46 protein-coding genes, 1 tRNA gene and 1 pseudogene (2 of these 48 only partly in view) are annotated in these 57,671 nt (G+C 36.1%); 40 read left to right on the top strand and 8 right to left on the bottom strand.

What is annotated here, in order from left to right; genetic code table 11:
• Positions 1-1,318, bottom strand: the 5' portion of a protein-coding gene (locus AC0L8O_RS19505; protein WP_473444696.1) for an MDR family MFS transporter. It extends 284 nt beyond the left edge of the window; 1,318 of the gene's 1,602 nt are visible here — the first part of the coding sequence; the start codon lies at positions 1,316-1,318; the stop codon falls past the left edge of the window.
• A 325-nt stretch (positions 1,319-1,643) separates the two neighbouring features.
• Here AC0L8O_RS19505 and AC0L8O_RS19500 point away from each other — a divergent pair, with 325 nt between their 5' ends.
• Positions 1,644-1,913, top strand: coding sequence for a hypothetical protein (locus AC0L8O_RS19500; RefSeq protein ID WP_473444694.1), 270 nt, complete (start codon positions 1,644-1,646; stop codon positions 1,911-1,913).
• Positions 1,914-1,990: 77 nt separating this feature from the next.
• Here AC0L8O_RS19500 and AC0L8O_RS19495 read toward each other — a convergent pair whose 3' ends face one another.
• Positions 1,991-2,299: a hypothetical protein gene (locus AC0L8O_RS19495; protein WP_473444692.1), complete on the bottom strand. Its 309-nt coding sequence runs from the start codon at positions 2,297-2,299 to the stop codon at positions 1,991-1,993.
• Between the two features lie 311 nt (positions 2,300-2,610).
• Here AC0L8O_RS19495 and AC0L8O_RS19490 point away from each other — a divergent pair.
• A tRNA-Gly gene (locus tag AC0L8O_RS19490) sits at positions 2,611-2,684 on the top strand.
• Positions 2,685-2,794: 110 nt separating this feature from the next.
• On the opposite strand, the gene AC0L8O_RS19485 is transcribed toward AC0L8O_RS19490, so the two are convergent.
• Positions 2,795-3,457, bottom strand: a complete 663-nt coding sequence (locus tag AC0L8O_RS19485; RefSeq protein ID WP_473449043.1) for a B3/B4 domain-containing protein — start codon at positions 3,455-3,457, stop codon at positions 2,795-2,797.
• 92 nt (positions 3,458-3,549) lie between these two features.
• On the opposite strand from AC0L8O_RS19485, the gene queG reads away from it, so the two are divergent.
• From queG to AC0L8O_RS19420, 13 genes are all read left to right on the top strand, one after another.
• A complete protein-coding gene (gene queG / locus AC0L8O_RS19480; protein WP_473444690.1) occupies positions 3,550-4,695 on the top strand; it encodes a tRNA epoxyqueuosine(34) reductase QueG in 1,146 nt (381 codons plus the stop codon).
• A gap of 326 nt (positions 4,696-5,021) precedes the next feature.
• Positions 5,022-5,918: an amidase domain-containing protein gene (locus AC0L8O_RS19475; protein WP_473444688.1), complete on the top strand. Its 897-nt coding sequence runs from the start codon at positions 5,022-5,024 to the stop codon at positions 5,916-5,918.
• Between the two features lie 69 nt (positions 5,919-5,987).
• Positions 5,988-6,470 carry a tRNA (uridine(34)/cytosine(34)/5-carboxymethylaminomethyluridine(34)-2'-O)-methyltransferase TrmL gene (gene trmL / locus AC0L8O_RS19470; protein WP_102228173.1) on the top strand — a complete coding sequence of 161 codons (483 nt, stop codon included), beginning with the start codon at positions 5,988-5,990 and terminating at the stop codon, positions 6,468-6,470.
• Between the two features lie 565 nt (positions 6,471-7,035).
• A complete protein-coding gene (locus tag AC0L8O_RS19465) occupies positions 7,036-9,018 on the top strand; it encodes a PrkA family serine protein kinase (protein ID WP_473444686.1) in 1,983 nt (660 codons plus the stop codon).
• A gap of 263 nt (positions 9,019-9,281) precedes the next feature.
• Entirely contained in the window at positions 9,282-9,440 is a 159-nt protein-coding gene (locus AC0L8O_RS19460; RefSeq protein WP_156931986.1) for a hypothetical protein, read from the top strand.
• A gap of 326 nt (positions 9,441-9,766) precedes the next feature.
• Positions 9,767-10,936 (top strand): sporulation protein YhbH, encoded by a 1,170-nt coding sequence (gene yhbH, locus AC0L8O_RS19455; protein WP_078435644.1) that lies wholly within the window; start codon positions 9,767-9,769, stop codon positions 10,934-10,936.
• 777 nt (positions 10,937-11,713) lie between these two features.
• A complete protein-coding gene (locus tag AC0L8O_RS19450) occupies positions 11,714-14,257 on the top strand; it encodes a glycoside hydrolase family 31 protein (RefSeq protein ID WP_473444684.1) in 2,544 nt (847 codons plus the stop codon).
• 106 nt (positions 14,258-14,363) lie between these two features.
• Complete coding sequence (gene tapA, locus AC0L8O_RS19445; RefSeq protein WP_473444682.1) at positions 14,364-15,212, top strand: amyloid fiber anchoring/assembly protein TapA; 849 nt, start codon at positions 14,364-14,366, stop codon at positions 15,210-15,212.
• Positions 15,213-15,329: 117 nt separating this feature from the next.
• On the top strand, positions 15,330-17,144 hold the full coding sequence (locus AC0L8O_RS19440; protein ID WP_473444680.1) for a glycoside hydrolase family 66 protein: 1,815 nt from the start codon (positions 15,330-15,332) through the stop codon (positions 17,142-17,144).
• Positions 17,145-17,518: 374 nt separating this feature from the next.
• The gene (locus AC0L8O_RS19435) at positions 17,519-20,530 is read left to right on the top strand and encodes a CBM35 domain-containing protein (protein WP_473444678.1); all 3,012 of its coding nucleotides are present in this window, start codon (positions 17,519-17,521) and stop codon (positions 20,528-20,530) included.
• A gap of 181 nt (positions 20,531-20,711) precedes the next feature.
• Positions 20,712-22,499: a cache domain-containing sensor histidine kinase gene (locus AC0L8O_RS19430; RefSeq protein WP_473444676.1), complete on the top strand. Its 1,788-nt coding sequence runs from the start codon at positions 20,712-20,714 to the stop codon at positions 22,497-22,499.
• Positions 22,492-24,030: a response regulator transcription factor gene (locus AC0L8O_RS19425; RefSeq protein WP_473444674.1), complete on the top strand. Its 1,539-nt coding sequence runs from the start codon at positions 22,492-22,494 to the stop codon at positions 24,028-24,030. Before AC0L8O_RS19430 ends, AC0L8O_RS19425 begins: the two co-directional genes overlap by 8 nt.
• Before the next feature lie 21 nt (positions 24,031-24,051).
• On the top strand, positions 24,052-25,320 hold the full coding sequence (locus tag AC0L8O_RS19420; RefSeq protein WP_473444672.1) for an extracellular solute-binding protein: 1,269 nt from the start codon (positions 24,052-24,054) through the stop codon (positions 25,318-25,320).
• 184 nt (positions 25,321-25,504) lie between these two features.
• Here the strand turns inward: AC0L8O_RS19420 and AC0L8O_RS19415 are convergent, their stop codons facing one another.
• The gene (locus AC0L8O_RS19415) at positions 25,505-26,413 is read right to left on the bottom strand and encodes an AraC family transcriptional regulator N-terminal domain-containing protein (protein ID WP_473444670.1); all 909 of its coding nucleotides are present in this window, start codon (positions 26,411-26,413) and stop codon (positions 25,505-25,507) included.
• 195 nt (positions 26,414-26,608) lie between these two features.
• Between AC0L8O_RS19415 and AC0L8O_RS19410 the strand changes: the two genes are divergently transcribed.
• The 20 genes from AC0L8O_RS19410 (at position 26,609) to AC0L8O_RS19315 (ending at position 50,751) form a co-directional block, all read left to right on the top strand.
• Entirely contained in the window at positions 26,609-27,589 is a 981-nt protein-coding gene (locus tag AC0L8O_RS19410; protein WP_473444668.1) for an aldo/keto reductase, read from the top strand.
• Between the two features lie 456 nt (positions 27,590-28,045).
• Positions 28,046-28,825 (top strand): SDR family oxidoreductase, encoded by a 780-nt coding sequence (locus AC0L8O_RS19405; RefSeq protein ID WP_473444666.1) that lies wholly within the window; start codon positions 28,046-28,048, stop codon positions 28,823-28,825.
• Between the two features lie 248 nt (positions 28,826-29,073).
• Positions 29,074-29,487, top strand: a complete 414-nt coding sequence (locus AC0L8O_RS19400) for an HIT family protein (RefSeq protein WP_473444664.1) — start codon at positions 29,074-29,076, stop codon at positions 29,485-29,487.
• A gap of 24 nt (positions 29,488-29,511) precedes the next feature.
• Positions 29,512-29,727, top strand: coding sequence for an NUDIX domain-containing protein (locus AC0L8O_RS19395; RefSeq protein WP_473444662.1), 216 nt, complete (start codon positions 29,512-29,514; stop codon positions 29,725-29,727).
• A gap of 241 nt (positions 29,728-29,968) precedes the next feature.
• The gene (locus AC0L8O_RS19390; RefSeq protein WP_473444660.1) at positions 29,969-30,154 is read left to right on the top strand and encodes a hypothetical protein; all 186 of its coding nucleotides are present in this window, start codon (positions 29,969-29,971) and stop codon (positions 30,152-30,154) included.
• Positions 30,155-30,664: 510 nt separating this feature from the next.
• Entirely contained in the window at positions 30,665-31,186 is a 522-nt protein-coding gene (locus AC0L8O_RS19385; protein WP_473444658.1) for a DinB family protein, read from the top strand.
• A gap of 49 nt (positions 31,187-31,235) precedes the next feature.
• Positions 31,236-31,418 (top strand): hypothetical protein, encoded by a 183-nt coding sequence (locus tag AC0L8O_RS19380; protein ID WP_473444656.1) that lies wholly within the window; start codon positions 31,236-31,238, stop codon positions 31,416-31,418.
• A 129-nt stretch (positions 31,419-31,547) separates the two neighbouring features.
• Entirely contained in the window at positions 31,548-33,092 is a 1,545-nt protein-coding gene (locus tag AC0L8O_RS19375) for a response regulator (RefSeq protein WP_473444654.1), read from the top strand.
• 13 nt (positions 33,093-33,105) lie between these two features.
• The gene (locus tag AC0L8O_RS19370; protein ID WP_473444652.1) at positions 33,106-34,884 is read left to right on the top strand and encodes a cache domain-containing sensor histidine kinase; all 1,779 of its coding nucleotides are present in this window, start codon (positions 33,106-33,108) and stop codon (positions 34,882-34,884) included.
• A 163-nt stretch (positions 34,885-35,047) separates the two neighbouring features.
• Positions 35,048-36,343, top strand: coding sequence for an ABC transporter substrate-binding protein (locus AC0L8O_RS19365; protein WP_473444650.1), 1,296 nt, complete (start codon positions 35,048-35,050; stop codon positions 36,341-36,343).
• Between the two features lie 369 nt (positions 36,344-36,712).
• Positions 36,713-37,603, top strand: coding sequence for a carbohydrate ABC transporter permease (locus AC0L8O_RS19360; RefSeq protein WP_473449040.1), 891 nt, complete (start codon positions 36,713-36,715; stop codon positions 37,601-37,603).
• Positions 37,596-38,420: a carbohydrate ABC transporter permease gene (locus AC0L8O_RS19355; RefSeq protein ID WP_473444648.1), complete on the top strand. Its 825-nt coding sequence runs from the start codon at positions 37,596-37,598 to the stop codon at positions 38,418-38,420. The genes AC0L8O_RS19360 and AC0L8O_RS19355 overlap by 8 nt, the downstream gene beginning before the upstream one ends.
• Positions 38,421-38,520: 100 nt before the next feature.
• Positions 38,521-39,513: an L-glyceraldehyde 3-phosphate reductase gene (gene mgrA / locus AC0L8O_RS19350; protein WP_473444646.1), complete on the top strand. Its 993-nt coding sequence runs from the start codon at positions 38,521-38,523 to the stop codon at positions 39,511-39,513.
• 280 nt (positions 39,514-39,793) lie between these two features.
• A complete protein-coding gene (locus AC0L8O_RS19345) occupies positions 39,794-40,183 on the top strand; it encodes a ribbon-helix-helix protein, CopG family (RefSeq protein WP_473444644.1) in 390 nt (129 codons plus the stop codon).
• A 474-nt stretch (positions 40,184-40,657) separates the two neighbouring features.
• Complete coding sequence (locus AC0L8O_RS19340; protein WP_473444642.1) at positions 40,658-41,611, top strand: ABC transporter permease; 954 nt, start codon at positions 40,658-40,660, stop codon at positions 41,609-41,611.
• Positions 41,601-42,554 carry an iron chelate uptake ABC transporter family permease subunit gene (locus tag AC0L8O_RS19335; protein WP_078435473.1) on the top strand — a complete coding sequence of 318 codons (954 nt, stop codon included), beginning with the start codon at positions 41,601-41,603 and terminating at the stop codon, positions 42,552-42,554. The genes AC0L8O_RS19340 and AC0L8O_RS19335 overlap by 11 nt, the downstream gene beginning before the upstream one ends.
• The gene (locus AC0L8O_RS19330; protein WP_473444640.1) at positions 42,551-43,318 is read left to right on the top strand and encodes an iron ABC transporter ATP-binding protein; all 768 of its coding nucleotides are present in this window, start codon (positions 42,551-42,553) and stop codon (positions 43,316-43,318) included. Before AC0L8O_RS19335 ends, AC0L8O_RS19330 begins: the two co-directional genes overlap by 4 nt.
• Before the next feature lie 198 nt (positions 43,319-43,516).
• A complete protein-coding gene (locus AC0L8O_RS19325) occupies positions 43,517-44,560 on the top strand; it encodes a siderophore ABC transporter substrate-binding protein (RefSeq protein ID WP_473444638.1) in 1,044 nt (347 codons plus the stop codon).
• Between the two features lie 275 nt (positions 44,561-44,835).
• On the top strand, positions 44,836-46,899 hold the full coding sequence (locus AC0L8O_RS19320) for a GAF domain-containing protein (RefSeq protein WP_473444636.1): 2,064 nt from the start codon (positions 44,836-44,838) through the stop codon (positions 46,897-46,899).
• Between the two features lie 288 nt (positions 46,900-47,187).
• A complete protein-coding gene (locus AC0L8O_RS19315) occupies positions 47,188-50,751 on the top strand; it encodes a CheR family methyltransferase (RefSeq protein ID WP_473444634.1) in 3,564 nt (1,187 codons plus the stop codon).
• On the opposite strand, the gene AC0L8O_RS19310 is transcribed toward AC0L8O_RS19315, so the two are convergent.
• The gene (locus tag AC0L8O_RS19310) at positions 50,748-51,377 is read right to left on the bottom strand and encodes a hypothetical protein (protein ID WP_473444632.1); all 630 of its coding nucleotides are present in this window, start codon (positions 51,375-51,377) and stop codon (positions 50,748-50,750) included. The genes AC0L8O_RS19315 and AC0L8O_RS19310 overlap by 4 nt on opposite strands.
• Positions 51,378-52,046: 669 nt before the next feature.
• On the opposite strand from AC0L8O_RS19310, the gene AC0L8O_RS19305 reads away from it, so the two are divergent.
• Positions 52,047-52,625: a class D sortase gene (locus AC0L8O_RS19305; RefSeq protein ID WP_473444630.1), complete on the top strand. Its 579-nt coding sequence runs from the start codon at positions 52,047-52,049 to the stop codon at positions 52,623-52,625.
• Positions 52,626-52,658: 33 nt separating this feature from the next.
• Here AC0L8O_RS19305 and AC0L8O_RS19300 read toward each other — a convergent pair.
• Positions 52,659-53,572: pseudogene (locus tag AC0L8O_RS19300) on the bottom strand (RluA family pseudouridine synthase).
• On the opposite strand from AC0L8O_RS19300, the gene AC0L8O_RS19295 reads away from it, so the two are divergent.
• The gene (locus AC0L8O_RS19295) at positions 53,490-54,212 is read left to right on the top strand and encodes a DUF5365 family protein (protein ID WP_473444628.1); all 723 of its coding nucleotides are present in this window, start codon (positions 53,490-53,492) and stop codon (positions 54,210-54,212) included. The pseudogene AC0L8O_RS19300 and the gene AC0L8O_RS19295 overlap by 83 nt on opposite strands.
• A gap of 37 nt (positions 54,213-54,249) precedes the next feature.
• Here AC0L8O_RS19295 and AC0L8O_RS19290 read toward each other — a convergent pair whose 3' ends face one another.
• Entirely contained in the window at positions 54,250-54,723 is a 474-nt protein-coding gene (locus tag AC0L8O_RS19290) for a thioredoxin family protein (protein WP_473444626.1), read from the bottom strand.
• A gap of 1 nt (position 54,724) precedes the next feature.
• Complete coding sequence (locus AC0L8O_RS19285) at positions 54,725-55,156, bottom strand: disulfide oxidoreductase (RefSeq protein WP_473444624.1); 432 nt, start codon at positions 55,154-55,156, stop codon at positions 54,725-54,727.
• A gap of 522 nt (positions 55,157-55,678) precedes the next feature.
• Here AC0L8O_RS19285 and AC0L8O_RS19280 point away from each other — a divergent pair.
• The 3 genes from AC0L8O_RS19280 to AC0L8O_RS19270 all read left to right on the top strand — a co-directional run.
• The gene (locus tag AC0L8O_RS19280; RefSeq protein WP_078435483.1) at positions 55,679-56,110 is read left to right on the top strand and encodes a CBS domain-containing protein; all 432 of its coding nucleotides are present in this window, start codon (positions 55,679-55,681) and stop codon (positions 56,108-56,110) included.
• Between the two features lie 331 nt (positions 56,111-56,441).
• The gene (locus tag AC0L8O_RS19275; protein ID WP_473444622.1) at positions 56,442-57,101 is read left to right on the top strand and encodes an HAD family hydrolase; all 660 of its coding nucleotides are present in this window, start codon (positions 56,442-56,444) and stop codon (positions 57,099-57,101) included.
• Between the two features lie 43 nt (positions 57,102-57,144).
• Positions 57,145-57,671, top strand: the beginning of a protein-coding gene (locus tag AC0L8O_RS19270) for a GNAT family N-acetyltransferase (RefSeq protein WP_473444620.1). Its footprint extends 1,012 nt past the window's final position; only the first 527 of its 1,539 coding nucleotides appear in the window; it begins with the start codon at positions 57,145-57,147; its stop codon lies off the right edge, out of view.

Genomic DNA, 57,671 nt, shown 5'->3' with positions numbered 1-57,671 from the left:
TTTCCGGCGGTGGAGTAGGAGCATTTTCTACCTGAGTGGTAGACGAAAGCTCATTTGCCATCTTATTACCCATAACAGAGCCGAGTAAAGCAACACCGACGGTTCCACCAATTTGCCTGAAAGTTTGCATAGCTGATGTAGCAACGCCAAGATATTTATGGCTGACCGCATTTTGGACCGTAATGTTAAAGACAGGCATGTTGACTCCAAGGCCAATTCCAACAACGATTAGTTGAAGAATTAATCTTGTTAGGGACGATTCCACCTGTAATGTGGAATTCAGAATTAAGCCGATTGCCATAATGATTAAACCAAGTAAAGCAAAGATCTTATATTTCCCTGTTTTTGTGATTAAATTACCGACAAGGATACTTGATGAAACCATCGCAATGGTCATGACCATCTCAACAAGACCCGATACTGTGGCTGATTCGCCTTGTACCCCTTGAACGTAAAAAGGAACATACATGATCGTTCCAAACATGCCCATACCCATCAGCATCCCCGCAATATTTGAAACGGTGAAAACACTGTTTTTAAAAAGATAAAGCGGCAGCACAGGACTTTTTACTTTTAGTTCAATAAAAATAAAGGCAAGTAAGGAGATAAGTGTTAATGAAAATAAGCCAATGATTTGAAAAGATGCCCATTCAAATTTATCTCCGGCCCAAGTGAAGCCTAATAATAATGAAACAATTGTAATTGTTAATGCAATAGATCCAAGAAAATCGATTGGTTCTTTTTCTTTTGCTTTTTGTGAAGGATATAGTTTTAAGATTAAGGCAAATGCGAAAAAACCGATTGGGAGGAACACCCAAAATATCCAATGCCAATCGAAGTTATCAACAATATAACCGCCGAGAGTTGGTCCAAATAAGCTTGATAATCCAAACACGGCACCAAGTAATCCCTGCCATCTTCCCCGTTCACGAGGGCTGAATAAATCACCAACTGTTGTAAACGCAGAAGACATGATCATTCCGCCGCCAAATCCCTGAAGACCGCGATACATAATAAGTTGAATAATATCATCAGAAGTTCCGCATAAAAATGCGCCGATCATAAAAATTCCAATACCGATTAAAATAAAGATTTTTCTTCCGTAAATATCGGAAAGCTTACCAACTAACATCGCCGTAATCGTAGAAGTTAACATATAGACGGTGAAAACCCAATCAAAGTACTCCATACCCCCGATTTGAGAGACGATTTTTGGCAAAGCTGTCCCGACAATTGTCATATTCACAGCTGCAAAAAACATTGCAGACATGATCGCAATCATAATCAGAACCTTTTGCCTGTTCTCCAAATGTTCCATAACATTCCTCCTCTTTCCCCTTTAAAAGATGTTGTTCCTTAAGTAAGGATGCTCTTAGAGATGTATATTACCCATAAATATGTATGCATCTTTAAAAATTCATTACCCTAGAATACCGATACTAGAAAAAAATGTTCATGAAGTCAACTATTATTTTCGGAAAGTATAAGTTTTTATTGATGATGTTTACACCATTAGGATATAGCGAAAAGCCAAGTTTTTCTAATGATTTTTATCATTTATTCATGTAATAGCTACATGAGCTTACTCCTTTTTCTACTATATAGAATATAGATAATAAAAAAGGTATAGAAGGATGATGAATATGAAGGAATCAGATAAGCTGCATGAACTTGAACAGAGAATCGTTGAATTGGAACAACAGCTTGAACATTTCGAAAAGTTTCATTCAAATCATCTGGATGAGAATGATGTACGTGTCGTAGTGGACAAGATCCTGATGGAAAAAAAGATTGCGTCACAAGAAGAAATTGACAGTAAAATCTATCAAAGTCATCTGCAATTAATTAAATGGATTATTGGGACGGGAATTAGTATAGGGGCAGCTTTATTAGGTATGTTTCAATTTTTTTAAGAAACTGCAAAGAAACGCTTGCCTCCAATATTAGTGAATGCAAGCGTCTATCGCAGTCAAAAGTTCAAAAATCTATATCAGTAGTAATAGTACCCACGAAATGGACCAACATTATTATTAAGAAAAGCTCCGCCGAGAAGACCTGCACCAAAGCCTAAAAGACCTGTCGTAAGCGGGTTAAATCCATAACCGCCAAAACCGGGACCATATCCCGGGCCATAGCCGTAACCCGGGTAGCCGCCACCACCAAAACCATATCCAGGGTATCCATATCCGGAACCAGGATAGCCTTGACCAGCATTATAACCATACCCTGCTCCCGGATAGTTATATCCAGGACTTCCATAGCCACCACCAAATCCAAAGCGTCCATTTCTATATCTCATGCTACCATCCTTCCCAAATGTTAATGATTTACTCTGTACTATATGTGAAGATCGGGAAATTGGGGAATATGTTTAGGAAGAATGGGCATCAGTTTAGGTATTGTCTATTAATGAAGGAAAATGTAGAAAAGAAACATGAATAAAAAGAATAAAAAAGGCAATAAATTAATAAAAAACGCTTGATTATTTATGAGACAAGATTTATACTTATAAAGTAACTTTTTACGACTGTTATCGACTTATTTCGACAAATCTCTTCAAAATCCTGTTGATATTTGAAAGGAGATTTGTTATAATAAATTACATGTTTTGCGGGTGTAGTTTAGTGGTAAAACCTCAGCCTTCCAAGCTGATGATGAGGGTTCGATTCCCTTCACCCGCTCCATACATATTGCTTACAACGCAGTGTCTCGTTTCTTAGATAAACGATGCATTGCGTTTTTTAATTGTCATAAATAGGAACTCTTCTTGATAAAGAGTTCCTTAATGACGAAACTAAATAATTTGATAAGACGCCGTGCCACCATGTATTTGTGTAAACATTGTAGACAATGCTTGTAAAAGCTGATCAGCTTCAATATGAGGCATGGATGGTTGTAAATAAACGATATGAAGTGCATTAGTTGTAGCAGTTGAAACAGCAGATCTTTTAGAATCGACATAAGGGCTGCCAAATGCTCCTTCGTTATCAGATGATAATAATTTTTTCGTTAACTGAACTTCCCGTTCGTTAATAGCTATATAGGAATCGTCTTCAGATCCGATTTTGATTGTTACGGGACCTGAAAGCTTGTCCAGATCATAAATTCCTAGTGGGATGCGATACTGTAACGAAAGAAAATTATTTAAATCTACAGCAGAATTAACAGGCTGAAGAAATTGCTGTTTTTGAACACGTCGATATAGTGCCTCATTTGAAGGACGATATCGATTTGGATCTGTTCCGATTGATTTGAAAACTTTTCTCCATTCACGTATTGCAGGGATCTCGGTGACTTTTTTATCTTCATAATCAAAGAAAAGAGATTCTTGAAACAACTGTAATCTCCCTTTTAACATTTGTGGGGAGTCTCCTACCTGGATATCTTGATAGTGCACAATAGCTATTTTAAAATCAGGAATGAGCTGTTTTAGCTTGTCCTGAACCGTAATTTCCATCATTTTATACCTCCACAATATAGTCTAGTTATTTTACCATAGTGTGAGTGGATGTTTCTGTATATAAGTCTCATAAAAAGGAGGGGAAGGCAATGAACATAGAACAATTGAAAAAAGAAGTGATTGAATACAGTAAACAGATCGGAATTGATAAAATCGGATTTACAACTGCAGATATGTTTGAAGAACTAAAGCAGCGCTTAGTAACACAACAGGAACTGGGCTATCAATCAGGTTTTGAGGAATCGGACATCGAAAAGCGTGTGAATCCAATAAAGTTGCTGCCAAAAGCAAGCTCGATTATATCCATTGCGTTGGCCTATCCTTCTAAAATGAAAAATGCTCCCAGAAGTACGAAAGAAGACCGACGGGGAATTTTTTGCCGTGCATCATGGGGAAAAGATTATCATGATGTATTACGTGATCGATTGACGAAATTAGAAGCTTTTATAAAAGAGAAGCTGCCTGATGCACAGATGAAATCAATGGTCGATACAGGTGAACTATCTGATCGTGCAGTGGCGGAACGAGCCGGTATTGGCTGGAGTGGAAAAAATTGTTCCATCATTACACCTGAGTTTGGATCTTTTGTATATTTAGGGGAAATGATTACAAATATTCCTTTTCCACCAGATCAACCGATCGAAAACCAATGTGGAAGCTGTACAAAATGCTTAGATATTTGTCCAACAGGAGCTCTTGTACAAGGTGGACAGCTTGATTCTACTAAGTGCATTGCGTTCCTCACCCAAACAAAAGGATTTCTCCCTGAACAATACCGAACAAAAATCGGTAATCGAGTTTATGGGTGTGATACGTGTCAAACAATCTGTCCAATCAATAAAGGGAAGGATTTTCATTTCCACGAAGAAATGGAGCCCGATCCTGAAATCGCAAAGCCGAAACTTAAGCCGTTATTAACGATAAGTAACCGTGACTTCAAGGAAAAGTTCGGTCATATCTCCGGTTCATGGAGAGGTAAAAAACCCCTCCAGCGAAATGCAATCCTGGCACTTGCTCATTACAAAGACACCACCGCTCTTGAAGACTTAGTCAAAGTCATGCACAAAGACCCAAGACCTGTCATAAGAGGCACAGCGGCGTGGGCCATCGGAAAAATCGGCGACACCACGATGGAACCTAAATTAAAAAAGGCTCTCGCAAATGAGAAGGATGACGAGGCAAAACAGGAAATTGAAAAAGGTTTGTCTTTTTTAGCTGAAAAAGCGGGGATATAAGGTGAAACTTCCACTATTTATGTAGATGTTTCGCCTTTTTTGTTTTGATAAGATTCATTGAATTAAAACTGAGCTGGTTGATTGGAGTGGAAGGTACGAGACTCCTGCGGGAGTGCGTGTTGATGGAAACCCTGCAAGTGCCAAAGTACTGAGGAGGCTCCAGAGACCACCCGCGGAAAGCAAGTACCTGCAACGGAAATCAACCCGGATTATTCCTGAACACTTTTTATAAGCAACAAAGTTTGTGAAAACAGTTAAATCACGACTATTTCCAATCAGTCACCTCATATCCTGTAATAACGACAAAATATGGTGGTGACAAAAACGTGAAACAACAACTCATAAATATAAACGAAGCCCGACTTCAAATGCTCATTAATGCTAAACACATAAAAAACGAACGAAATGACCAAGAACTGCAAGCAATTGAAAGAAAGCTACAATCTGCTCAAAAAAGAAAAACAGAAATTATCAAAGGTAACTCAAAAATCCAAATCATAAACGTGGACAAACGAACAGACCATTTAAATGAAGCAATATACGCTTGTCACAATAAATGGTTACATAAACAAAAAGATCTCTTTTACCTTGAAGAAAGAATCGAGTATCGAAAAGCAAGCTTCTATCAAGATGAGCTTGTAGATGACCAATTAGTCACATCTGAAGGAGAAAAAGATCGTTCAGATGCCCCGGTGTCTGAAGAAGTGAGAAACAAAGAAACTGATTTTCGTTACGACCGTATGGCTGCTGTACAATATGCCGAGCGGTGGTGGAACAGCAGCAATCCTCAATACAAAAACTTTGATGTGAACTGTACGAACTTTATTTCACAGTGCCTACATGCTGGCGGAGCCAGGATGAGGGGTTATCCGAACCGGTCAAATGGGTGGTGGATGCAATCGAATAACTGGAGCTATAGCTGGACTGTTGCCCATTCCATGAAGACATTTTTGTCTAACTCCAGAACGGGCTTAAGAGCAGAAGTTGTTTCTTCTCCTGAACAGCTAATGCCTGGTGATGTTATTTGCTATGATTTTCAAGGTGATGGACGTTATGATCATACAACATTTGTCGTTGCTAAGGATGAAGAGAATATGCCGTTAGTAAATGCACAAACTTATAATAGTCGAATGCGCTATTGGGCTTACGAAGATTCAACTGCCTATACACCAAATATCAAATATGCATTTTTTCGGATTCTCGATGATAACAGTTCGAAGTAACAATGGTATAATGACTAGTGGATTAAAATTAACAGGGAACACGTATCCCTTTTTACAGACTTAGATGAGGTGAAAAAATTGGCTTTACATGTCGTACTATATCAACCAGAGATTCCAGCAAATACTGGAAATATTGCACGTTCTTGTGCTGCAACAAATACAACTCTACATTTAATACGTCCACTGGGTTTTTCAACAGATGATAAAATGCTAAAGAGAGCCGGATTGGATTACTGGGAATATGTGAATGTTGTGTATCATGATTCACTTGATGAATTATTTGAAAAATACGCATCAGGTGAATTTTTCTTCTTAACAAAATTCGGTCAACAACCACACACAACCTTTGACTACAGTGATGTTGAAAAAGATTATTTCTTTGTTTTCGGAAGAGAAACAACAGGCTTGCCAAAAGACTTAATTCAAGCAAACATGGACAAATGCCTGCGTCTTCCAATGACAGACAAAGTTCGTTCCTTAAACCTGTCAAATACAGCTGCGATCTTAATTTATGAAGCATTAAGACAACAAAACTATCCGGGCCTTACTTAAAAAAATAAGGGAGATTCACGTGATACAGATCTTTATAAAAGATCAATCAAGTGAATCTCCCTATTTGTGTTCATTATTTTTTTACGCCCGGCTTTGACTCGTAGCCAGCTGTAAAAATTGCCGTAAGGAATGCTAAGCTAACACCTAAAATGAGAATGAAACCCATCGGTTTACCTCCTTGAATTGTTCAAAGTTAAGGATACCTATTATGTATAGTTTCCCTCTTCTAGCTAGTTTTTATTATAACCCAATCGGAAGTTGATGTGAATGCGTAACCAATTTTTTCGTTAAGGAATTTGTTTAAGTTTTGGAGTTTCTTTCATAAGGATGAAAGAAAAAGGGGGATCGAGGCTATGCGAAATGTCTTGATTAAATGTATGAATGAAAAAAGTAGGACCGAGACCAATTGAAATGTCTTTCATCAGGAGTATAAAAGACAAAAGTAAGACAGATTCAGTCAAGAATGTCTTTCATCTAAAGAATCAAGAGAACCCCCCTCATCATTGTGCAATAAAGACAAATCAAAACTACCTCCACTTAAAAAGATTCAACCTTTTTCCCTCCAATGAAGAATGTTAAAGGACATCCTCGCATAAAGTGTATTAAACTGCACGAGTTAGTCACAAGTACGACCAATGATGAAGGAGGTCCTTATGGATATCTTAAAAAAATTGAAAAGTACAGGGAAGATGAACAGCGCTTAAAGTGGGAAGGAACCTTCGTAGAGTATTTGGATATTGTAAAAGAAAAACCATGGGTTGCCCAATCAGCACATTCCAGGGTTTACAATATGATAAAAGATGCTGGAATTGAAGAAGTTGATGGGAAACGTACTTATAAGTTTTTTGATCATCAGTTATATGGATTAGAAGATGCTCTTGAAAGATTGGTAGAAGAATATTTTCACCCTGCTGCCAAACGACTGGATGTTAGAAAGCGGATTTTGCTCTTAATGGGTCCGGTAAGTGGTGGTAAATCAACATTAGTGACAATGTTAAAAAGAGGATTGGAGTCGTATTCTTTAACTGACCGCGGTGCAGTGTATGCGATTAAAGGTTGTCCAATGCATGAAGATCCGCTTCATTTAATTCCACATCATTTACGTGAAGATTTTTATGATGAATATGGAATTCGAATTGAAGGTAACTTATCGCCGCTTAATGTGATGAGATTAGAGCAAGATTATGGTGGCCGAATTGAAGATGTTCGCGTTGAGAGAGTCTTCCTATCTGAAGATAAACGTACTGGTATCGGTACCTTCAGTCCATCAGATCCAAAGTCACAGGATATTGCCGACTTAACTGGAAGCATTGACTTCTCGACGATCGCAGAATATGGTTCTGAGTCGGATCCCCGTGCGTATCGTTTCGACGGAGAGTTAAACAAAGCGAACCGCGGAATGATGGAGTTCCAAGAGATGTTAAAATGTGATGAAAAGTTTTTATGGCATTTACTTTCTCTTACACAAGAAGGGAATTTCAAAGCAGGTCGATTTGCGTTAATCTCAGCTGATGAGCTTATTGTGGCACATACGAATGAAACCGAGTATCGCTCGTTTATTTCGAATAAAAAGAACGAAGCCCTTCATTCGCGGATTATCGTTATGCCGGTTCCATACAACCTGAAGGTCACGGAAGAAGAGCGCATTTATGAAAAAATGATCTCAGAAAGTGATGTATCAGATGTTCATATTGCTCCACATACGTTAAAGGTGGCTGCTATGTTCACGATTCTAACCCGCTTAAAAGAACCAAAGCGTGGAGATATCGATCTAGTGAAGAAAATGAGATTGTATGATGGAGAAAGTGTGGAAGGCTTTAACTCTGTTGATGTGAATGAGCTTAGAAAAGAATACAATGATGAGGGTATGTCCGGTATTGACCCGCGTTATGTCATCAATCGTATTTCTTCTACTATTATTCGTAAAGAAGTACCATCTATTAATGCTCTGGATGTATTAAGAGCACTAAAAGAAGGTCTTGATCAGCATGCCTCTATTTCGAATGAAGATCGTGAAAGATACTTAAACTTCATTTCGGTTGCACGTCAGCTTTACGATGATATGGCGAAAAAAGAAGTTCAAAAAGCATTTGTTTATTCATATGAAGAGTCTGCTAAAACGCTTATGGACAATTATCTGGATAATGTGGAAGCATATTGTAATAAAAATAAACTTCGCGATCCATTAACTGGTGAAGAAATGAATCCGGATGAAAAATTAATGAGATCCATCGAAGAGCAAATCGGCATTTCAGAAAATGCTAAAAAAGCATTCCGTGAAGAAATCTTAATCCGAATTTCTGCTTATGCCAGAAAAGGAAAACGATTTGATTACAATTCACATGAGCGCTTACGTGAAGCAATTCAAAAGAAACTATTTGCAGACCTAAAAGATGTAGTGAAAATTACAACATCATCGAAAACACCAGACGAGCAACAGCTTAAGAAAGTCAACGAAGTTGTCGCACGCCTCATTGATGAGCACGGCTACAACTCAAACTCTGCAAATGATTTACTTCGCTATGTCGGAAGCTTATTAAATCGATAAATATGTCCAACACCTCCCCATGCTGCTGGCAGAAACTTGTCAGCTTTTCTTTTTAAAGAGAGTGGCTGAAAAAGTTGGCAAAGTGGTTGAAATATGATTAAAAGTGGTTGGAAAAGTTAGCGGAATGAACGAAATATTGTTCGCAATGAATGGAAAAACGAGTGTAATGGTTGATATCCGTAGGAACTATCACCCTTCGTGTAAGTTTACCCTCAATAAAAAGCGGGAATAGAAAAACAAATGTCACAAGAGGTGATAGACGAATGAAAAAAGTTGTAAATACAATGGTACGTAACCAAAAAGATCTGGAAGAACAGTCAAAGATGATGGAAAAAATGCAAACAAATAAACAAGTTAAAGAAAATGGTAAAATTCCAGATCCAATTCAATATGAAACGAATAGTAAAGAGAGTTCGCAGTAAATGTAACTCTCTTTTTTGTACTATCAAAAGTATATAAATTTTATGGATGATTGTATAAGAAAAACTTGTCCAATATAGGTTTGGGACCTTGTCTTATTTTTAAAGATTACCGTTTTATTTTCTAAATTATTTGTCAATAAATTAAATCTTTCGCATAGGATAGAGTAATCCACAGAAATCGACGGAGCTAGTACGTATCTATTTACTCATCCACGTTAATGTATGCTGATCATTTGAAAAATGTGACACTTATTTTTAAAACGATTGAAAAATGGCAAAACACGGGCAATGAATTTAATAAAATTACCGGAGGGGGAATTGTTTATATGTCTAGTCAAGAACAAAACTTTGTTGTTTCACAAGAAGATTGGACCCTCCATCGCAAAGGCCATGATGATCAAACACGCCATCAAGAAAAAGTACAAGAAGCTATTCGTAACAACCTTCCAGACCTTATCACAGAAGAAAGCATTGTCATGTCAAATGGGAAGGATGTAGTGAAAATTCCAATTCGTTCACTCGACGAATACAAAATCCGTTATAACTATGATAAAAATAAGCATGTTGGCCAAGGTGATGGGGAGAGTCAGGTCGGTGATGTTGTTGCGAGAGATGGATCACAAGCAGATGCGAAGGGTCCCGGCAAAGGTCAGGGAGCAGGAGACCAAGCTGGAGAAGATTACTATGAAGCGGAAGTTTCCATATTAGAATTGGAGGCAGCGTTATTTAAGGAGTTAGAGCTTCCAAATTTAAAACAAAAAGAACGCGACAATATTGTCATTGAAAATATTGAATTTAATGATATAAGACGAACCGGGTTAATGGGCAATGTTGATAAAAAACGTACCATGCTTTCTGCCTATAAACGAAATGCTATGGCAGGAAAGTCCAAATTCCATCCAATCTATCCAGAGGATTTAAAATTTAAAACATGGAATGAAGTTGTGAAACCAGAGTCCAAAGCTGTTGTGATCGCGATGATGGATACGAGCGGCTCGATGGGGTTATGGGAAAAATATATGGCACGAAGCTTTTTCTTCTGGATGACAAGATTCCTGCGAACAAAATATGAAAAAGTGGATATTGAATTTATCGCCCATCATACCGAAGCAAAAGTTGTATCAGAAGAGGATTTCTTTTCAAAAGGTGAAAGTGGAGGTACCATCTGTTCTTCTGCCTATCGAAAAGCACTTGAAGTCATTGAAGAGAAGTATAGTCCAGCAAGATATAATATTTATCCATTTCACTTCTCAGACGGTGATAATTTAACATCAGATAACGCACGGTGTGTCAAACTTGTTGGCGAACTCATGAAGGTTTCAAATATTTTTGGTTATGGAGAAGTTAATCAATACAACCGTCACTCAACCCTAATGTCCGCATATAAAAATATTAATGATGAGAATTTCCGCTATTATATCCTCAAACAAAAAGCAGATGTTTTCCAAGCGATGAAAAGTTTCTTTAGGAAAGAAGAAAACGAAATGTATGCTTAACAAGTAAGCCCCAAATAAAATTGGGGCCTCTTCTTTGTGAAAAATCATTATATTAGAAGAACAGGGTTGATGGAAACTATTGGAGAAAATGTTTCTTAAGGGATTTTTTCAAAGGAGCAAGCGAAGGAATCAGTTGTCCTTCTCCCTATCAAATGGCATTTGAAGTAACCCAAAAAGGTAACATTATAGGTAATATTTTAATAATTGATTAATACTAGAATTGTTGGGCTATTACTTTCTTGAAGCGGTAAAGTGAAATGGCTTGTCTGGTAATTTCCACTTGTAGAATAAAAAAACTACAAGATATACGAGTTATTCTTAAATAGGGTTTTATCCTCATTCAAATAACCAATTAACAAGATTTCTGATTTTTCAAATAATAACATTCAGAAACAAAAATCCATTCGTTTCAATGTTGATGAATGGATACTTCTAAAAGAATCCTAAAATAGGATAACCCTCATATAAACAGTTCTCAGAGATTTCTTAGGAATAAAATAATTGTAAAAACATATTAATTTTGGAATATTAAGAAAATTGGTTCTTTCTGATCAGTTTTGATTACAATTATTAAATACTAGATACTATGCTCCATTTTGAAATTTTTTTCACAAACGTTTTCAAGAAAAAAGTGTGCGTTTTCACACCTTTCCTACCAATGGTGGTGGGAAAATGTCCCTACTCTCTTATTTCATTAAACAGTCAGTTGACAGAATAATTCAGGATTCGATAAGATTTTCCCGTAATCTTACAAACTATTTTATACGAGGTGAAGACATGGTATTTTCGAAAAAATCATTGAGAGTATTAGCTGGACTCTCACTAGCAGCAACAGTAAGTTTTTCAGCGGGCGTACCAAGCGCACTAGCCGTTACACAACCTGAGGCAGATACTCCTCTACAGAAGGAAAACCTTCAGAGGTTAACGGTTCAAGGAGTAACAGAACTTTCAAATGGAGTTAAATTTGATCTTGGTTCATACGAAGGATATATTCGTATATTTGACAAAGACCTTGTGAAAGTTTCTGTTGTAGAAAAAGGAGAAGAGGAATTCGAATCAAGAGGAATTGAGAAAAAAGAAAGTGAATGGAAACGTGTGCCATTTAGTGCAAACGGTAGCGCAGATGAATACACAATCCAAACAGATGAAATTACGGTTAAAATTAACTTAAAGCAATTCGGAGTGAAATTTCTTGATAAAGAAGGAAATGTCATTAACGAAGATTACTTAAACCAAGGTGCAACTTCAGGTTATGAAAATGGCAAACCTTATGTGTTTAAGAAAACGAGTGAAGACGAAGATTTTTATGGTTTTGGTGAGCAAACTGGATTAGAAGTCAATAAACGTGGGGATAGCATAGGTTTATGGAACACGGATGCTTATGCATACACGAAAGATACTAAGTATGTGTATACATCTATTCCATTTTTTATCGGATTAAAAGATAAAAAAGCATATGGAATTTTCTTTGATAATACACATCGTTCATATTACGAGATGGCAAGTGAGTCTGATGACTATTACTATTTCTATGCAAACGGCGGAAAATTAACATACTATTTTGCATATGGTCCGGAAATTGGCGATGTAATTGATCGTTACACGGAATTAACAGGTAAAATGGATGTTCCTGCAAAGTGGTCATTAGGATTGCACCAAAGTAAGTGGGGTTATACTGCAGATGAAATTCTGAATGTTGCAAAAACTTATCGCGAAAAGAATATCCCATTAGATACAATGCATTTTGATATTGATTATATGGATGGTTATCGAGTGTTTACATGGAACCAACAATATAAGGATGCATTAACGAAATTAAAAGAGATGGAAGGATTCCATGCAATTGCGATTAATGATCCTGCTGTTAAGCAAGATGAGAATTACGGCATTTATCAAGAAGGAACGAATAAAGATTTTTGGGCGAAAAATCCAGATGGCTCAAATTACATTGGACCAGTTTGGCCTGGAGATTCTGCTTTCCCTGATTTCTCTAAACAAGAGGTACGTGATTGGTGGGCACAACATCATGATGTGCTATTAAATGCAGGAATTGATGGGATTTGGAATGATATGAATGAACCAGCTGTTTTCATTGATGATGACAGACATGCACATACATTGCCGCTAGATACGTATTTTGGATATGAAGACAACAAAATTCTTCATACTGAGTACCATAACTTATACGGCCATGATGAAGCAGAAGCTACTTATGATGCGTTTAAAATGCATAAACCAGGCACTCGTCCATTTGTTTTAACTCGTGATATGTATGCAGGTACACAACGCTATGCTGCATTATGGACAGGTGATAATGTTAGTAATTGGGAACACTTGGAAATGTCACTCCCAATGAATATGAACGTTGGAATGTCAGGGGTAGCATTTGTAGGAAATGATATTGGTGGTTTTGCGGCTCGTCCAGATGCAGAATTATTTGCTCGCTGGATTGAGGTAGGAGCATTCTTACCGTTCTCTCGTATTCACTATGATAGTGATGATAAAGCAGAGATTAAACAAGGTCAAGAACCATGGGCATTTGGTCCGGAAGTAGAAGCAATAAGTAAAAAATACATTGAAATGCGTTATCAATTATTACCATACTTATACAATGAATTTAAAGAAGCAGCAGATACAGGTAAACCGGTTCAACAACCGCTTGTCTACCAATTCCAACATGATGAGAAAACATATGATATCAGTGATCAATACATGTTCGGTGATTCGATGATGCTAGCACCAGTTGTGAAACAAGGTCAAACGTCTCGTGAAGTTTATTTACCAAAAGACGTAAAGTGGACAGACTATTGGACTGGAAAAGAATATGAAGGCGGACAAACAATTACAGTTGATGCACCACTTGATCATATGCCAATCTTTGTGAAAAATGAGTCAATCATCCCAACTCGTGAAGTACAGCAATATACAGATGAAAAGCCACTTGAAAATCTTGTGCTTGACACATATTTAGAAGAAGAGGCAACATATTCATTCTATGAAGATGATGGTGTAACAGAAGACTACAAAAATGGTGAATATAACATTACTGAGTTCAAGGTAGAACAAAAACCAAACCATATTACATTTGAACAAAAACAAAAGGTTAAAAAATACTCAGACTCAAAAGTACAGCAATACACATTGAAATTAAACAATGCAGAAAAACCTTCGAAAATCCAAGCAGGTAATAATAAATACAAACAAGTTCGTTCAATTAAAGAAACTCAAGGGAAACCAAACACATTCTTCTATGATGAAAATGCGAAAGTTCTTTATGTAAGCATCCCTGCTGATGAGAAGAAGAAAATACAAATTCGTTAATCAAGACATAAAAGGGGCAAGAAGGGACAAAGGAATCGTTCCTTCTTGCCAGCATTAATGGTCTATTTTATCTTTTCATTAAAACTATCGAAAAGGGGGAAGCAGATTGAAAAAGAGAAATAAATTCACTTCAGGATTTATTGCAACAGCATTACTGACCATATTATTTATTCAACCTATTAATCAGGCATTGGCTAAACAAATAAAACCTGAGCAGGTCGAGAATGTCAGTATCCAGAACGAACAAAAATTATCAGAAACAAATGGTAAGGCTGAATGGGATAGAAGTTCACTATCATTTATTAATCAAAATGAAAATTGTTCCTGTATTTCTGCTACCATAAAAAATGGACAAGATTCAAGAACCATGCAAGGTGAAGTAAAATATGAGGTTTACTGGTCTGCAAAAGGAAACCCTAAAAATGGTGAATTGGTCTATTCTGGGAGTGTTGCCCCTTTAAGCCCTGGGGAAACAAAAGAATTAAGTTATGCGTTAGATCCGACTAAACCAGGAAATTATATGTTTAAAGCCTATCAACGTCCAGGACATCCTGGAAAAGGAGAATTATGGAGTGAATCCATAACTGTGAAAGATAAGACAGATTATACAGATCTTCAGCGACCACTAGATCAGCTTTTTCATTCCAGTGTTGAAAATGGAACTGCGACATTTACCATTCCAGAAGGTATGGAACCTGTTGTCATCAGCTTTTCGAGCTATGTATACCCTGAGGGAACAGTACCTCAAGAAGATGGTAAACCTTATGAGGGTCAAAAAATATACGATACGACCACGAATGTTTATGGACCTGGAACATATACAATTACAGTTGATATACCGGAAAATGGACTTTGGCAAGCGGATTTATACTTAGGGTGTGTGATTGAAGAGTTGTCAGAGAGCGGACATCCGATTGAAAAAATAATTGATGCCGATTATAGTTGGAAGGAATAAATATATGGCCTCTTAGCAACAAAACATTAACAAATAGCATCCAAAAAAGGGACTAATTTGATTGTTAGTTCCCTTTTAATAATAAGAAAGTTGTATATAAATGAGGAGTTAGATTTTATGTTATCAAAAAAAATGTATCTATTCATTTTCTTATCTATTATTTTTATATTATTAATAATAATAGGTTTGACGACAGACCCCAATTCATCTCCTAATCAAGACCACAAAGAGAATTCATCTGAAATCATACCAAATCATTCAAACAACATTAAAATGATTTCAACTGATAAAGCAGCCTATCATTATGATGATACGGTGAAATTTACTGCTCAATTGAAGAATGGACTAACAGAAGGAATGCTAACCATTACTTATTACCATTTAGATAACGTTATTTCGAAACAAGAAGTAAAAATAGGGGAAAATAGTAAAGAAGTACACTGGGATTGGCAGCCGCCAAAAGAGGATTTTAAAGGGTATTTCGTCCATGTTCAGTATACATCTGGTTCAATACAAGAGGATCATACGATTGCAGTTGATGTTTCAAGTGATTGGTCCAAATTTCCTCGCTACGGGTTTTTATCAAACTTTCAAGACCAATCTATGGAGAAAATGGATATTGTCATTTCCCAACTGAACCGCTATCACATCAATGGTTTACAATTTTATGATTGGCATTTTAAGCATCATCAACCACTTAAAGTAGAAAAGAATGGCGCAGCGGCAAATTGGGAGGATATTGCTAATCGTCCAATCTATCTCGAAACGATCAAAAATTATATTCAGCTTGCTCATGATCGCAACATGACAACGATGGCATATAATCTCTTGTATGGTGCTTTTTCTGAAGCAGAAAAGGATGGTGTGAATACAGAATGGCGTTTATTTAAGGATCAACAAAAAAGTGAACATGATTATCACCCACTACCAGATGAATGGAAAAGTGACGTATTTCTAGTAAACCCAGGAAATTCTGATTGGCAGAACTATCTCATTGACCAACAAAAGCGTGTATATGAAGCTCTTCCATTCGATGGATGGCATATTGATCAGCTTGGCCCTAGAGGTGAGGTCTATGATTTTGATGGAAATCAGGTTGCAATCGATGAAACCTTTCTTCCGTTTTTACAACGTATAAAAAATGAAGCACAGGATAAACGTATTGTTATGAATGCGGTAAACCAGTACGGTCAAAAACAAATTGCAAGCTCGCCCATTGACTTTTTATATACAGAGGTATGGGATCAATTTAAATATTATGGTGATTTAAAACAAATTATTGATGAGAATAATTCCGATTCTAAGGGAACTAAAAATACAGTGTTAGCAGCATATATGAACTATGAATCTTCCAATCAAAATGGAGAATTTAATACACCGGGCATTCTATTAGCTAACAGTGTCATCTTTGCATCGGGGGGTGCTCATTTAGAATTAGGGGAGCACATGCTTTCAAAAGAATATTTCCCTCATAATAACTTGAAAATGGATCAATCTTTGCAAAGTAGCCTTATTACCTATTATGATTTTTTAGTAGCTTATGAAAACTTGCTTCGAGATAACATGCAGGAGTCTTCACTTGTGGCTCATTCGCCTGATTGGGTTCTTTTCTCTTCTCAACCGGAACAAGGAAAAGTATGGAGCTTTGCAAAACAAAAAGCAGATAAAAAAGTTATACACTTTATTAACTTTGTAGATGCTACAACACTAGAGTGGCGTGATACAAACGGAAGTCAAGCAGAGCCGCGTGATCGTAAACATTTAACCGTTGAGGTTGAAGAGACTAAGGCTATTAAAAAAGTCTGGCTTGCTTCTCCGGATATTGAGACCGGTATACCTAACTTGCTTACCTTTAAACAGGAAAATGAGAAAGTAACATTTACTCTGCCGAGTCTAAAATACTGGGACATGGTTGTAGTGGAGTACGAATAATGCTTTTGAGGAAATTCTCCAAAAAATGGACTAAAGGTGTCATATCTTCCATTGAAAATATTTAAACAGGAAGATATGACACCTTTTTTTATTTGGCAAAGAAGAAACAGTATATAAGACACTAATTTTGTAATATAAGCGATTTAAAATGATAGCGCTTTCTCGGATAATGAAATCATCAGCTATTCATAAGAATGGGGAGGTTATTTCATTGAGTAAACATAAAAGAAGCAAGACACAGAATAGAAAAAAAGAAAGGGTTATTTCATAAGATCAGTGCTTTTTCTGTTCTTTCTACATTGGCACTAACAACAGCACTAACAGGAAATGCTTCTGCACAAGACAGCCCGTATACAAGGCAAGGGGCAGGACCGATGTATTTTATGACATATGAACATCAGTGGACGAAAAATACATATATGCCTGAGAAGCGGTTGAAGGAAAATATTGATTGGATGGCCAAAAACTTCCTACCTTACGGCTATGACATGGTTTCAACTGATGGTTGGATTGAAGGTGCCACTTTGCTTAATAAAAATGGCTATGTTGTAAGTCATAATGATAAATGGATGACCAATCCATTGAATATGGATGGGACGGAGGAAGAAGTCGAGCTTGGAATCCTTCTAAATGGTGACTTTGAAGAGGGTGTTGACGTAGGGTGGAAAGTCGAAACAGAGGCAATGTACGGAGTTGATGCAAATGATGCATATGAAGGCTCTAAATTATGGGTTTATGGACCTGAACCACATACTGCTAAGGTTTCTCAAACTGTAGAAGGGCTTGAAAATGGAAATTATACTTTAACAGCGCGAGTGAAGTTTCCTAACGATGTTCAAAACTTTGTTGATGGAACAAGTACTGCAACTATGAAGCTGAAAAACTACAATACTACAGAAGAAAACGAACCAGCTCCTGAACAAGTTGTTGAATTAAATGACGGGCTGACAGATGAATATGGGAAAGCACGTTACGGGCTTTTCGAATTGAAAGCAGAGGTGACGAATGGACAGTTAACTGTTGAATTCAATATTGATGCAAAAGGAGATCACAGTTCTTTCCAACTAGATAATGTTGAGCTATATAAGACAGGTGAAAAGCCGGAAGAGGACAACGAGGAAAATGAGCCGTTCCAATATCCATCTGAAAAATATCCGGATGGTCATACCTGGAAGTTCTGGGGAGACTACTTAAAGGAAAAAGGAATGGACTTTGGCATTTACTACAATCCGTTATGGATTAGCCCTGAGGTTGTAAAGAATCCTGATAAATATATTGTCAAAGGCACTGAAAATCATCCCAATGGACCGACATATGTCGTTGATTTGATTGATCAAGGTGATCCGGATGACCCGACAGATGGTGATCGATTCAACGGTGGTCAGGGGAATGAGCGTTCACTTTATTGGGTGGATGTGAATCATCCTGATGCAGAAAAATATATTAAGGGATACATTGACTTTTTTGCTGAACAAGGCGCTGATTTTCTGAGGGTTGATTTCCTCTCATGGTATGAAACAGGAACAGATGCTAGTATAGGAACAGTCGGGCAAGCTCATGACAGAAAGCTGTATGAAAAATCATTAAAGTGGATGTCAGAAGCATCGAAAGAAAACAATGTTCTCCTAAGTCTTGTCATGCCACATCTAAAAAATCACGGTGAACTTGAAAGAAAATATGGAGACATGATTCGTATTAATGAAGATACGTTTACAGGTGGATGGGATCATATTAGCGGCAGACGTCAAGAGTGGAGACCAGGTTGGTCACAATGGGCGAATTCCTTCCAAGGCTTTACAGGCTTCTCTGATATCGGCGGCCGTTCGAGCATGATATTGGATGGAGACTTCCTTCGTTTGAATACATTCACTGGACCATATGCAGATCATGAAAAGAAAACAACAATGTCATTGTATACACTTGCCGGCTCACCGATCGCTATTTCAGATCAATATGATACGATAGGTGCTAACTATAAATACTATCAAAATCCTGAGCTCATTGAACTTAATAAGATGGGTCTCGTTGGAAAACCAATCTATAAAAGCGCTAAACACTATGGTGAGTCTAATTCTAGCCGTGACAGCCAACGTTGGGTAGGTCAGCTCCCAGACGGTTCTTGGATAGTTGGATTGTTTAATCGACATGATGAGAGCAAGTCGTTTAATTTTAATTTTAAAGAAGAGCTAGGAATTGAAAAAGGGCATGTTCGTGATGTCTGGGCTCATAAGGATTTAGGTATACAAACAACACAATCCGTTACACTTGAACCACATGATAGTGTTGTATTAAAAGTAATCCCGACAACAACTGAGAACGTATACGAAGCCGAAGCTGCTTCGTATAGTAAAGGAATAGATTTTGCTAATGAGCAAATTGGGCACACTGGGTTTGGTTATTTAAAAGACTTAAATAAATTAGAAGAGAGTGTAACATATGCGATTAGTGCACCAAAATCAGGCGTGTATAACTTAAACATAAACTACTCTGCCAGTAATGCAAGTGAAGCTACGATAAGTGTGAGGGAAGTAAGAACTGGTGAAAATGCGAATTCAAAACAAGTGAAATTGAATCCAACCAACGGAAAATGGAAGGAAGCAAGAACAGAAATAGTCCTTCAAGAAGGAACCAATCTAGTACAGATTCAGAATGCTGCTGGTAACTTTAATCTGGATTCTATTACATTAGGTGAAGCAAAAGATCAAGAAAAACAATCGATTCTATTAAATGGAGATTTTAAAGCAGGCTTTGCCCACTGGAGCCGCAGTAATATGGTTAATCAGTCAATTGAAGATGGACTTGTCCAAATTTCGAGTATAAATGAAAAAGCATTTGAATCCGATCTTTGGCAGTATGTTGTACCACCGGCTGGTACGTATGAATTAACAGCTAACATGAAACGAAGCGGTCAATTTAATGAAGCATTTCTTTATATTGAAAAAAATGGAAAGATGAAAAAAATAGAAGTTCCAGTGTCTGAAGATATGAAAAAAGTGATCATCCCTAATATAGAAGTATCTGAAGGGGATGTCTTGAAAATTGGCAATATCGCCAGCTCACAGTCTGGCGGTAAGCTGACAATCGATCATATCGCTCTGAAATCAACTTATCACAATCATTATTTTAACATAGAAAAAAATAAGAATAAAATTGAATTAACTCGTAAACAGGATAATCAAAATGAGGCAAAACATTTTTCTCATCTAGTAAAGCTTCCAATACAAAAGATGCCTAGAAAAATACAAACAGAAAATAAAACATATAAAAAAGTAAACAGTTTTGAGGAAGTAAGAGAGAAAGTGGAAGTATATTTCTATGATGGACAAAATAACGTATTTTTAAATATACCAACAAATGAAGAGAAGAAAATCCAAATAAAGTTCTAGCTTAGTAGAGCAGTGAAACTGATTTTGTTTCATTGCTCTACTTTTCATTTCCCTTAATCAGAGAATCATTTTACATTCATCAGGTAAACTGTTGGACGAAGATTGTTATTAAGTCTAAATAATCGTAAAATTAAGACAAATAAATGTTCGTACAGAGCAAATATTAATGAGGGAATAAGCGATGTTTTATAAAATCCTAAAAAAACGTTTTGCAACAAAGGTCATTGTTGTTATTCTAATTGTTTGTTTAATCCCAACTGTTTCTACTAGTTTCTTCTTTTATTATGCTGCATCCAATATTGTAAAAGAAAATGTTAGGGAATCCTCTTTGCAAATTGCTAGGCAAGCTGCAGATTCCCTAAACTATATTTTTTCTACAGGCAGCGATATGTCTAATCTTATTTATAGTAATGAACGAATCCAGGAAATTGTTAAGCAAAATTCCAATGAAAATCTCCCAATATCTGAATTTGAAGCCAATCATGAGTATATAACCTCTTTTTTAAATTCCAATATTTATTCTAGTTCATTTGTAAGGAGTATTTATGTCTTAAAGGATGAGGGAGTTAGCTGGGGGAGCGGGACATTTTCTCCATATAAATTATCACAAGTCAACTTGCAAGAGCTTAGCTGGGTAAAAGAATCTGTTCAAAAAGACGGAGAATTGGTGTGGCAAGGTCTTCAATATGATAAATTTACCGGAGCAGGAGAAAACACGGAGCTTGTATTATCGATCAGCAGAGTAATGAAAGACTTCAATAATCTTGAAAATATTGCATATATTCAAGTTTGCTTAGATGGAAATGCCATCCTAGATAAAATCGACCAATTAAAGTTAGGAAAAACAGGACGTTTTTTTGTAGTCGATGATACAGGCATGATTATGATTGATAGTAATTTGCGAAATATCAATAAACCTGTTCAAAACAAAGCGTTACGTAAGCTTATCTTAAGTGATGAACTAGAATTTCAATTTAAAGAAGATATTTCTTATTATGGAGTAAAACAGAAAATGGCAAATGGCTGGTCCATTGTAGGTGTGGTACCAATCCGCGAAATTACAGGTGAATTGACGACTATTCAAAGGATCACTATCTTAGCTTCAATCCTATTCGGAATTGTGTCAATCTTTATTGGAATATTAATAGCTAAACGAGTTACAGAACCAGTTAACGTCTTAACGAATCAAATGAAGCTAGTCGGAAAAGGAAACTTTAATGTACGAACAAATGTTAAATCAATCGATGAAATTGGGATGATGAGCATCCAGTTTAATCGGATGATCAACCAGGTGGAAAAACTGTTAAAACAGGTAAAGGAAGAACAGTTTCAAAAACAAGAAGCTGAGTTACGGGCAATTAAACATCGAATTAACCCTCATTTTCTATTCAATACATTAAGCACGATCCGATGGTTAGTTAAATTCAACCAAACAGAGCGAACAAATTCTGCTTTATCAGCATTATCCAGTCTGTTGGAAGCAAATATGGGGAAAACAGGAACGTTCGTAACGGTTAAAGAAGAGCTTGAAATTGTAAAGAAATTCTTGGTCATTCTCCAAATTCGGTACGAACAAAATTTCATTTTGAAAACCCAGTTTGAAAGAGGAGTAGAAGATTTTCTTATTCCACGAATGATTATACAGCCTATTGTCGAAAACGCTATTTTTCATGGTATTGTACCTACAAATAAAGAAGGGACCATCTCTATTATTGGACGAAACATCACAGACGGAGTAGAAATAGAAATTCGAGACAATGGATTAGGATTTGAAAAAGATGTCCTAAAAAAGCTTCAACAAGCACCGAATCATACAAATTCATTTGTTGGAATCGGGTTAAGGCATGTCTATGACTCTGTGAAACTCTATTTTCATAAAGACTCAAAAGTGGAACTTGAAAGTAGTCAAGAGGGCACAATTGTGAGACTTATATTGAAGTCGAAAACTAGAGGTGGAGATCATGTATAAAGTTATGATTGTTGATGACGAACCGATTATTAGATTTGGATTAAAATCCTCCATTAACTGGGAACAAGAAAACCTTTTTTTAATTGGTGATTTTTCAAATGGTAAGCAAGCGTTAGAAGCAATAGAGGCTGCGGGTCAAGTTGATATCCTTATTACGGATATTAAAATGCCGGTAATGGATGGTCTAACATTAATGAAAAAAGCTCTAAAGATAAATCCCATGTTAAAGGTCGTATTAGTAAGTAGCTATAATGAATTTGATTATGCACGGGAAGGGCTGACTTATGGTGCAATGGATTATATATTAAAACCGACTCTGGAACCTGAATCGTTTTGCGAAACCATTCAAAAATGTGTAAAAAAAATTGTTGAAGAACAAAGGATTAAGAAAAAGTTAGATTCTGTAGAACGGACAAATCATTTTCAGGAAAGAAAAAAAGTTGAGAAAGAAGTAAAGCGGGTTTTGCTTCAAAAACATAGAGAAATCGATATTGGTCATCTAGTTGATATGTTTCAAACTCCTTTTATTGTCGTTTGTTTAAAAATGAAGCAAATTGACAAGATAGAAGAAGAATATGGATTTTTATTTAAAAGTCTTATTTTCGAAGAAATCCAGGAACGCTTTTATAAGGATAAAGAAGAGGGAATTAGTATTCAGATAGGAGAAAGTGAACTTTTATTCTTTATTAAAAATACATGTAATCCGCTTACGGATATTCATAGGTTAAAAGAGAAAGTTGAAAAAGAAACAATGGTCAGTTTTTCTTTTGGATATGAAGTTGTAACAGACTGTAAAGACCTAGTTACTGGATATGAACGAAGCGTTTTAGCAAGTCAAAGGCATTTTTTTAATCAGCATACCAATATTTTTGTTTATAAACATCCTTTGGAAGAATTCGTTCATCCTTTAAGCAGGCAGGAATTGAAAGAACTTCTTACTAATATTGATGTAGAGAACGTTCCTATCTTCCTGAATGAGAGGCTCAAACAATGGCAAAGTGAACAAATGACACCTACTGACATTAAGAAAGAGGCATGTGACATTTTAACAACACTATTTATGGAGCGGATAGAGTACTCATTTTTAATTGATCGATGCTCAGAAATTGAAAGATCCGAGTCACTGAATGATCTGAATGAATATCTCTTAAAGGGATTCGAAGCATGTGACCAATATATTACAAACCAAAAAATGAAATCAAATACAGATAATGAGTTAATAGATAAAGCCCTTGATTTTATTCATAAACATTATACACAGGAATTGACGCTTCAACATGTTGCCGATCATATTCATATAAGCAGAAATTATTTCAGTATCTTGTTCAAACGATTTCTAGGGCAAAACTTTATTGATTATGTAATTGACCTTCGAATAAAAAAAGCTAGAGAACTATTGGTTCATACTTCTCTAAAAGTTTATGAAGTAGCAGGGAATGCTGGTTTTAATGATGTGAAATACTTTAGCAAGCTGTTTAAAAAAGTAACAGGCTCATCTCCAGGAGATTTTAGAATGCAGCATCAAAAGTAAGAAAGAGGAAGGGAATGCAAAATGCGTCAAATCCAAATAATTTTATGGTTTGCCTTATTGAGCGTTATGATTGGTTGCACAAATCAAACCATTATTGATGAACGCAGCCCTGCCATAATAGAAGAAGATCAAGTGAATGAAAAAATTGAAATTTGGCATACGTATAGTGAACAGGAAACAAAGATATTTGAAAATAAAGTGATTCCATTATTTGAACTAGAACATCCAGAAATCGATGTAAAGTCTGTTCGTCAAGCACATAATAAACAATTAATGTCATCTCTTATTAGCAGAGCATCAGTTAATAGCACCCCGGATATTATAAGAATGGATATTACATGGATGCCTAAATTTGCTGACCTGAAACTTTTATATCCTGTTAGTAGATTTGATGATTTTGATGAATTAAAGAATCGTTTTTATGATGCACCGTTAAAATCAAATGTATTTGAAGGAAGTTATTACGGTTTGCCATTAAATACAAATACAAAGGTTGCTATTTATAATCGACAAGTATTAAGGGATATTGGCTTGAAAACTCCACCTGGAAAAATGGAAGAATTCATTCAGATTGTTGAAGAGAATAACTTAAAGATCGGCATGCTAAATGTTCATACATGGGGAAGTTTGCCTTATTTTTATGGACTTGGCGGTGAATTAACAGATCCAAACTATACAAAAGCAACTGGTTATTTAGATAGCGAGGATAGTATTAAGGCTGTTAAAAAGCTTGTTGAATTATATCAAAATTCTAATCTTCCAAAGCAGATTGTGAGTGGTTATCCTGAGACATGGCAAAATATTCGAAACGGCAATTATTTTATGATAGATGAAGGCCCTTGGTTTTATAGTGTTCAACCCGATGATGAGCTGGCCTTGATTAATAAACAAACAATTTCAGCTCCTTTTCCCGATAATGGAGAATGTTCTTCGATTTTAGGTGGGGAAAATATTGTGATGACAAAGGGTACGAAGCACCGTGAAGCTGCATGGACCTTTATGAAATGGATGACAACAGAAACTCCTCAAAAGCTATTATTACAAGCAGGCTTATTGCCGACAAACCGCCATGTTTCACTTTTAGGAAATCTTGATAAGTATCCTTATTATAAAAGCTATATTGAGAGCATAGATCAAGCTCATTTAAGGCCACAAGTCCCCGAATGGGAACAGATTAATGATATCTATACAAACTATTTGAGGAAAATATTCTATGAACAAGTCGGTGTTGAAGAGGGTCTAAAGAAAGCTGCAATGGAAATAGATCAATTACTCGCTCATGATGAATAAAAAGGTTAATCATATTGCTTCAGACGTGAATTCTAACAGGTTCACGCCTGAAGCTCCACTATTATATCCTCAAGCAAAAACAAATGTTTCCAATCAATGAAAAGTTTCTCTAGGATAGAAGAAAATCAAATGTGTGTAGATTTATGGGATTTAATGCTTTCTCATGGTTGCCCAATCTTTACATTTACCCGTCCATTGAATTTTTCTTCACACGTTTAATATCATCTCGTGGTGGAAGGCCAAACATACGGGCATATTCCCGGCTGAATTGTGATTGACTTTCGTATCCAACTCGAAAAGCAACATCAGTGATATCTGTCGAATCTGCTAGCAACATGCGTCTTGCTTCTTGGAGTCTCAGTTGTTTTTGGAACTGAATGGGGCTCATAGCCGTAACCTCTTTAAAGTTCCGATGAAGTGAGGCAACACTCATATTCGCAATCTCCGCGAGCTCATGGATTTTAAACGAATTTTCATAGTGATGGATGATATATTCAATAACATCTCTAATTCGATTGCCTTTGCTTCCCTCTATTGCCATTTGTTCAATAGCCTCGCCAAGAGGACCTTGTATGATCCAATAAAGAATTTCCTTCGTGAATAATGGAGCAAGTGCAGGGATATGTTTAGGATTTTCCAGCAATCGTACTAACCTTATGACAGCATCTATTAGAAAAGGCTCTGTTTTACTGACAAACATAGCTCGCTTGGCATTTTTTCCCTTTCCTCTCCGAATGTCAGCGTCACTTAAAACGTCTAAGATTTGGCTAGGTGTAAACTCAAGTTTAACAGCTAAATAGGGAATGTCAGGCGAAGCTTTTACAACTTGTCCGGTAACAGGCAGGTCAACAGATGCAACGATGTAGTGATCAGAACCATACCTAAAGTGTTCATCCGCTAACAATACTTCTTTCTCACCTTGGACGATCATGCAAAAGGATGTTTCATTCACTCTTGCAATCGGTTCGGAAACACTTGATTCACGTATGAAAAATAAAGACGGGATATTAGTAGACTGAACCCCATCCAGTACTGTAAAACGTTCAATAAGTTTGGCAAGTTCGTTCTGCTGTATGTAGATTTCTTCAGGCATGTCGAATTCTCCTATAGATATAATAGTCACATTCTAGCCTACACTTGCCGATCATGTAAACAGTCCTGATAGGATTAGGCAAAAACTTGATAGGATTGCGATACCGCTTTCTTTTTATATTGTTGCATAATAAAGAAAGACTTGATGCTCAATTAATTTTAAAGGCTAGATTTTAAAAAAGTGAGGGTGATGAACATGGAATACGTAAAACTTGGAAACACAGGCTTGGATGTATCTCGGTTATGTCTTGGGTGTATGGGTTTTGGGGACGCCAGTAAATGGATTCATCAATGGGTCCTTAATGAAGAAAACTCTCGCGCCGTTATAAAAAAAGCACTTGAATTGGGAATTAACTTTTTCGATACAGCAAATGTGTACTCTCTTGGGACAAGTGAGGAATACCTTGGACGTGCACTTCAGGAATATGCAAATCGTGATGAAGTAGTAATTGCAACTAAAGTTCACGGGCAAATGCATAAGGGTCCAAACGGGTCCGGACTTTCCCGAAAAGCCATTATGAGTGAAATTGATAAAAGTCTTAAGAGGTTGGAAACTGATTATGTGGACCTTTATATCATCCACCGATGGGATTACCATACACCGATTGAAGAAACAATGGAAGCATTACATGATATTGTGAAGGCTGGAAAAGCAAGATACATCGGTGCCTCGGCCATGTTTGCTTGGCAATTCCAAAAAGCATTACATGTAGCAGAAAAAAATGGATGGACTAAGTTTGTATCTATGCAAAATCATGTAAACCTCATTTACCGTGAAGAGGAGCGTGAGATGCTGCCACTCTGTAAGGAAGAAGGAATTGGGATAACACCATATAGCCCGCTCGCATCAGGAAGATTAACACGTGATTCGTCGGAAACAACTCATCGGTCCGAAACAGATCAAATTCAAAAATTCAAATATGATGTAACCGCTGATGCAGATCGACTTGTAGTTGAACGAGTTGCAGCCATCGCAGAAAAATATGGCGTTCCCCGCAGCTATATTGCACTTGCCTGGTTACTACAGAAAGAAACAGTAACATCTCCAATTATCGGAGCTACAAAAATATCGCATCTTGAAGATGCTGTAAGTGCATTGTCTGTAAAGTTAACAGTGGAAGATGTGGCATTTTTAGAAGAACCATATGTCCCACACTCAATCGTTGGACATTATTAAGTTTTGAACAAAGTCTTGGAGTATCTACAAGAAACGTATGGAGCTGAGAGTATCATTTATGCCAGTTATGGAAGAGTACAGACTTAATGCGAATCATATATTTTCGAAGTTAGACTTGGCTATTCTTCAAGATGATATTCTTAACCATATGAATGTAGAGGGATTTGATTTGAAACGGGCAGTTTCGATTAATCAGGAAGATATAGAAAAATACTTATATTCATGTAGCTGTGTCGAGCTCAATTTTATAAGAAGTCATCTATTTAAAAGGATTAGGCGCGTTGCCAGAACAACACGTCTTTTTGTGTGCCATTAAACATATATATAATTGGATATATATGTTAAAATAATGTGGAGTTTTGGCAAATGTCCTTAAAGTAATGAATCGATATCAAGATTATCAAACTGTAATTTATAACAATATAAAGGAAACCTATTAGAATAGGAGTGTTGTAGTTGAGGATACTTGTTACAGGTTCAACAGGAAAACTAGGTTCAGCCTTACTTCATCAATTAGAAAGTTCTGGTTATAAAATCAAACTTACTTCTAGAAGAAAGCCTGAGGGAATGGGGAATGGTGAATGGGTTTATAGTGATTTATTGTCAGGTGAAGGTTTAGAGGAAGCCGTAAAAGATGTAGATGTGATCATCCATGCAGCAACAAGTCCTGTTAAACATTCAAAAATCGTTGAAGTTTCAGGTTTTAAAGAATTCCTAGGGAAAATGCAACACATAAAAAATATCATCTATCCTTCAATTGTTGGAATCGATGATATACCATTTACCTATTATAAGAAAAAACTAGAAGCAGAAGAGTTGTTGAGAAATAGCGCCATCCCACACACAATTGTACGCTCCACACAGTTCCACCATTTTGTTGAAAATATATTTCTATCAAAACCTTTCTTTAGTAGATATATTGTCCCCGGGAACTTTAAATTTCAAAGTGTTGATGTAAATGAATTTGCAAAACATCTTATAGGCTTAGTGGAAAAAGAGCCACAAGGAAGGATAGTAGACTTTGCAGGGCCAGAAATTTTAACATTAAAAGAAATGGCTGAACTGAAAATCAACATCAATAATGAGTCAAATAAAGTTTTAAGCATAGCTTTACCAGGCAAACTGTCCAAATCTTTTTCTGAAGGGAAAAATACGAATCCTCTACAAAAACATGAGGGAATATCATTTGAGGAATATTTAAGGGACAAGGTGAACGGAAGGAGTGATTACATTTAAAAGGAACGAAACCCTTTTAAAGTAACTGAAACCTATTGCGTTTAAATACGTATAATAATTAAGTACAAAAAAGGCGGTGGAAGTGATGAGTTTCGCTTCATGGTTTGCTGTAGCTATTGGGGTTGCGGTTGCAATAGGTTTGTTTGATAATAGATCAAAAAAGAAGAAAAGATAAAAAGGGCACTCGAAAAAATTGAGTGTTTTTTCTTTTTGAGTAAAATGATTCGTTTTAGAGGAGCTGTTATATCATGCAAAAAAATGACTGTGTTTTCTGTCATCCAGATCTAGATGCTAAACAAAAAGTAATAGTAAGTAATGATCATTGTATGTTCTTACAGTTGGAGCAATCTGAGATAAAAGGGAGCCAACTTGAGGGGGCTGGACTTATTGTTCCCAAAAAACATAGAGAAACTGCATTCGATTTGAGTCGAGAAGAATGGGATGCAACCTACTCGCTTCTTATAGAAATAAAAAAATACCTGGATGAAAAACATCAACCACAGGGCTATAACATCGGATGGAATTGTGGAGAAATTGGTGGACAACATATTTTTCATTCTCATCTACATGTAATTCCAAGATATAAAGATGAAGTGATGGCTGGTAAGGGTATTAGATATCTTTTCAAGAGTACGGAGAATAAAAGAGTAGATAAAAGATAATAAACTAAGGGAAGGAAGAATGGGGTGGATTACATTAACTATATAAGAAAGATGGTCGGAAATAATTATGTTATTTTAGTTGCAGCAGGAGCGATAGTTTTAGACGATAACAATCAATTATTACTTCATAAACGTTCAGATAACGGATATTGGGGGCTACCTGGTGGATTTATGGAATTAGGTGAGTCTGCTGAAGAAACAGCAAGAAGGGAAATTTACGAAGAAACGGGAATTATTTAATGTCTATTCAGGTAATGGCAGGCAACAGATTCTAGATAATGGGCACAAATTTTATGATGTAATCATTCTCTTTAAGTGTAAAGATTTTAAAGGTGACATTACTTTAAATAATGAATCTTTGGAAATTGAATTTTTTTCATTAGATTCATTGCCTGATAGGCTGTTTCCATCTCAGAAAGACATTTTTGAAGATTTATTATCCAAAATACATAAGTTATAGATAAGTAAAGGGGGAGAGGTTTTGATTGAAACAATAACGAAACATATACCCTTAATAAGTAACTGCAAAGAAATTATACAAATTACAAAGGGATTTTCTTTAGATGGAAAATTTTTACTACATATGCATGACGAGAATAAAACGTTACTTCTTCGATTATTAGATTGGAAGAGTTTGTATCAAAAAAGAAAGAGTTTACTATTTTAAGAAGGATGAATTGCTATAACGTTACTTGTTCAGATCCTTTGGTATCAAAGATAAAAAGAACATAAATTAAATATACAATACTCTAATTAACCGGATCTTTTTTGAAGATCTTTTAAATAGGCTATTTTCACAAAGATTGTGGCTTATGAACTTTTTTAGAGTTTATAGTGGAATGGAGCGGAAGACACTCGACTCCTGCGGGAGATAGAGGAAAGGCTGAGACCCCACAGGCAAAGCCGAGGAGGCTCAGCTTCCTCCCCGCGGAAAGCGAGTGTCTGGAGCGCAATGGAACGAACTCATTTTCAGCTTGAAAATACAACAAAGTATGCAAAAATAAAGAAAGTATAGTTGGTACTGTTATATTCTCTAGGATTGCTGTATTTATCATTTGGGCAATAAGAGAAGGCTTCCTAACAATCACGCACTATTTTGCCTTAAATCATAAAGTAACTCACTTTCCAAAAGAAAAACGAATAAGATATTGTTTTTATAAAACAAGGAGGAAGATATATGCTATACGATTTACAAGGCGAAGCAAATATGTCAAAAATAGTAGGGATATTGTATTCAACTGTAAAGGAGAATAGCCAACGGCTACAATCTATTACGGAGGGCATGCCGCAAGAGGAAGTAGATTACAAGGGTCCAAATAACAAATATAATAGTACAGCTCAGTTAATAAAACATATCATGTATGTGGACCTTAATTGGGTTTATCGAATAAAAGAAATACCACTTCCAGATTCGTTAAAAGAACAATATGGTCCCATGATTGATGAAAATGATAGACTTCCAATGGTTAAGGGTGTGTCTTTGAACACACTTATGGATCAGTATGAAGGTGTATTAAACACATTGAAAGATACATGTATACAATTGACAGATGCTGACTTAGATAAAGTTGTCACTTTTGGTCATGAGAATGAAAAGAAAGCAACCATTCGATGGGGCCTTTGGCATATGGCTGACCATAATCGCTATCATCAAGCACATATCAATCAGCTTAGAAAGTGGTATAGAGAAAATCTTTAACAAAAAAATTGGAACATTCATGTGATTGGTATACACAGGGGGAAAGTATGTGAAACGTATTTTGTATAAGTCATTAGCCTACTTTTTAGGATTCTTTATCTGTAATTTAATGATAAATGCATTTTTTAAGCCATCTTTGAATGTGTTAACAGCATTTTCTGTTGCGTTGGGAACTTCTGTAGGTATTGCTTTCGTTGAACATTACATATCAAAGAGGAACTCCGGAAAATGAACCGGGGTTTCTTTTCATTGGTTCTAAAACATTGCTGCATATTTTGTCATCTGGCGCACCCAATAAGAGTGTATAATAGAATGAGAACTATATTCACTTAGTTGATTGTCTCTTATGGGAGGGATAACGATGAAATCGGGAGAGTTGTATCGTACACTGATTGTGGATGATGAGAAGTTAATTAGACAAGGGATCAAGCATTATATAAATTGGGAGCAAGAGGGTTTTCAAGTTATTGGTGAAGCATCGAATGGGCAGGAGGCTCTTGCATTAATTGAGCAAACAAATCCACATATTATTTTAACTGATATTGTTATGCCAATCATGGACGGAGAAGAGTTAACAAGGATTGTGAAGGAGAAATATCCACATATTCAAATCATTATTTTAAGCAGCTTTGGGGAGTTTGATTATGTTCGATCAACATTCCAGCATGGAGCTGTAGATTATATGTTAAAGCCAAAACTTGATGCTGAGGGTTTGCTACAGGTATTAAAAACAGCGGTAAGCAAAATACCTGCTACACTTGAATCTCAAAAGAGTAAAGATCATTCGGTTTCTGTCACTTACCTAATTGATCGGTTAATGTCAGGTTATCAGGAAGATCTTGATGAGGAGCTGGTATCAGGGATTTTTCCGAATTCCACATTTTATTTAATGGCAGTAAATGTATGTGATAGGGAAGAAGGATTTGAGCAGTCAATAAAGGAAAAGCTTGCATCATTTTTTGATGATGTGTTAAAGGATGTTGTGCATTATTGTTTTAATGGTGAGCAGAACGACATTGTTTTTCTAATGAATATGGAGAAAAACCATTTTACAAAGATGCTTGAGTTTGTTAAAGCTGAAGCTGATTCTGAGATTGGAGCTAGTTTTGCTATAAGTAAAGGATTCATGGACTTCTCTGAGATCGGTCATGTCTATAAAGAAGGAATAAAGAAGATGTTGAACTACCGTTTTTATTTCCCTGATGTAACCATATTAACTGAAGAAGAGATACCTGAAGAATCTATTAAAACCTCGTCGTTTAATTTGGATTGGTTTACGAATGAACTGAAGCATGAACGGTTTGAGATTGCTTTTGAATATTTGCAAACATATGTAAAAGAGCTATCAACAAGTTTTACTACGAATATTTTTGAATACAAGTCTTTCTATGAAAATATGATTTTTACAATAACCGTTTTGCTCAATAATATGGATTATGAAGTGGCTGAGTTGGAAAATGGTAAATTTAAATACTTTAACTCGATAGATGAAGCAACATCAGCTAGAGAGGTTGTGGAATTGTTCCATCAATTTTTAGCAGATGTCAAAAAAATTGTTTATGCAAAAAGCAGCCATTCATCTAAGTCAAATATGAAAATGATTTTGGAATATATTCAGGAACATTATTCAGAGCCGCTTACACTTACAGGTGTAGCAAACCATTTCCATTTTAATCCGACCTATCTATCAAGTTATTTTTCTTCAAATAATAATGAAGGATTTAATGAATATTTAAATAAAGTGCGAATTGAGGAAGCTAGTAAGCTGTTAATTCATGATACGTTACCGATTGCAGAAATAGGCGGAAAAGTTGGATACTCAGATCATAGCTATTTTTGCAAAGTGTTTAAAAAGTTAAAGGGAGTATCTCCTAGTCAATATAGAAGAAAACAATATATGAAATAGGAGATGTGAAGAGGTGAAGGTACTTCATAATCATTTCAAACATAATGGATTATTTTTTATCATGTTTATTGTAACCGTTATCACAATTGTGTCTGTGTCTATCATTATTACATGGACGACATTTAAGATGTCCGAGAAATTTTTTATCGATAAGTTTAGTATTACAAATGCAAAAGTGATGGACCAGGTGAAAGAGAACTTAGAGGCGTTTCATTATGCTGTTGTCATTGCATCAAACAATATTTCACAAAGTGGAACGATCAAAAGCATCCTAACAGATGAACAAACAAATAGGCAGGAAATGAGATCCATTTATGATATGAGCCAGCAGATCAATCGGATTAATTCCCCGATGGAAACGTATGAAGTTGAAATTATGATTACAGGGAAAAATGGCTTTAATTATGCAACGGGCCGTACGTATTGGCCTATTACATTTGAAAGCTTAAGATCAACGGAGCTGACTGAAAATACGTTAAAAGATCCGAATCGGTTGATTTATCAATTTGGTCAGAAGGAAAACAACGTGGACGATCATTTTATTGTGATTTCCAAAGCATTGCAAGACCGTATTTCGAGAAACATATATGGTGCCTTGTATTTTGTTATTCAAGAAAGTGAATTTAAATCATTTTATAACAGTTTTACGAGCGCGGGGAATGATGTGTTTGTATTAAATAAATCCGGTTACATCGTTTCCAGTAATCAAACCTCTAACATAGGTCATAAAGCGGACGAGCTTATCACCTATTTGAAGTCAAATGAAGATGTAACGAATCATTATGAAATTGGAGAAATAAAGGGAGAAGATCATATTATTTTTACGAAATATCTTCCTTCGATGGATTTATATTTTGTTAATGTAATTGATAAGAAAACAGCTATAGGCGGTTTATTTAATAAGAAGCAAATTGTTTTGTTATCAGTTGGGATTGTATTAGTCGCGCTGGTTATTGTTTTTCTTGTCACCAGGAGAGTGACGAATTCTTTATCAACGTTAGTAAGGCAAATTGAAAATACCTCCAGGCATAACTTTGTTTCATATGTTTCCGTAACAGGCACATATGAAACAAGACAAATTGGGTTGGCTTATAATTCGATGCTGGATGAATTACAGGAGTACTTGGAGAAACTTGTGCAATATCAGAAGGAAAAACGCCATGCTGAACTTGCTGCCTTACAGCAACAAATCAATCCCCATTTCTTATATAATACCCTCACTTCCATCAAATTTTTGGTACAGCAAGGAGGGAAGGCAGAGGCTGAAGAGACGATTCGTTCGTTGATTACTCTGCTGCAAAACACGTTAGGAAACGGGAGTGAAACCATTACAATTAAACAAGAAGTAGATAATTTGAAAGCATATGTCTACATCAATCAAATGCGCTATGGCGATCGAATCAAAGTGAACTATTTCGTATCACCAGATTGTGAAAAGTATCAAATTCCAAAACTTATTTTACAGCCTTTTATAGAAAATTCCTTCTTTCATGGATTTAATTCAAAAACAGAAGGCTTTATTAATCTCATGATCTGGAAGAAAGATCATACATTATTATTTGAAATAATGGACAATGGTGATGGGATGGAGATTTCATCTGAGAATACTCTTCCTGATACAAAAAGAAAGCAACAACACTTTACGGGTATTGGTGTCCGAAATGTACATGAGCGCTTACAGCTTATTTATGGTGAAAAATATGGTGTGGAAATTTCTGGCAAACTAGGTGAAGGAACAAGTGTAAAAATACGAATTCCTATTGGTGTGGATGAAAATTTTACAAAAATCTAAAGAATTTACAAATCAACGGATAATGAAAGCGTATACAATTACTGAAAAAATCACAAGTTTATAAAAATATCTTCCTACAAGAATAATCTCTTGAGATGATACGATAAGGTTGTAAGTTAGATAACGCTTACATTGTATAAACTAAAGAGATGGGGGTACGTGTATGAAGAAGGTATTTGCATTATTTTTAGTTAGTCTCTTGTTATTATTAACTGCATGTTCAGGATCAAATGAACAGGCGCAAACAGAATCCGGTGATTCAAAAGATCCGAATGAATTAACAATCTGGACATGGGATCCGAATTTTAACGTAAAGGCAATGAATTTAGCGGCAGAGGCATATCAAGCTGATAATCCTGATTTTAAAATTAAGATTATCGAAAATGCCCAAGAAGATGTTGTACAAAAACTAAATACGAGCTTAAGCTCTGGAACAACAAAAGGGTTACCAAATATCGTGTTAATTGAAGATTATCGGGCACAAAGCTTCTTGCAAGCATATCCTGATGCATTTCATGAGTTAACAGACGTTTTTAATACGGAAGATTTTGCTTCCTATAAGCTTGGTCCAACGAGCTTGGATGGTAAAGTTTACGGTTTACCGTTCGACTCCGGTGTAACAGGTTTATATGTAAGAACAGACTATTTATCTGAAGCTGGTTACACAGTAGAAGATCTTAACAATGCTGATTGGGATAAATACATTGAAATTGGGAAAGCAGTAAAAGAAAAAACAGGGAAATTCATGTTATCTCTAGACCCTAATGATATGGGAATTGTTCGTATTATGGTTCAATCCGCAGGCTCTTGGTTTACTGAAGAAGATGGGGTTACTCCTCAATTAGCGGGAAATGAAGCACTAAAGAAATCGTTTGAAGTTTATAAAAAACTAATAGAAGCAGATATTGCTAGACCTATTTCTGATTGGAATCAATTGCTGGAAGGATTTAATAGCGGTGAAGTAGCTTCTGTACCAACAGGTAACTGGATAACAGCATCTGTAAAAGCCGAAGCATCACAATCAGGGAAATGGGCGGTTGCTCCAATTCCAAAACTTCCAGGTATGGACAGTTCTGTTAATGCATCAAACTTAGGTGGAAGCTCTTGGTATGTTCTTGATGTACCAGGAAAAGAGAAAGCAGCTGACTTCCTGGCAAAAACATTTGGATCCAATGCTGATTTCTACCAAACATTGGTCACTGAAATTGGTGCAATTGGTACCTATATTCCTGCAGCAGAGGGTGAAGCATACAAAGCAGCAGATGAATTTTTCAGTGGGCAAGCAACCGTTACAGATTTCTCAGCATGGACAGAGGAAATCCCACGTATTAACTACGGTTTACACACTTACGCAATCGAGGATATTTTAGTAGTTGAAATGCAAAACTACCTTAACGGAAAAGAAGTTGATCAAGTGCTGGAAGATGCACAAGCGCAAGCTGAAGCACAACTCAAGTAATCTCTAAATAAGCCTTAGGAACTCCCCTGCTTCTTCTTAGGATAGAGTCATGAAGTTTCAGGCGAGAGCCTAAGGCTTTTTTCTGAAAGAGTAAGAAAGTGTTAAGTTTTGTACTTAGTTTTGGTGTCTAGCTCAAGCGCCTAGCCTTAGATCGCACAGGACGTGCAAGTGCAGTAGGTGGACAGGGCGTCGCGATTTTAGACTGCCTCTAGGGTCTAGTCAATTTGAAATTGAAGGCAAAGAACGCCTTCTGTTCCAAATCGTCTTATTTGCCCTAGGCTAATCAGGGCGCTTGCGCTTTTCTAATCAAATGTTAAGGAGTGACTACAGTTGATCCCAACTAAAACGACTCAGACTCAATCTGTTCCAGTGGTAAAACCAAAACGAAATATTCGCTTGAAAAATGCTGTAATCGGTTGGTCTTTTATAGCTGTTGCTACACTGATGATTGTGTTGTTTTATTTCTACCCAATGCTTCAAGCCTTACTTTTATCATTTCAATCAGGTGCCGGCACTAATTTGACTTTTATAGGTTTAGATAATTATATCCGTCTAATTAAGGATCCTACATTTCTTACAGCAGTAAAAAATACGGTTTTTTATCTTATTATTCAAGTGCCATTAATGATTCTATTAGCCTTGTTCATCTCGGTATTGTTAAACGATAAAACCTTGAAGATGAAAGGATTTTTCCGTACAGCCATCTTTTTACCGTGTGTGACATCACTTGTAGCTTATTCTGTTGTTTTCAAATATTTATTTGGAACAGAGGGCATGATTAATTTATTCCTCATGAAGGTTTCAATAATAGACGCACCGATTCAATGGCTGACAGATCCATTCTGGGCGAAAATTGCCATCGTTATTGCGATTACTTGGCGTTGGACCGGCTATAATATGATTTTCTACTTATCAGCCTTACAAAATATTGATCATTCCATTTATGAAGCAGCAAAGATAGACGGTGCTTCATCTGTTCAACAATTCTTTAAGATTACTATTCCAATGCTAAAACCTATTATTCTCTTTACATCGATTACATCAACGATTGGGACATTACAGTTATTCGATGAAGTCATGAACATTACAAAAGGTGGACCTGGTAATGCAACGATGACGATTTCTCAATATATTTACGATTTATCCTTTAAATACACACCAGACTTTGGGTATGCAGCAACTGTCTCCTATGCAATCGTGATTATGATCGTGATCTTCTCTATCTTTCAATTCAAAGTGGCAGGTGATCGAAATGGCTAAACTGAAGCGAATTTTAAGCTATGTATTCTTAGTATTAGCAACAATCGTCTCTGTATTTCCATTCATATGGATGGTTGTAAGTGCAACAAATAAATCGGTTGACGTGACACAAGGAAGATTACTGCCCGGCAGTCATTTGCTACAGAACTTTCAAAATCTATTAAATACGGTTGACCTTGTACCCGCATTAGTAAATTCGGCAAAAATTTCGATTACAACGACCTTGTTATCCCTGCTTATAGCATCACTGGCCGGATACGGGTTTGAGATTTTTAAAAGTAAAGCAAAAGATGTTGTCTTTAATATTTTGCTGCTTTCGATGATGATTCCTTTTGCGGCATTAATGGTTCCGTTATTCCGAATGTTCGGTACCGTTTCTCAAACAGCACCATTCATGGGAATCGATACGCTTACTGCAGCCGTTTTGCCATCTGTTACAACAGCTTTTCTAATCTTTTTCTTTCGCCAAAGCACAAAGATGTTTCCAAAGGATATTCTTGAAGCAGGTCGTATTGACGGGCTAAGTGAAATAGGAGTGTTTTTCAGAATTTATGTACCAACAATGAAAACAACATATGCGGCGGCTGCTATCATCACTTTCATGGGCAGCTGGAATAACTATTTATGGCCGCTCGTTGTGTTACAATCACCTGAAAATCAAACAATCCCATTGCTTATCTCTAATCTTGGATCTGGATATTCCCCAGACTTTGGAGTCATTATGACAGCCATCGTCATCGCAACACTACCAGCAGCGGTTATCTTCTTCATTATGCAAAAGCACTTCGTTGCCGGAATGATGGGTTCTGTGAAATAAGAAGAATGAAAGAGCTTGGATTCCCGGGCTCTTTTATTTTGGAAAAATATGAAGTTATGAAGTAAAATAGAATGAGTGAAATGAAAGGGGATACATAATCATGACATACAAAGCAAACGATGGGCGTTATAAAGAAATGAAATATAATCGTGTTGGAAGATCAGGTCTACTGCTTCCAGCTATATCACTAGGATTGTGGCATAACTTCGGTGGTGTGGATTCTTTTGAAAATGGAAGAGCTATGCTGCGCAGAGCATTTGATTTAGGGATTACCCATTTTGATTTAGCCAATAATTACGGCCCGCCTCCAGGAAGTGCTGAGGAGATGTTCGGGAAGATTTTAAACACTGACTTTGCACCATATCGCGATGAACTCGTTATTTCAACCAAAGCCGGCTATCATATGTGGGATGGACCATATGGTGAGTGGGGATCTAAGAAATACTTGATTGCAAGTCTTGATCAAAGCCTGAAAAGAATGGGCCTTGATTATGTTGATGTTTTTTATTCACATCGCCCAGACCCAAATACACCGCTTGAAGAAACAATGGGAGCTCTTGACCAAATTGTCCGTCAAGGAAAAGCTTTATATGTTGGGATTTCCAGTTATGATGCTGAACAAACAGCTGAAGCTGTGAAAATACTAAATGACCTAGGTACGCCGCTGTTAATTCATCAACCAAGCTATTCGATGTTCAATCGTTGGATAGAAAATGGACTGCAGGACGTGTTGCAAGAAAACGGGGTAGGTTCCATCGCATTCTGCCCATTAGAACAAGGATTATTAACAAATAAATACATCTCAGGAATCCCGACAGATTCAAGAGCGGCCAAAGCAAATACATTCCTTAGTGAAGAACGAGTAACAGAGGATGTTATTAGCAAAGTAAAGCAATTAAATGAAATCGCTCAAAATCGCGATCAAAATCTGGCACAAATGGCTTTAGCTTGGGTCCTGCGCGAAGGCAGAGTCACATCAGCCTTAATCGGAGCTAGCAAAGTAAGTCAAATAGAAGAAAACGTCGCAGCCCTTAATCATTTAGAATTTAGTAATGAAGAGCTATCACAGATTGAGAGAATACTAAAAGGATAAAGGAAATACTTGAGAAATCAGCTCAATGGGGCTGATTTCTTTTTAGTTATATGTTAATTAAACGTTTGTTTAAGGGCAGTAATGCCTATTTTTTGTAGTAGGACATATAGAAATGTCTTTGATAGTGGATGAAAGACATTAGGTGGGAGAGACCAAGAAGAAATGTCTTTCATCAGAGCTAAAATCGTTTCTTATTAGAAGGTTAGACTTCAGAAAGTAATTTACAACCATTTTCAAAAAACGTATCATTTTATAAAAAGGAAAATACGGGAGCGGAACAATGAAAGAATTAACCTTCAAATCTTACGAACAATTTCTACAATTCAACGAACATAAAGCAATGGAAAAGGCAATCATGAAAGGACTTCAGGGAGAGGAATTAGAGACATTCAAACATGAATTCCAAGAAAGAGCGAAAGCGATGTGGAAAGAGTACGACTGTGATCATTGGGTACAAAAGCATGGATATGTCATTATAAACGTGTGGAAAGACGGCATAGGGAAGAGAAAAATCACAAGAGGCAGACCAAAAAAACTAGACTCAGAAAAATACATACATTCTGTCCACGTAAGGTTAGATGATGAAGCATATCGTAAACTCACAACCCACTGCCAGGAAAATCAAATAGATGTTTCTGAAGCAATTCGGGATCTTATTAAAACGTTATAAGTTTCATAAAAAGAAGATTAAACAAAGGTAATTGTTCGAATCTTCTTTTTATTTGTGAAAATAATGTGAATAAAGTTAGACAAATTCCATAATTTGAAATATATCTCTTTTCCCTGGTTATTTTTTGTGATACATTAATTATTGTGGTTGATAATCAATCTCAACAGGCATAAAAGTAGATAAAGCAAGGTTCTTTTTTTTATTTTTTGTTGATAATGATTATCATCTGCTTTTGGGAAGTTTAATAGAATCAACTATTAAATTTTGAACTTAGTTTGATTGTCTAGCTTCAGCGCCTAGCCCTCGAGGTCATAAGTCAATTTGGAATAGAAGGCAAAGGACGCCTTCTATTCCAAATAACCTTATTTGCCCAAGGCTGATCAAGGCGCTTGAGCTTTTCTGAATAGATTCAACTTGGAATAATAATTGTTTTCAATTGTTGTGCTGAGAATAAACATGTGATGAGGGTTTTACATGAGATTATGGATGTTAGGAATTGTAGCTATCGTCCTGTCATTTATCTCGCTATTTATCGGAGCAATTGATATAACACCACTTGATTTACTAGATTGGGAATCAGATGAAACACAAATTTTCCTTATAAGTCGGGTACCACGATTAATTGCCATTATATTAGCAGGGGCAGGGATGAGTATTGCCGGCTTAATTATGCAGTCTTTAAGCCGAAATAAGTTTGTTTCACCAACAACTGCCGGGACATTGGATGCAGCAAAACTAGGTATTTTAATTTCAATGTTATTTTTTACGAATGTAACGTATACACAACAAGTTCTCTTTAGTTTTGCGTTTGCTTTGGCAGGAACATTCGTATTTATGCAAATATTGGATCGTATTAAATTTAAGGATGTCATTTTTGTCCCATTGATTGGAATTATGTATGGAAATATTTTGTCTTCCATTACAACATTCTTAGGATATGAAGCTGATCTTTTGCAAAATATCTCTTCATGGCTTATGGGCAGCTTCACGTTAGTTATTGCCGGCCGTTATGAACTTTTATATGTTAGTATTCCGGCTCTTATTCTAGCGTATCTTTATGCAAATAAGTTCACAGTCGCAGGAATGGGAGAAGAGTTTGCGAAGAATCTCGGTTTAAGTTATAAGCTGGTGCTTAATACTGGCTTAATCCTTGTTGCCATTATTTCGACAACAGTAGTCCTCACAGTGGGTGTCATTCCGTTCTTAGGGCTGATTGTGCCAAATATTGTTTCTCTTTACTTAGGGGATAACTTACGTAAAACGATTCCACATACAGCTGTATTAGGTGTTGTTTTTTTACTAATATGTGACATTCTAGGACGTATCATTATTCATCCTTATGAAATTCCAGTTAATGTAACTGTGGCAGTAATAGGCAGTGCGATCTTCTTAACAATGTTACTTAGGGGGAGAGCATATGCGAAATAGTACCAAACTGATCATACTAGCAGTGATTGCAATTGCATGTATTTTGCTTTATGGCTTTTATGATATAAAAGGCGGCTTTGATTATGCCTTTCCAAAGCGTATGCTTCGAGTTTCAGCAATGATTGTTACAGGAATTGCCATTGCGTATTCAACAGTTGTGTTTCAGACCATTACACATAATCGAATTCTAACACCTTCTGTTATGGGACTTGATTCTATGTATCAAGTTGTACAAACATTAATCTACTTTTTTGCAGGTTCGATGTCTGTTTGGGTGTTAAATAAATACTTAAACTTTGGTGCTGCGATTTTGGCAATGGTTGTCTTTGCCTTAGTTTTATATCGATTTTTGTTTAGAGCAGATAAGCATCCGATTTATTTTCTTCTATTAATAGGGATGATTATAGGCACACTTCTGGGAAGTTTTGTCACGTTCCTGCAAGTATTGATTGATCCAGTTGAATATTTAAGTCTTCAAAGCCGCTTGTTTGCGACCTTTACGAACGTAAAAGCGGAGTTACTATTTATTTCAATTGGTATCCTGTTCTTTGCATTCCTTTATGGTTATTTTATTATGGGGAAACTGGATGTCATGTCACTTGGGCGTGAAAATGCAATGAATCTGGGGATTAACTATGACGGTATGGTCATGAAGATCTTAATATTATCGTCCGTATTAATAGCCACATCGACAGCGCTTGTTGGACCTATTACATTTTTTGGTTTAATCGTTGCTAATCTTTCTTATCAATATTTGTCGACATATAAACACTCTATCCACATATTAGGAGCTAGTTTGATCAGTATCATTGCATTGGTCGGCGGTAATTTTCTTGTGGAACATATTTTTGAGTTGCGTACAACATTAAGTGTCATTATTAACTTTATCGGCGGTATTTACTTTATTTATCTATTACTTAAAGAAAGTAGGGCAGCAGGATGATTGAAATCAAAGGATTAACAAAGCAATTTGGTAAAAAACCTGTTGTAGAAGATGTTACTGTCACGATCGAGCCGGGGACTATTACATCGTTTATTGGGCCGAATGGTGCCGGTAAGTCAACACTTCTTTCTATGGTGAGCCGTTTATTAGAGGCAGATACAGGTGAAGTATTACTCGATCAAAATAATGTAAAAAAGTGGAAGTCTTCTGAATTTGCAAAACGTGTATCTATTTTAAAACAAGCAAACTATCTTAATGTGCGTTTAACGGTACGTGAGCTGGTAGCATTTGGCCGTTATCCGTATTCAAAGGGACGACTAACAGCTGAAGATGAAAGATTTGTTGATCAAGCAATCGAATATATGAATCTGGCTGAGATGCAGGACAAATTTTTAGATGAACTGTCAGGTGGTCAAAAACAGCGTGCATTTATTGCGATGGTGATTGCCCAGGATACAGATTATGTCCTGCTGGATGAGCCTTTAAATAACTTGGATATGAAGCATTCTGTGCAAATCATGAAAATCCTTCGTAAACTAGTAGATGAACTTGGCAAAACCGTTGTCATTGTTTTGCATGATATTAACTTTGCATCTGTTTATTCAGATCGTATCGTTGCGTTAAAAAATGGCAAGCTGATGAAAAACGGGCCAACCCATGAAATCATTAATTCTGATGCATTACGTGAGATATATGATATGGATATTCCGATTCAAGAACAAAATGGATGTAGAATATGTGTGTATTTTAACTCACACACGTAAAAGTTTGCCTGGAGAATGAACTTACTCCAGGCTGTATTTCAAACATATTAAAAATTCCACAACATGTTTACATTAATTTTAAAAAGATGACAAAAAGTTATTGACTTTAAAACTTTAATGAAGCATAATGATAATCGTTATCATTGATAATGATTATCATTAACAATAAATAAATACAGTAGAGGGAGAGAAAGAAAAATGAAAAAAAGAAATTTATTTATCACGTTGTTAGCAGCTATGATGTTACTGCTTGCTGCATGTGGATCTAACGAAGAGGCTTCAACAGATGAATCAACAGATAAAGAAACAACTGCAGCTGAAGGTCAAGCAGAAGACACAACTGGAGCAGAATCTGAAGGTCCTGCATATCCAATGACTGTATCTCCAACGGTTGCTTCAGTTGAAGGTGAAGAAGCAGCAATTAATTTTGAAGATATAGAATTTGATAAAATGCCGGAAAAAATTGCTGTATTTGATTATGGGTTCTTAGATACACTGGATGCACTGGGTGTTGAGGGAATTGTTGGGGTTGCAAAAGACTCTGCCCTACCAGCTCACCTTGAAAAATACGCTTCTGATGAGTATCAAAGTGTTGGTGGCTTAAAAGAGCCATTACTTGAAGATATCGCAGAAATGGCTCCGGATGTAATCTTCATCTCCGGACGTCAGTCGGCTTTCTATGAAGAATTAAAAGAAATCGCTCCTGTTGTGTTTGTCGGTACTTCTGAAGATGACTACTGGAACACATTCTTATCTTCAGTAGATTTAGCAGCTAAAATGTTTGGTAAAGAAGCAGAAGCTGAAGAATACACGGCAAAATTTGATTCAGCTTTAGAAGAAATCAATACTTTAGCTGGAAACTATGACACTTCATTAGTAACAATGTACAATGAAGGTAAATTATCCGGTTTCGCGAAAGACTCTCGCTTTGGTTATATTTATGATATTTACGGCTTCAAGCCTGTAACAGATAATATCGAATCTTCTTCTCACGGTTCTAACTTTGGTTTCGAAGCCATTTTAGAATTAAATCCACAGGTGTTATTCGTTATTGACCGTACAGCAGCAGTTGGAGACAAGTCTAATATCGATACTGACATGGAAAATGACATCGTTAAGAAAACAGATGCTTATCAAAACGAAAAGATCGTATACTTAGATGGCCCGCTATGGTACCTAAGCGGCGGCGGTTTACAATCTGAACTCGCAAAAATCGAAGAAATATTAGCAGAATTAAAATAATAGGAAAATAGATTTATGAAAAGGACTGTCTAAAAGTAAGTGAAAACTTACAAAGACAGTCCTTTTTTCTTCCTAGCAATTCAAATTATATATTATTACTTGTTTAGTAATGATGGTGCTATCCACTCTATAAAAAAAGATAATGGAACGGACTTCTTCAGATGCTACTAAATATACGAAAAAGATTTTTAGAAAGCCAACTACTTTCCACAAACAAGCCGAACTTTTGTTCCACCATATTATCCCATATGGTATAATATGAAAAAACGCTTGGAGTGGTTTCTATTTTTAAGCTAGAGGAAATATTCAAAGATAAAAGCTCCTCTTTTTTAGAAAAAGAAGAGCGAAGATTAATAGAATTATATAGCCTTAATTTGATCCATACTCCAAATGAACAATCGTTTGATCGTATTACAGAATTGGCGAGTCGCATTTTCCAAGCGCCAATCTCTCTTATTTCATTACTTACAGAGGATAAACAATGGTTTAAATCATGTGTAGGTCTGACCGGAGAGCTATTAACCGAAAGATCAACAAAACGAGATGAATCAATCTGTCAGCATGTATTACTTGATGGAGAGCCACTAGTCATTGAAGACACACATCTCGACCAGCGATTTAAACATAATCCTTTAGTTATAAAACATCAAATTCGCTTTTACGCAGGAGCTCCGATCATAACAAAGAATCATCATATCATAGGTACTCTTTGTGTTATTGATGTAGAGCCGCGCTCATTTACTGAGGATGAATTACAAACATTAGTTGACTTAAGCAAGTGGGTCAACACCGAAATAGAACTCAGAGCAGATTTACTTGAAAGAACGATGAATGAACAATCGATTCGTACTCTATATGAAGTAACGAGCAATAATTGTTTATCTTTTCATGAGAAATTAAAGAGACTGCTCAAAATTGGATGTGAACGCTTTCGTTTGACGGATGGAAATATTTCCAAGATCACCGGAGACGTTTATGAAATCCTCCAAACAATTAGTAAGTCATCAAAGTTTAGAAAAACCGGTGATATACTTTCACTTCATCAAACTTGTGCGGGAAAAGTTATCGAGAGACTTGAGCCTGTTCATATAAAACAATCTGCTTTAGAAACAGAATCAGCTTTGATAAATGAATATGTTGGTGCACCTATATTTGTTAATAACGTTTTCTATGGAACATTTTGCTTTTTCTCTGCAGATCAAACATTTCGAACGATTACCAACTCGGACCTTGAGTTTTTACAACTAATGACACAGTGGGTTGGCTATGAAATTGAACGATTACTGGTTCATACAGAATTGAGTGAGAGCCAGGAGCGGTTTCAGCAAATCGCAAACAATATAAAGGATGCATTTTGGATATTTGATGTGGAGGAAAACCGGCTACTGTATATGAGTTCAGCTTGGGAAGAAATTACAGGAAGAACGTGTGAGCAATTTATAGAAGACAAAACCTTATGGGATACTATTATGCTTCCTGAAGATCGCGATGAAACAATGGAGCAATTCCAAAACGTTTGGAAGAATAAAGAATTTGAATATAGACTCACACATACCGATGGTACAATTCGCTGGGTCAGGAATCGAATCGTACCTGTCTTCAATAAAGATGGTGACTTATATCGAGTGGTTGGGGTCGCTGCAGATATAACTGATGCCAAGTTAAATCAAGACTTAATAAGGAAATCGGATAAACTCGCCGCTGTTAGCCAGCTGGCTGCTAGTATCGCGCATGAAATAAGGAACCCATTGACAAGTGTTAAGGGCTTTATTCAGTTAAAGCATAATGAAAGTTGTTCTTTTAAAGAGCTTATTTTATCAGAGCTCGGACAAATAGAGGATTTTATTAATGAGATACTGATTTTGGCTAATTCTCATCTTGGTATCCAACTTAATCACCATAATGTAATTGACATCATGTCTGAAGTTTTACATGCCAATAAGGAAGTTAATCACCTATTTCATCTTACATTTGAATATGATCCTAGAGCAAATGTAGAAATCATCTGTGATGAGAACCAATTAAAATTGGTTTTCCAGAATATCATTAGCAATGCAATTGAATCAATGTCAACTGGCGGTACCATTCATATCGCGATTGGTATGGAAAATGAAGAATATATTTATATTCATGTAAAAGATCAGGGTGTTGGAATAGCACAGGAAAGAATCGCTAAGCTCGGTGAACCCTATTACTCAAATAAAGAAAAAGGAAGCGGACTGGGCTTAATGATTAGTTATAAAATTATTGAAAATCATAAAGGGAAAATCCTCTTCACCAGTGAACTTGAAAAAGGAACAACAGTGAAAATTATCCTTCCGATTGAACACCAAGCATAATAATCAACTGAAAGGAGCGAGTAAGTCGCTCCTTTTTGTCTACTCTTGGAATAGCAATATTGAAAATAATGGTTTTATTTAAGAAATAAGAACTAGTTATTAGTTTTATCTCCAAATGATAACTGATATCATAAAATTATCCCATTATTGTGTTCGCTATAAAATTATTCAGGTGAAATAGATCATCAACTATATGAATCTAAAAGAATTTTTTTCCTTTTTTGCTAACAGGAAATTACTAGCATTTGTCGAATGTTTTTATTGGCAGTGTTTAAGGGAGGATATTAGATGTTACAAGCACAAGACGGGCAAATGGAAATGAATCATACAAAATCTGTATCTGAAGTTCCCTATGTGGTAGGAGTCGGCGCCTCAGCTGGAGGACTGGAAGCAATTCAACAGTTTTTTCAAAATATGAGTCCTTATATTGATGCAGCTTTCGTAGTTGTTCAACACTTATCATCGAAGTACAAAAGTTATATGCCGGAATTACTTGCAAAATCTACCAGTATGAAAATTGTTTTAGCAGAAAAAGGACTGCGGCTTTCGGGGAAAACTGTGTATTTATGTCCGCCAAACCACTACATAACCATTAATAAACAAGGATTTATTCATTTGGAAGAATATAATAATAAACAACCTGTTCACTTTCCCATCGATATCTTTTTATCTTCACTCGCAACTTATGCTGAAACAAAAGCCATCGGTGTTATTTTATCAGGAAAAGGAACAGATGGGACAAAAGGAATTAACGATATACGTGCCAAAAGTGGACTTTGTCTGATTCAAGATGAAACAGCAAAATTTATGGACATGCCTGAAAGTGCAATGAAATCAGGGGCAGGGGATTACATATTGGCTCCAAAAGCAATGCCGGAACGGATTAGTGATTATATCGCAACAAAGCCAATTGATTATACAGATAATGCGTTAAAACAAGTGTTAATGATGATACATAAAAAAAGTGGAATTGATTTTTCCATGTATAAAAAGAATACGGTGTTAAGAAGAATGGAACGCCGTATGAGTCTGATTGAGGAGGAATTACCGTCTCTAGAGGCTTATAAAAACTATTTATTAGAAAACCCTATGGAAATCCGTTATTTACAAGAAGATTTACTCATTGGGGTTACTCACTTTTTTAGAGATACAGAGGCATTCAACTATTTGCAGCAATCTCTTATTCCTAAAATGATAGATGAGAATATACATAGAGGAAGAAATAAAATAAGAATATGGGTAGCAGGCTGTTCATTAGGTCAGGAAGCGTATTCTCTGGCGATTCTCTTTCATGACGAAATTGAAAAGCGAGGATGTAAAATGGAGCTTCAGATATTCGCAACAGATATTGACCGTGATTCGGTGAAATTTGCTAGTCAAGGCTGCTATTCAGAGCAAATTGTTTCAATGATTCCAAAACATCTGCTAGTGAAATACTTTGATAAAGATGGAAGTGATTATCAAGTAAAAAGGGAAATCAGGCATAAAATTGTCTTTGCACCTCATAACATGACAAAGGATTCACCGTTTGTCAATCTAGATATGGTGAGCTGTCGAAATGTCATGATTTACTTTCAAACCGAGCTTCAGCAAAAAGTATTGTCTCTTTTTCATTTTGCATTAAAAGAGAAAGGGTATTTATTTTTAGGACCGAGTGAAACAATCGGCAAGCTATCAACTTTGTTTACTGCAGTTCATCATAAATGGAAGATTTTCAGCAATGAGGTATCAGATAGCCAACATGTCTCTCAAGCATTTCTTACTCCTAAAGAATCACTAAAAGAACAAGGGAAGGACAGAAGAAATTTGGAGCATCTGCGTGAATTAAATCGGTTTCAACACCCGGATGAACTATATGTTTCGTTAATGGATGAAATATTACCTCCATGTATTGTTGTTAATGAGCATAATGAGGTTTTATTAGTTTCCGGGAATGCAGGAGAGTATTTGAATCTGCCAAAAGGGAAAGTGAACTATAATATTTTTAATATGGTTCCTACGAATTTATCAGTGGCAATTGGAACAGCAATTAAAAAGGCAAGAGAGGAACTTAAAGAAATTAAATATAAAAACCTCCTTATTAATCCAAATGAAAATAAACAAGTAGAGCTTATTGTAAAGCCTTTAGAGAGAGCAGGAAAGGGATATGTATCGCTGTTTTTAGAAGCGAATAAGCTGGATTCTTCAACTGAATTTAAAGCGGATTCTATCATATTTGATCATGATTCAGCCTATAACCAAAGAATCTTTGACCTGGAGCAGGAGCTTTTTTATACAAAAAAAAGTCTGCAAACAACGATAGAAGAGCTTGAAACATCGAATGAAGAGCTGCAGTCTACAAATGAAGAATTAATTGCCGCAAATGAGGAATTGCAAAGCACGAATGAAGAAATGCAGTCTGTAAATGAAGAGTTAATAACCGTAAATACCGAGTATGAAAAGAAAATCAAAGAGTTAACCAACTTAAATAATGATATGGACAACCTCCTCATTAATACGAATATCGCCACGATTTTCTTAAATAAAAACCTCGATATTAAGCTCTATACACCTGAAGCTATGAAAATATTTCATCTCATAGAGCGTGATATAGGAAGGCCGATTTATCACATTTCACATCGACTTGATTATGATCTGTTTCTACAGGATATCGAGGAAGTGTTAGTAACAACAAAATCGATCATCAAGGAATTGCCATCAAAGGACGGAAAGTGGTACAGCGTTAAAATTATGCCATATCGAACAAGTGAAAACTTAATCGACGGTATTGTGATTACATTTATTGATATTTCAAATATTAAAAAGGTGAATCGCGAGTTACAATTGAGTATGCAAGCAATTGAGCTTGGGCCTGCATATACGGCATTTACTGATTTTCAAGGAACAATTGAATATGCAAACAGTAAGTTTGCAGAACAGCTTGGCATAGATGTGCACCAAATCATTGGCCGTAAAATAAAGGATATTTATTCTAAATACTATCAAGATAGTGAATTTGAACAGTATTGGAAAAAGGTCCGTGCCGGTGAGACATGGACGGGCGAGTTGTCTTATAAAGGAAAAGACGGGAAGGATAAATGGGAACATTTATCTCTAATACCTGTTGAAAATGAAGAAAACGATGTTGTCCAAATCTTACTTGTTGGTGAGGATATTACAAGCAGAAAAAGTTCAGAACAAATGCTGATTAAATCTGAAATGCTCTCTGGAATTGGTCAGCTGGCTGCAGGAATTGCACATGAAATTCGAAATCCGTTAACTTCTTTACGAGGTTTTCTTCAATTAATGATCCAAACGAATACATATAGTAAGGAATATGCGGAAGTGATGATGACGGAATTTATCAGGCTTGAAGAAATCATCAATGAATTCCTTGTGCTTTCAAGAAAGAAAACAGCTGAATTTAAAGATGTCAATATTAATAAAATTATTCAAGATATATCAAAGATATGGGAAACACAGGCGATCCTTAATAATGTGACAATTGAAACCTCCATTGACCCAATGAATTTTACTGTTAAAGGGATAGAAAATGAACTAAAGCAGGTGTTTATCAATATTGTGAAAAATGGAATAGAGGCAATGGAAGGTCGTACAGGCCAGCTCAAAATTGAAGCAAAGAAACTCGAAGATGATCGAGTACTTCTGCGATTTGAGGATCAAGGAAAAGGCATTCCTAAGGAGCAACTTGAAAAAATGGGTGAACCATTTTTTACAACCAAAGAAAAAGGAACAGGTTTGGGGTTAATGGTAAGCTTTAAAATAATTGAAAGTCATAATGGTAAGCTCATTTTCACAAGTGAACCAGATAAAGGAACGACAGTTGAAATTACGTTACCTTTATCTCATTAATCTAAGCGGTCTAGAAGGGGCAGTAGTGTAATATAAAAATCAATGGAAGAGCGAAGTTCATTTAGTTCATCAATAATAACCTCATAGTGGGCACTTTTCCCACTCTCGATAATATCAGGTCGAAGAAGGCTTAATAAATCTTGAATTTTCTCTAATTTTCCTGGAAGTTGCTTCATGTGGTCGGAAGAACTAATTAAATTATAAAGATCTGAATCTGTTAAAAATGGTTGAAACAATGAAATAATTTCTTTCCTTTGATGCTGCTCCATCCTGTCCTTGTTAGTCACCATCAATTGCTCCCTAAGCAAATGAACTTGGTGGCTGACTTTTTTAAAATTCTCTTTAAGAGGGATACAAACAACATATAAATAATCTTCACGATTTTGGGTTACATATATTTCAAAAAGCTCCAACTCATTTTCTATTGTTATGATAGTTGCTTCAAACTTTTGCTTTTCTTTCGTTGATAAAAAATAATGTACTTTGTTTTTACTATCATCATCAACTATATCAAGGAAATTTTTCCCTTCAGAAAAAAGTGTTATAGAAATAGATGAACGATCTAGTATATTAAGTTCGGCATCGAGAATAAAAACAGGAACGGGAATATTTTCTAGAGCAAACATATTGTTGTCCTCCATAGTTTAAAAAAAGATTATAAGTAAGCAGCTTCATTAGTAATAATTGAAGTCATCTCTGATAAATCCCGAACGGTTTTTGTTCGGTTTGGTAAGATATGTATTCACCTTCAACGCAAAAGACCATCGCTTGTTTCTTTCTCTCACTTTGCTGTTTTTCCTGTTCTAAACGGAATTGCAGCCTTGTTGTCAGCTGTACCTGTTGCCAGATGTTCATCAGCAACACGTATTTCATCTATTTCCAAGTATCCGATGAAATACATGGCATCTCTTAAAACATTTTCATAGATAGTGAGTGTAGGAAAACCTTAAAATAATAGATCTTCAACTAATTGGTTAGAGTTCATCGTATCGCCAAGTAATAACAGTTAAGCAAGCTTTCTGGACAGATCATTCTTAAAAGCTGTTCCCTTTCTTGTTTCATCTCCACTCTATTATACGTATCTATGAAAATAACTGCATCTATCAATAGGACGAAGCTATCCCACTGTTATATTCCCTGAAAAACTCTTAATTAAACGTTTGTTTAACTATATTTTGTGCTAATTTACAAAAAAACAATAAAAAACAAGGACAAATCTAGCAACTTATTCCATATGGGAAAATTCTTCTGTGCTATAATATGTGTAAGAAATTAACAGAAAGCGTGGATGGTTCATGAAGAAGCTTTCCTATTTATTCATTATTGTAGGACTTTGTATTGTAGGCTATGCCGTTTGGGAAATTGTTGATACAAAAATGCAAACATCCAATTCCTTAGCAGAAGCTCAAGCGATTGTTACATCACCGCCGGATAAGGAAGTCTATAAAGAAGAGGACGGTACATTTAAACCGCCAATTGGTGAAGCTGTTGGTATTTTACATATACCAAGATTAGAGGCGGACCTCCCAATTGTGGAAGGAACCGATCCTGATGATCTTGAAAAAGGTGTTGGTCACTATAAAGGCAGCTATTACCCTGACGAAAATGGACAAATCGTCTTATCCGGTCATAGAGATACGGTGTTTCGTAAGGCAGGGGAGCTGGAACTTGGTGATTCGTTAGAAATCAAACTGCCATATGGAGATTTTGAATATGAAATCATTGATACGAAGATCGTAGAAGCTGACGATCGTAGTATTATTACCCTCCAAAATGAGAAGGAAGAACTTATCTTAACAACATGCTATCCTTTTAGTTATGTAGGAAATGCGCCACAAAGGTATATTATTTATGCGAAAAAGAAAAGTATATAAATTTCTGACACTAAAACAAACAATCCAGCTTTCTTAAAAACTGGATTGTTTGCTTTTTATTATCGAGAGGATATCTGCCGGTATGCTGGCTTCGACTTCAATTTTTTCTTGTGTTAGAGGGTGTAAAAGAGTAATCTTCTTTGCGTGTAATGCCTGCCTTTTGATAAGGTCCTTGCTTCCGCCGTATAAAGTATCACCGATAATAGGGTGGTTCATGGAACTTAAGTGAACACGAATTTGGTGTGTTCGTCCTGTGTCTAATTGTACGGACAAAAGCGACAGATTTGTTTTGGGATCAAATGTTTCAACATTGTAATGAGTAATGGCTTTTTGACCATTTGGCGAAACTCTTCTTCGTGTTGCATGATGCCGATCCCGTCCGATTGGCTTATCAATCGTTCCATTTGTTTTGGGGAGTTTACCTTTTACAATCGCAAGATATGTTCTTTTGATTTTTTTCACTTGTAAATCCTGATCTAAAATGGTTTGAGCCAGATCATGCTTTGCAAATATGATGGCACCGGAAGTATCACGATCAAGGCGGTGAATATGTCGTACACGAATTTGCAACCCGTTAAGCTGGTAATAAAAAGCAATCGCATTTGCCAGTGTTCCTGTTTGGTTTGGTTCGTTCGGATGTGTATCCATTCCTGCGGGTTTATTCACAATGATTAAATGGTCATCTTCGTAAAGGATGTCTATGGAGACATTTTCAGGTAATACCCCATATTCTTCTTTTTTAAATAAATGAAGATATAGCCGATCATTTTGTTCCAATTTATGGTTAACATCTGCTTTGTTTTGATTTTTTTGAAAGCTGCAGATTGATTCCATCTTTGGATAAGTGCTTTAGAGGCGCCGAGTTTGTTGGACAAAACGGAAAAAACAGTCGCATTCGCCCAATCCTTTGGAATCGTTATCTCAAGCCATTCACCTACACGTTTCAATGGTCTATCATTCCTTGCTATATGTATATTTTGGCAACTGTATTCTACATTATCGTTTTTAATAATAATAGTGAAGAGAAATGGAACGAACAAATTAAAAACAGCCATATTAAAACAGTATACAAAACATCGAATGGATGTACAATCTAGTTCCGGTAACACTTTCCTCTGCAATCTTGAAATGTCCTGTGTTATGCTTAATGCAGTGAAACAGATGAAAGAGAAAGGTGATAAAATGAAGGTTGTTGTGGCATCGACAAACGAACAGGAACATCATATTTCTGAGTTAGTTGATCAATTGTACACAGAGATATTTCCGAAATTTTTCCCGGATGAAAAAATTGTAGAATTAAAGAAACTGAACGTGCTTCAGCCACAGGCTTCTGACCAAATCTATAATGCAACATTGAAGGATGCATTTCAAATAATCTCTAGTCTCCAAGCTTTAATTGCTGTACTCGATTTATTACATGAGAACAAACATGAAAATGAGTATAAAGAAATGTTTGAGCGTAATACCCAAAACTTAAATGATTACGGTTATTTCTTTCCTCTAACATTTTCCGATTTTAAAGAAGCTGATTGTCAAAAAGGGCAATTTAGTCAGTTTATCAGACCGGCTAATCAATATATGATCTAAGTAAAACGGACAGTTCATCATGAACTGTCCTCTTTGTTTATTCAGCTTTCCATTCATTTAGTAAAGTACGGAGTGCTTCTTCGTCCGTATTGCCGCCTTCTGCACGTGCAACTTCTTTTCCGTCTTGGAAATGAACAAGGGTTGGTGTACCAGTGATGCCATATTGATCCCAGGCATCTTCATATTCATATAAATTAAATTGATCAATTTCGACACCTAGTTCCTCTGCAACAGGCATTAAAACAGGTGTTGTTACCTTGCAATGGTCACATGTCGGGCTGAAGAAATATACGATTGCATCTTCTTTGTTATCAAGCTTTGATTCGAGTTCATCAGGAAGAATGATGTTTTGGTAATTAGGATCGTCAAGCTGATCAATTGTAGCTGGTTTAAGATCACTTTTACCATATACATTTCCTTCCGCTTGCTGGTTGTTTTGGTAAGATGTTACAAAGGCTAGTCCACCAAATAGGATAAGAATAATGGCTCCGAAAATGAGTAGTTTTTTCATCTTACTTACCTGCTTTCTTTAAAATTAAAAGACTTGTGATAAAAACAATTGAAAATCCGATTAACGCTAAAAATGGAATCGTGATAAATCCTAACCAATTTATGTATTCCCCTGTACATGGTACAATTCCGCAGGAGACGGAATTTTCTCCTAAGAAATCAATCTTTTGCACACCATAATGATAAATGGAAATACATCCACCAATGGCAGATAGAATTAGTGTATAAAAGGCAATTTTATAGTCCTTTTTAAAGACACCAATTCCCAAGATGATGACAAGAGGATACATAAAGATCCGTTGATACCAGCAGAGGTCACAAGGTGTATATTGAAGAAATTCCGAAAAATAAAGACTTCCTAATGTGGAGATAAATGCCGCAACCCAACCGGTTGAAAGTAAATTCTCCAGTGTTTTTTCATTTGAACTTGACATAACATCCCTCATTTATCTTTGTAGATACTTCTAAATTATAATCGCAAGCGTTTTTCCTTGTAAAAGAATACATATTAAAATTCATATATTTTTGAACATTTTTTGAAAATTGGAAATTTCTTGGTGGCTATTTTGAGAATGACTGTTTTCTCAAACTGTCTGAGAAATGTCCGTTCCATTAAGCTCTAGACACAAGATTCGCCGGGGAAGAGCTGAGCCTCCTCAGTTTCGCCTGCGGGGTCTCAGCCTTTCCTCTACTTCCCGCAGGAGTCAAGTGTCCTCCGCTCCATTACACTCTCTCATTTTAAACTAGTTTTAAGCACAATAATTAATTTGGAAAAAGTATAAGGGTTCTTAATAAAATCATAAATAAAGACCTTAATTAACCATCACAACACTTACGAGTATTTATGGTATTAAACTTTCCTTTATTTTTATAACGACAACGTTCAGCTATCCCCAAAAAATTTTTCTAATTATAAAGGAACGTTCCCTTTCTCATACTATATTTGAAAGGGGAGGATGATTCTGAATACAATTCAAGAATGCATGACAACAAGTGTAGCAACTGTTTCTTCTTCACAATCGATTAAAGAAGCAGCTGAGATGATGAGTCAAAATAATGTTGGGTCCATTCCAGTTGTTGATAATGGTCAATTAAGAGGGATTATTACGGACCGTGATATCACACTTCGTTCAACAGCAGAAGGACTTGATAGCAACATACCTGTCTCACAAGTGATGACTACAAACCTTGTTTCAGGACATACAAATATGTCTGCTGCTGAAGCTGCAAAAGTAATGGCGCAGCATCAAATTCGTCGTTTGCCAATTGTTGAGAACAACCAATTGGTAGGAATTGTAGCACTAGGTGATTTAGCTGTAAATCAAATGTCTGACGAAGCAGCAGGACATGCGTTAACGAACATTTCAGAACAAACGAAAACACATTAATCATCCTTGGAGGTTTGACACTTTAGTCAAACCTCTTTTCTTATTGTTCATATACTGAGAAGAAGAGCGGTGACATCCAGCTCCGAAGCACAGGATGTGCAAGTGCAGTTTTTGCGACAGGACGCCGCGTTCTTAAACTGCCAGCGCCGAGCCCCTCTAGGGTCTAGCCACAAATGAATTGAAGACAAAGAACGTCTTCTATTCATTTGCGTCTTATTTGCCCGAGGCTGATCAAGGCACTTGCCCTTTTGTACATAAATTTGAAATATAAACAAAGTTCCTTTATATATTATACATAGAAGGACACTTTTTTAGGGGAGTTGTATGATACATGATAAAAGCGGTTATTTTTGATTTTGACGGATTAATCCTTGATACAGAAACACATGAATATGAGGTGTTATGTGAAATATTTCGTGAGCATGAATGTGAATTGCCATTAGAAGTTTGGGGAAAATTGATTGGAACAAAGTCAGATTTTAATCCTTATACATACTTGGAGGAACAAACTAAAAGAAAATTAGACCATGCTGAACTTAAGGTAGTTGAGAAGGATCGTTTTAACAAAAGAATACAGGTAGAAAAGGCAAGACCTGGAGTGATTGAATATTTAGATGCTGCTAAAGAACTCGGTTTAAAAGTAGGGTTAGCCTCAAGTTCTAATTATGAATGGGTTTCCTCTCATTTAAGTAGACTAAACTTATTAGACCGTTTTGAATGCATTCGAACTTCCGATTATGTTGAACATGTGAAACCGGATCCTGCCCTCTATTTGGAGGCAGCTAAATGCTTAGGTGTGAAGCCTGAGGAATGTATTGCTTTTGAAGATTCAGCAAATGGTGCCCTAGCTGCGAAAAGAGCAGGGATGAAATGTGTTACTGTGCCTAATACAGTGACAAAAGATCTTGAGTTTTGTGAAGTCGATCATCGCGTTGAATCAATGGCACAAATGGAGCTTAAGGAATTACTGATGTTTCTGGATAAGGGATAAAGGGTATATAAATGTATTAATTATTGTTCAAAGGAGAACCACTATGTCTGAGAAACTTGATTTAACAAAATTTGAGAAAAAAATGATCATACGCAATATCCTGGAAACTGATATTGATGCCATTATTGAACTTCAAGAAAAATGTTTTCCGGGGATGGAACCATGGAAAAGAGAGCATTTGGAAAGTCATCTTGATCATTTTCCCGAAGGTCAATTTTGTGCTGAGTTTGAAGGGATTATCATCGGTTCATGCTCAAGTCTTTTAGTGAATTTTGACGAGTATGATGATCGACATACATGGGATGATATTACCGATAATGGATATATTACGAATCATGATCCTGATGGTTATAATATGTATGGAATCGAAGTCATGGTTCATCCTGATTATCGCCGAATGAAAATTGGCCACCGTCTATATGAAGCAAGAAAGGACTTAGCCAGAAGGCTAAATTTAAAAAGTATTATTATCGGAGGAAGAATCCCGAATTATTATAAATATGCTGATGAACTGACGGCAAGAGAATATGTTCAGCAGGTTACATTACATAAAATTTATGACCCTGTTTT

The sequence above is a fragment of the Metabacillus sp. KJ11-3 genome (genome assembly GCF_055808295.1).
The sequence above is the reverse complement of the archived record's forward strand: the minus strand, read 5'-3'. Positions and strand labels throughout refer to the sequence as shown.

Bases quoted from the DNA above. Each gene is read 5' to 3' on its own strand.
- AC0L8O_RS19375 (WP_473444654.1), top strand. From the start codon at position 31,548: ATGAAATCGGGAGAGTTGTATCGTACACTGATTGTGGATGATGAGAAG.
- AC0L8O_RS19425 (WP_473444674.1), top strand. From the start codon at position 22,492: ATGTATAAAGTTATGATTGTTGATGACGAACCGATTATTAGATTTGGA.
- AC0L8O_RS19465 (WP_473444686.1), top strand. From the start codon at position 7,036: ATGAAGAATGTTAAAGGACATCCTCGCATAAAGTGTATTAAACTGCAC.
- AC0L8O_RS19275 (WP_473444622.1), top strand. From the start codon at position 56,442: ATGATAAAAGCGGTTATTTTTGATTTTGACGGATTAATCCTTGATACA.
- AC0L8O_RS19430 (WP_473444676.1), top strand. From the start codon at position 20,712: ATGTTTTATAAAATCCTAAAAAAACGTTTTGCAACAAAGGTCATTGTT.
- AC0L8O_RS19315 (WP_473444634.1), top strand. From the start codon at position 47,188: ATGTTACAAGCACAAGACGGGCAAATGGAAATGAATCATACAAAATCT.
- AC0L8O_RS19355 (WP_473444648.1), top strand. From the start codon at position 37,596: ATGGCTAAACTGAAGCGAATTTTAAGCTATGTATTCTTAGTATTAGCA.
- AC0L8O_RS19495 (WP_473444692.1), bottom strand. From the start codon at position 2,299: ATGAGATATAGAAATGGACGCTTTGGATTTGGTGGTGGCTATGGAAGT.
- AC0L8O_RS19280 (WP_078435483.1), top strand. From the start codon at position 55,679: ATGATTCTGAATACAATTCAAGAATGCATGACAACAAGTGTAGCAACT.
- AC0L8O_RS19420 (WP_473444672.1), top strand. From the start codon at position 24,052: ATGCGTCAAATCCAAATAATTTTATGGTTTGCCTTATTGAGCGTTATG.
- AC0L8O_RS19460 (WP_156931986.1), top strand. From the start codon at position 9,282: ATGAAAAAAGTTGTAAATACAATGGTACGTAACCAAAAAGATCTGGAA.
- AC0L8O_RS19345 (WP_473444644.1), top strand. From the start codon at position 39,794: ATGAAAGAATTAACCTTCAAATCTTACGAACAATTTCTACAATTCAAC.
- AC0L8O_RS19415 (WP_473444670.1), bottom strand. From the start codon at position 26,413: ATGCCTGAAGAAATCTACATACAGCAGAACGAACTTGCCAAACTTATT.
- AC0L8O_RS19340 (WP_473444642.1), top strand. From the start codon at position 40,658: ATGAGATTATGGATGTTAGGAATTGTAGCTATCGTCCTGTCATTTATC.
- mgrA (WP_473444646.1), top strand. From the start codon at position 38,521: ATGACATACAAAGCAAACGATGGGCGTTATAAAGAAATGAAATATAAT.
- AC0L8O_RS19310 (WP_473444632.1), bottom strand. From the start codon at position 51,377: ATGTTTGCTCTAGAAAATATTCCCGTTCCTGTTTTTATTCTCGATGCC.
- AC0L8O_RS19330 (WP_473444640.1), top strand. From the start codon at position 42,551: ATGATTGAAATCAAAGGATTAACAAAGCAATTTGGTAAAAAACCTGTT.
- AC0L8O_RS19440 (WP_473444680.1), top strand. From the start codon at position 15,330: ATGTTATCAAAAAAAATGTATCTATTCATTTTCTTATCTATTATTTTT.
- AC0L8O_RS19400 (WP_473444664.1), top strand. From the start codon at position 29,074: ATGCAAAAAAATGACTGTGTTTTCTGTCATCCAGATCTAGATGCTAAA.
- AC0L8O_RS19450 (WP_473444684.1), top strand. From the start codon at position 11,714: ATGGTATTTTCGAAAAAATCATTGAGAGTATTAGCTGGACTCTCACTA.
- AC0L8O_RS19385 (WP_473444658.1), top strand. From the start codon at position 30,665: ATGCTATACGATTTACAAGGCGAAGCAAATATGTCAAAAATAGTAGGG.
- AC0L8O_RS19435 (WP_473444678.1), top strand. From the start codon at position 17,519: ATGTATTTTATGACATATGAACATCAGTGGACGAAAAATACATATATG.
- AC0L8O_RS19305 (WP_473444630.1), top strand. From the start codon at position 52,047: ATGAAGAAGCTTTCCTATTTATTCATTATTGTAGGACTTTGTATTGTA.
- AC0L8O_RS19500 (WP_473444694.1), top strand. From the start codon at position 1,644: ATGAAGGAATCAGATAAGCTGCATGAACTTGAACAGAGAATCGTTGAA.
- AC0L8O_RS19335 (WP_078435473.1), top strand. From the start codon at position 41,601: ATGCGAAATAGTACCAAACTGATCATACTAGCAGTGATTGCAATTGCA.
- AC0L8O_RS19365 (WP_473444650.1), top strand. From the start codon at position 35,048: ATGAAGAAGGTATTTGCATTATTTTTAGTTAGTCTCTTGTTATTATTA.
- yhbH (WP_078435644.1), top strand. From the start codon at position 9,767: ATGTCTAGTCAAGAACAAAACTTTGTTGTTTCACAAGAAGATTGGACC.
- AC0L8O_RS19410 (WP_473444668.1), top strand. From the start codon at position 26,609: ATGGAATACGTAAAACTTGGAAACACAGGCTTGGATGTATCTCGGTTA.
- queG (WP_473444690.1), top strand. From the start codon at position 3,550: ATGAACATAGAACAATTGAAAAAAGAAGTGATTGAATACAGTAAACAG.
- AC0L8O_RS19485 (WP_473449043.1), bottom strand. From the start codon at position 3,457: ATGGAAATTACGGTTCAGGACAAGCTAAAACAGCTCATTCCTGATTTT.
- AC0L8O_RS19290 (WP_473444626.1), bottom strand. From the start codon at position 54,723: ATGAAAAAACTACTCATTTTCGGAGCCATTATTCTTATCCTATTTGGT.
- AC0L8O_RS19285 (WP_473444624.1), bottom strand. From the start codon at position 55,156: ATGTCAAGTTCAAATGAAAAAACACTGGAGAATTTACTTTCAACCGGT.
- AC0L8O_RS19325 (WP_473444638.1), top strand. From the start codon at position 43,517: ATGAAAAAAAGAAATTTATTTATCACGTTGTTAGCAGCTATGATGTTA.